Here is a 57671-nt window from a genome sequence, read left to right on the forward strand (position 1 = left end):
CGCATCCTGCGTAGGTCTTTCGGGCCTCAGGCTTTCAGCCAAAAGGCCGGACGTCGATGCAGTTTGCGCCCGGAGACGCGCTTCGGTTTCGAAAACGCCGGTTCGCCTAGATTTCGATCGGCTCCTTGGAAGTTGCGTCCTGAAGAAAACGGGGATGAAACGCACGGACGGCGCGGGACGCCCAGGGCGCACACGCTGCGGGTGAGAGAGCGTCCGCAAACAAAAAAGCCGCCGTCCCGGACGATGGGACCAGCGGCTCGACAGCGCCTGCTTCAAAGCGCCTTTCAACTTCCGCCACGCCCCAGGATTGCAGACGTGGCGTGTAGCGGGACCCCGTGCCGGTCGCGGGGAAAACCGCGAAACACCGGACGCTACGCAAAGAGAAATGGAGGGAAGGGCAAGCGCTCATTGCGAACCAATATAACGTGCCTCAAAGCGCTTGTACAGCTTCCACAATCTGCTCAACGTGGCCTGGAACCTTTACGCCACGGAACTCCTGGCGAAGCACGCCGTCAGCGTCCAGCAGGAAGGTTGAACGCTCGATTCCGCGTACTTCCTTCCCATACATTTTCTTCATTTTGATGACACCGAAGAGCGTGCAAATAGCTTCATCGGAATCGGATACCAGCGTGTACGGCAGCTCAAGCTTCGCCTTGAAGTTGTCGTGCGATTTCACGCTGTCACGCGAGATGCCGATCACTTCAGCGCCCGCCTTCTTGAATTGCGCATAAAGGTCACGGAATTGCAGGCTTTCCGTGGTACAGCCGGGCGTGTTGTCTTTTGGATAAAAAAACAGCACGACTTTCTTGCCTCGCAGGGACGACAGCGAAAAGTCGCCGCCGGTTGCGGGCGCGGTGAAATCGGGAACGGGTTGATCGACTGCGATCGGCACGAAGTTTCTCCTTTGTCGGCCGGAGTTGGCGCTTCAGCGCTTACTCCGGCCCCATGCAAGTTTTCTGCGGTCGGCCGGAGTTGGCGTGTTGATCAGAATTGGCGCTTAAGTGCTTGCCCTGGTCCTATGCGCTTACTCCGGTCCCATGGTTGCTGTTATTGGTAGGCACCTGCCCGTGCGCCAGCTTCTGGTGAACGAGTACGTTAGAACGGTAGTGCGGATCCAGGAAGGGCTTGAGGCGTCCGGGCCAGGCTTGGTCTGGCTTGGTCATCCGCTTGCCTGGTTCAACAGAGCCGATCTGCCCGCCCATCCGCCCGAATTTGAGAAATAAGCCGCTCGGCCAAGCCCAGATCAAGCGTCAGACGCACGCACGCTTCAAACCGCCCAATGTGTCAATCCGGCTGGAGTATCAGCTCGCCCGCGCGGCCTGGAATCTCGCCCCACGCGACAGGGTACGTGGGCAGCGTCGCGCGGTCCAGCGTTGCATGATAGTCGCCCATCGTGCAGAAGCTGTGACCTTGTGCGCTCCACCCGGCCAGCAATTGCTCGAATACCGTGGCCAGCTTTTGTCCTTCCAGTTCGGCGTGCAGCGTGAAGACCTGGTCGTGGGCCTGCTTCGACGTGAGACCCAGCAAATGCGCAGCAACGTTGCTCACGTCAACGCCATCTACGCCGAGGACTTCATCCAGCGTAGGCAGCGTGGTGGGCATCTGGACGTGATTCAGCATTCGTCCGTCGAGCACCGGAATGTAGGGCGTGTGGCCACGCCCATCGGACGCGTACTTCATGCCCCACGCATCGATTTGTTCGAACGCGTAGCCGTTCATCTGCCAGCCCGCCGCGCCGTGCGTGACGGGCGGCGCGCCAAAGATCTCAACGAAACGCGCATGGCTGCGCTGCATCTGTTTGGCTGTCCACTCACGATTGCCGGCACGGACATTGTCCTGCCAGTACACGTGATCCCACGTGTGGATGCCGCACTCGAAGCCCGCTTCATGAATCGCGCGCATTTCGGCAACCGCGCGGCGGCCGATATCCGGCCCCGGCAGCAGCACGCCGTACATGAGCGTCTTGATGCCGTAATGCTCGACCACCGACGTCCGCGACACCTTCTTGAGAAACCCCGGGCGAAACACGCGGCGCAATGCCCAGCCGGTGTGATCGGGTCCGAGGCTGAACAGGAACGTGGCGCGGGCGTGATATTTGTCGAGCAGGCGCGCGAGATTCGGCACACCTTCGCGCGTGCCACGCAAGGTGTCGACGTCGATTTTCAGAACAATGCGAGCCACGCGCCGTCCTTAAGACTGATCTTCGACAAGGCGCCGCGCCGTGCCTACATCGCCGCGATAGGCTTCAAAAATCTTGCGCAACGCGTCGTCCATGGTCGCGACCGGTTTCCAGTCGAGTTCCTGGATGGTGTTGTCAATCTTCGGCACACGGTTCTGCACGTCCTGATAACCCGCGCCGTAGTAATCGCCCGACGACGTTTCCACGAGCTGAACCGTCTTCGCGCTTTCCGCGTATTCGGCAATCTCGTTCGCGAGCTTCAGCATCTTGTTCGCGAGTTCACGGACCGAGAAGTTGTTGCTCGGATTGCCGATGTTATAGATCTTGCCCGTCGCTACGCCGTTCTTGTTTTCGATGATCTTCATCAACGCGCCAATGCCGTCGTCAATATCCGTGAACGCACGCTTTTGCGCGCCGCCATCGACCAGGCTGATGTTTTCGCCGCGTACGATGTGACCCAGGAATTGCGTGACCACGCGCGAGCTGCCTTCCTTCGGCGTGTAGATCGAGTCGAGGCCCGGGCCGATCCAGTTGAACGGTCGGAACAGCGTGAAGTTCAAGCCTTCCATGCCGTAACCCCAGATCACGCGGTCCATCAACTGCTTCGAGCACGCGTAGATCCAGCGCGGCTTGTTGATCGGGCCGTAGCTCAGTTGCGATTCTTCGGGATCGAATTGCTCGTCGGTGCACATGCCGTACACCTCGGACGTGGACGGAAACACGAGGTGCTTACCGTATTTCACGGCTGAACGCACGATGGGCAGGTTCGCTTCGAAGTCGAGTTCGAAGACGCGCAGCGGCTGCTTGACGTAGGTGGCCGGCGTGGCAATAGCGACGAGCGGCAGGATCACATCGCACTTCTTGATGTGATATTCGACCCACTCCTTGTTGATCGTGATGTCGCCTTCGAAGAAATGCATGCGCTCGTGATTGGCGAGGTCGCCGAGACGGTCGCGTTGCATGTCCATACCGAAGACTTCCCAGTCGGTCGTCTCGAGAATGCGCTTGGAGAGGTGGTGGCCAATGAAGCCGTTGACACCCAGGATCAGGACTTTTTTCATGAATGAGGAAGTGATTGAGTGAGTCGGCCGAATTCGGCGGGACTGACGACGCGTTCGCCGCCGGCGGGAGTCTGGCTTTCGTCCACGAATGGTTGCCGTAGTTCACGGATGGCGACGACGCGGCGGTCGCCGCATACGCCAAACAGGGCATTATCCTTCACGTGCAGCCCAGGGGGCAAATTCGAGACCTCACGCAGGCTCTCGGTATTGACACCCGGCAGGCCGTTTTCGGGCACGAGGCGAGCCCGCGCGACAATAAACCGCGCCTGGCCGATGTCCGTAAAAGCCCCCGGATACGGCGGCGCGACGGCGCGGATCAGGTTGTAGACCTGCTGCGCCGTTTGCGACCAGTCGATGCGTCCATCCTCCGGCTTCCGGCCGCCGAAGTAGCTGCCTTTCGTGAGGTCGTTTGGCAAATGCGACGCTTCGCCCGCGATCAAAGCCGGCAAGACACGCCACAAGGTTTGTTCTGCGGCGACGGTGGTTTTGTCGAAGACTTGCGCGGCGGTGTCGTCGGGGAGAATGGGCACGGGTGTCTGGGCGAGGATCGCTCCGGCGTCGGGTTTTGCGGCCATCTCGTGCAGCGTCGCGCCCGTTTCGGTTTCTCCGTTCAACACGGCCCAATTGGTCGGCACGCGTCCTCGATACTTCGGCAACAACGAACCGTGCATGTTGTACGCGCCGCGCGCGGCGAGCGCGAGCAGGCCGACCGGCAGCATATGCCGGTAATAGAACGAGAAAATGAAGTCCGGCGCGAGTTCGCTGATTGCGTCACGCAGTTCGGGCGACTTGGGATCGGCCGGCGTGATGACCGTGATGCCATGATCCGCTGCGACGGACTTCACGCTGCCGAACCAGATGTTCTCGTCCGGATTGTCTTCGTGCGTGACAACCAGCGCGACCTCCACGCCGCGCGCGAGCAGGACCTGCAGGCAGCGCAAGCCGACGTTGTGATACGCGAACACGACCGCACGGGGCTTTGCGCGCGGAGCGTTTGTAGTGCTTGCAGGGCTTGTAGCAGTCACCGCCGGGTTCATAGCGGCCTCATAGGGGATCGACTTCGCGACTGATTGCTGCTACCGCTTCCTGACGTGGCATGGTTCGCGCAAGCTTGCCGTCCCGCTCTTCCAGGATGGTCTGCACCAGGTAACGCGGCCGTGCGCGCACTTGCTGATAGATGCGGCCAATATATTCGCCGAGCAGCCCAAGCGCGAAGATGATTACGCCGAGCATGAAGAACGTGATAGCGAACAGCGTGAACACACCTTGTACTTCCGCGCCGAACATGAAGCGTCGAACCAACAGCAGCACGAACAGGGCCGCCGACGCAACAGACAGGATCACGCCGATGAACGACAACCACTGCAGCGGCACGACCGAGAATCCGGTCACCAGGTCGAAATTGAGGCGGATCAGGCTGTACAGCGAGTACTTCGATTCACCCGCGAAGCGCTCTTCGTGTGCGACATCGATTTCAATCGGGTTCTGCGCAAACGTATAGGCCAACGCCGGAATGAAGGTATTGATTTCACCGCAGCGGTTGATGGTGTCAATGATGTGCCGGCTGTAACCGCGCAACATGCAACCCTGGTCGGTCATCCTGATGCGCGTGATGCGCTCGCGCAGCCGGTTCATCAGGCGCGATGCTTTCTTGCGCCAAAAGCTGTCCTGGCGTTGCTGGCGAATCGTACCGACGTAGTCGTAACCCTCTCGCATCTTCTCGAGCAGCTTGGCAATTTCCTCGGGGGGATTCTGCAAGTCGGCGTCGAGCGTGATGACGCTTTCTCCGCGCGATTGTTCGAAGCCCGCAAGAATGGCCATGTGCTGGCCATAGTTGCCGTTCAGCAGGATCACGCGGGTCGTATCCGGTCGCGCGCGAAACTGCTGGGCAAGCAATGCCGCCGACTTGTCGCGGCTGCCGTCGTTGATGAAGATCACTTCATACGTTGCGCCGAGCGCGTCAAGCGCGGGATACAGGCGGGAGAAGAGGGCTGCGAGGCCTTCTTCTTCGTTGTACACCGGGACCACGACCGTTAATTCGGGGCCGGTCGGCAGAAAATCCGTTTGACTCATGTTGACGATGGTTCCGCTAGATGTCCGGGGTGATAAATGTGGTTCTTGTTTTGCTGTGCCATCCATGTGGCGTGCCTGCCTGCGGTGCCTTTCAGATGCATTAGATCGCGTGCGCTGTGCAGATTTCGTTGACTGCATGCACGACGCGAGTCACGTCGTCCTGGGTCATCTGCGTGAACAGCGGCAGCGTGACCGTTGATGCGCCATATGTTTCGGCGTGCGGGAACATGCCTTCGTGAAATCCGCGTCCGCGATACAGCGTGAACAGGTGCAGCGCAGGGTAATGGACTCCCGTGCCAATGCCGCGTTCCTTCATCAGGCCCATGAACGCCGAGCGCGTAAGCGACAGGCGCTCGAGCGGCAGCGCGATCTGGAACATGTGCCAGTTGCTGTCGGTGAAATTCGGTACCGGCAATTGCACGCCCAGTCGCACGGCTGCACCGTTCGCGAAACTCTCAAAGTATGCGCGCGCCAGCTCGCGGCGTTGTTCCGTGAAGCGCTCTACGTGCTTGAGCTGGCCCAGGCCGACGCGGGCGGCGACGTCGGTGAGATTGTATTTGCCGCCGAGGAGATCGCAGTCCATGCCGTCAAAGCCGGTGCGCGTGATGCCTTGCAGCCGGTATTTTTGTGCGAGCACGGCTTCTTCCTCGTTATTCAGGACGAGCGCGCCGCCTTCGACCGACGTGACGTTCTTGTTCGCGTGAAAGCTAAACGAAATAATGTCCCCGAATGCGCCGATCTTCTGGCCGCGCCAGGACGATCCAAACGCCTGGGCCGCGTCTTCGATCACGCGCAGGCCATGCTCGCGCGCAATGCCGTACAGCCGGTCCATATCGACAGGCAGGCCCGACAGGTACACCGGCAAGATTGCCTTGGTACGCGGAGTAATGGCCTTTTCGAGCAGATCCAGGTCGATATTGCGCGTGACCGGGTCAATATCTGCGAACACGGGTGTAGCGCCTGTTTCAATGATCACATTGCTGGTCGAGACCCAGGTCATGGGTGTGGTGATGACTTCGTCGCCTTCGCCCACGCCCGCGATACGCAAGCCAATTTCCATGGTCGCCGTGCCGGAATTGAACGTGCGTACCGGGCGGCCACCGCAATAGGCGGACAGTTCGGCTTCGAACTGCTGGTTTTGCGGACCGGTCGTGATCCAGCCTGAACGCAGAACGTCGACGACGCCCTGAATCGTCTCTTCGTCGATCTCAGCGCGCACGAAAGGCAGAAAGGGAAGCGTATTAGAAGGCACGTTCTGGGTCATGGAATCTCTGCGAAGGAAAGGAACGGTGAGATTTTTGAAACACAGTCTTTGAAACACAGCGCCAGCTGGGTTCAGGCGCACTCAGGTGTGCCCGAGAGCCCGCCTGAGGCCTCTAGCCGCGCGTCAGCACCACGACGCCGATCAAAATAATGCCGATGCCTAGCAGTCGCTGCAATGACAGGACTTCGCCAAATAAATACCACGCCGCGAACGCGTTCACCACGTAGCCTAGCGAGAGCATGGGGTAGGCGATCGAGACGTCGACCCGCGACAATCCCACGATCCACACCACCACGCTGAACACGTAGCAGGTCAGTCCGCCGATGATCGGCCACTGCGTCGCGATCTTGAAACCGATAGGTACGATGTTTGCCGGGGTGAACTCGAAATGGCCCACGGCGTTCACGCCCGCTTTGAGCAGCAACTGCGCACCGGCGTTCAACATGACGCCGGTGATGATGCAAATGAAGGATATCGGGTTCATCGTGGGCCGTAATAGGGTTTTTTTAGCGGAGCGCGGCGAGGCGGTAAGGCTTCGTATCGTCTCCGGCTTTTATATCCGCTGGCGGCCGGTGCTCCGGTCAACGCGCGGCGCCATTGTTTCAAGGCTGCGGTTTTTCGACAATGACCCTTCGGTCGTCGCGAGCAATAACCTGCATGGGCACGTGTTTCGCCAGCAACTCGTCATACCGGCCAGGTGGAATCAGCGCAAGGCCGTAGCGTTCGGCGTCCCAGCGCTGGATCCACTCGTCGATGGTCGGCACCCATTTCTGGGGTTCCGTCGTGACTCCGAACTTCAGTTCGTCGGGTTCCTGGACCATGATCATGGTGTGGCCGAGATAGAACGGCATGGTGTGATCGAGCTTCGCGACAGAGTAGAAGGGCGTGTCGGCCGGCAATTTGGCCATGGCAGCTTTCACCGCGGGCACCAACTGTACGCCCGAGCTTTCGCGGCCGAACACATCGTGGCCGGTGCCCGCGATCGTGCCCATTAGCAGCCAGGCCGTTCCCAGCAGCACCACGCCACCGATCGAACTGCGCCGGTTCAGCCAGATGGCCGCCAGCGTGACCACGAAGGCCACGGCCAGCGCGGCGTACACCCAGACCTGAAATTCCCTGTACAGCGCATTGGGCGTATGGCCACCGCCCATCCGGCCCAAAAAGATCGCGCCAAAAGCCGCCACGACAAGAAACACGGCGTATCCGGTCAGGTGCTTATGCCATTGGGCGCGCGTGAGCAGGGGCAGGTAGATAGCGATCAGCAGCGCAATGGAAGGCGCGATCGGCAGCGTGTACGACAACAGTTTCGAATGTGACGCGCTGAAGAACAAGAAGATAAACGCCGACCAGACCAGGAGCAGCATGACCGGCGCGAAGCCGTTTGGCTGGCGCGGTACCTTCAGCGCATGCCGCACACTCTGGAACGTCACCGAGAGCCAGGGCAGGAATCCGACAATCAGCACCGGTACGAAGTAATAAAACGCACCCGGACGGTTCTGTTCGGGGGTGAGATACCGCTGGAACTGCTGCACGATGAAAAAGAAATTCAGGAACTCGGGGTTCTTGATCTGGACCAGAACGAACCACGGCGCGGCAATTATCAGGAACAGGATCAGCCCGCTGCCAATATAGAGCCGACGCCACAGCGCCCAGTCACGCGCGATCAACGTGTAGAGCACCAGCACCGCGCCCGGAAGGATCAGGCCGATCAGCCCCTTTGACAACAGCGCGAGCGCCATGCCGGCCCAGCAAAGCCACATCCAGAGGCGAACTTGGAGCGCCGGCAGGTTCGGACGCTGTGCTAGCAGCAAGCTGCAGAGCGTGAGTTGCATCCAGAACGACAGGCCCATATCGAGCGTGTCGAAATGGCCCATCAGGTTCCAGTACGGTGAAGTCGCGAGCACGACGGCCGCGCAAAACCCCGTTACGCTGTTGAACACCCGCGAGCCGGTGTAGCCGATCAGCAGCACGCCGGCAAAACCAGTCAGCGCGGTATAAAGGCGCGCCTGCCACTCGCCGATACCGAACCACGCGAACGTCAGCGCGTTCGCCCAGGTTTGCAGCGGAGGTTTTTCGAAATACTTGTACCCGTTGTAACGCGGTGTGATCCAGTCGCCGGTCACGAACATTTCGCGCGCCATTTCGGCGTAACGGCCTTCGTCGCTTGGGACGAGATGGCGCAGGCCCAGCGGCGCGAACCAGATCACGGCGAGTGCAGCGATCAGCAATAAAAGCGAGAGGCGGGTGAGCGGTAGCCGGTAAGGCGTATCGTTCATGAGAGTCGACCTGTCCGATGCCGCTTTAGCGGCGCTAGCAAAATCCATGGGGGGCTCGAGTTTGGCGCATTAAGGCTTAAGACCGGCTTACGGGACAAGTTTCGCCGCGTACCCGGTGACCGCCCAGCCCATGCAGGTTCCGCTGCTTTGACGAAGCGCACAAGCCAGCCAAACGGCCAGTCCTTGTGCCTTTGGCTGTGCGGCAAGCGGTCACGGGTCAGTGCGTCATCCGGCAGTGCGCAGAAAACAGGCGCCACCGATGCCGATACCCGTACCGACATCGACGCCGGGCGGCAGTTTATCGCACTGGCGCCCCGAATCCGCGTCCGCGCGTTGTGGCGGCGTTCGCGCCGGCATCCGCCAACTTGCGCCGGCGCGCCGGGATCACGCTTCGATCAGCAGCGCAGCCGCGACCCGGCGGCCTTCCGACATGAGAATGTTGTAAGTACGGCATGCGGCGCCGAAATCCATTGTCTCCACGCCAATGCGTTGCTGGGAAAGCTTGGCGACAAGTCGCGGATGGGGAAAACGCAGGCGCGCACCGCTGCCGAACACAACGACTTCAGGTGTCATCGCGATGAGCTCGTCAAAATCTTCGGGCGTCAGCGCCTCGAACGACGACACAGGCCACGCGATCACTGGCGCTTCCGGCATCACGATGATGCTGCCTTCATGGCGTTGCAGATTGATCGCGACGTAGTCGGCGCCGTAACTCGTGATGGTATTGAGCGCGCCGCTGGCTTCCTGGTGTAATTTCAAATCGATATTCCGACAGGCAAGTTGATGGCGAAGGGTGACTGCGCGAGCGGCCTGTGACAACCGGTTGGCCTGGCGCGCAATGCAGCTTTCATCGGCTCGCGTGCACTGGATGAAGCCAATGTGCACGCGTTTTGCCGGTGGCGCATTGCGAAAGTCACGGATAATCCGCTAAATTATAACTTTTCAGCCGCCAGCGGGTTGCGAGCCCGGGTGGCGCGATGCATCGCGTGCCGCCACAAGCTGCTTGCCGACACGCAATCGGGCGTTTTGCCTTGGCCTGATGGCCATAAGCTCACACGATTCCGCCCAAACCTGCCTCTATCCGACGCATTTTCGCTAGACTGCCTGTTCCGCGTCGCTACTCAGGGTTTCTGCGCGGTGTCCAGTCCGTTTGAGGTCTCGCTTTGACGTGTTTTCGGGCTCCGGGTTCGAAGCGCCGGGCGAAGACACCGGCGTGACCCGCGCTGCATTGAGTCCGCGGACCGGACTTGTCAATTTTATTTGCCGGTTTTCCTGATCCAGAGCCTGATTTCCAGTAACCCAGTGAGCTTTCCCGCCGTGAAACCGATTCTAAAATCCAATAAATTGCAGAACGTCTGTTATGACATCCGCGGTCCCGTGCTTGAGCACGCGAAGCGGCTGGAGGACGAGGGCCACCGGATCATCAAGCTCAACATTGGCAACCTGGCCTCGTTCGGCTTCGACGCGCCGGACGAGATCATTCAGGACATGATCCGCAACCTGCCGACCTCGTCGGGTTATTCGGACTCGAAAGGCGTGTTCGCCGCGCGCAAGGCGATCATGCATTACAGCCAGCAAAAGGGCGTGGCGGGCGTTGAGCTGGACGACATCTACATTGGCAACGGCGCTTCCGAGTTGATCGTGATGGCCATGCAGGGCCTGCTCAACGACGGCGACGAAGTGCTGCTGCCCGCCCCGGACTATCCGTTGTGGACGGCTGCGGTGAGCTTGTCTTCCGGGACGCCGGTGCATTATCTCTGCGACGAATCCGCCGACTGGATGCCCGATCTCGACGACCTGCGCTCGAAGATCACGCCGAACACGAAGGCGCTCGTCATCATCAATCCGAACAACCCGACCGGCGCGCTGTATTCGGACGAACTATTGCTTGAAATGATCGAACTGGCGCGCAAGCATGGCCTGATCATTTTTGCCGACGAGGTCTACGACAAGATCGTCTACGACGGCCGCAAGCACACGGCGGTGGGGGCGTTGTCCGAAGACGTGCTGACGGTCACGTTCAATAGTTTGTCGAAGAGTTACCGTGCTTGTGGGTATCGCGCGGGCTGGATGTTCATCTCCGGCCTGACGGGTGAAAACCGCCGCATTGCCCATGACTATATGGAAGGGCTCGGCATCCTGGCCTCCATGCGCCTGTGCGCGAACGTGCCAGGGCAGTACGCCATCCAGACGGCGCTGGGCGGTTACCAAAGCATCAACGACCTGATCGTGCCGGGCGGCCGGCTCTTCAAGCAGCGGGAACTCGCCTACGACATGCTCACCGCCATTCCCGGCGTGAGCTGCGTGAAGCCGCAGGCCGCGCTGTACATGTTCCCGAAGCTCGACCACAAGATGTATCCGATCGTCGACGATCAGCAGTTCATTACGGATCTGTTGCTCGAAGAACGCACGCTGCTTGTGCAGGGAACCGGCTTCAACTGGCCGGCGCCCGATCATTTTCGCGTGGTGTTCCTGCCGAACGTGGATGATCTCGCTGACTCCATCAACCGTATCGCGCGCTTTCTCGATGGCTATCGAAAGCGTCACTCTGTCTAAAACCTCTCTTATAAGACTCACGCTGCAATGGAACCGATCAAAGTTGGCCTGCTGGGCTTCGGCACCGTCGGCAGCGGCACCTTCACGGTGCTGCGCCGCAATCAGGAAGAAATCAAACGGCGCGCCGGACGGGGCATCGAAATTACGCGCATCGCGGTGCGCACGCCGTCGAAGGTGCAGGGCGTGGCGGGCATTGACGTCACGACCGACTTCAACGCCGTCGTCGACGATCCTTCCATCGATATCGTTGCCGAGATGATCGGCGGCACGGGCGTCGCGCGTGAACTGGTGCTGCGCGCGATCGCCAACGGCAAGCATGTGGTGACGGCGAACAAGGCGCTCCTCGCCGTGCACGGCAGCGAGATTTTCGAAGCGGCGAGCAAGAAGGGCGTGATGGTCGCGTTCGAAGCGGCGGTGGCGGGCGGCATTCCGATCATCAAGGCGCTGCGCGAAGGGCTGACGGCGAACCGGATCGAGTACATCGCGGGCATCATCAACGGCACGACGAACTACATTCTTTCGGAGATGCGCGACCGTGGGCTCGACTTCGCGACCGCGCTGAAAGCGGCCCAGGACCTCGGTTATGCCGAAGCCGATCCGACCTTCGACATTGAAGGCGTGGACGCCGCGCACAAGATCACGATCATGAGCGCGATCGCGTTCGGCGTGCCCGTTCAATTCGACCGGGCTTACGTGGAAGGGATCAGCAAGCTCGACGCGATCGATATCCGCTACGCGGAAGATCTCGGCTACAGGATCAAGTTGCTGGGCATTGCGCGGCGCACGGAGAAGGGCATCGAGTTGCGCACGCATCCCACGCTGGTTCCGGAGAAGCGCTTGCTGGCGAATGTTGAAGGGGCGATGAACGCGGTGGTAGTCCATGGCGACGCCGTGGGCACCACGCTTTATTACGGCAAGGGCGCCGGCGCTGAGCCAACCGCATCGGCTGTGGTCGCCGACCTCGTGGACGTCACACGCCTGCATACGGCGGATCCCGAGCATCGTGTGCCGCATCTCGCGTTCCAGCAGGACAGCTTGGCCAATACGCCGATCCTGCCGATCGAAGAAGTCACGAGCAGCTACTACCTGCGCCTGCGCGTGGCCGATGTCACCGGCGTGCTCGCGAACATCACGCGGATTCTCGCCGACAAGGCCATTTCCATCGATGCATTGCTGCAGAAGGAATCCGAGCACGTCGACGGCGAGGATAAGGGCGAAACCGACATCATCCTGATCACGCACGAGACGGTCGAAAAGGAAATCAACGCTGCGATCACGCAGATCCAGGCGCTCTCCACCGTGGTTTCGAAAGTGACGAAGCTGCGCATGGAAGGATTGAAATAGGGCTTTAAAATGAACTACATCTCCACCCGCGGCGCCGGTTTCGGCGAAAGCCATTCTTTCTCCGACATCCTGCTCGGCGGTCTCGCCAAGGACGGCGGCCTGTATTTGCCCGCTGAATATCCGCGCGTCACGGCGCAAGAACTGACTGCGTGGCGCACGCTGTCGTATGCGGATCTGGCCTACGAAATCCTGCGCAAATTCAGCGACGACATTTTCGACGAAGATCTGCGCTCGCTCACGCGCCGTACTTACACGGCCGGCACGTACAGCAATGTTCGCGATCATGAAAGCGCGTCGCAGATTACGCCTCTGAAAACGCTGGGCGAAGAGGGCGGCACAACGATCTCGCTGCTGGAATTGTCGAACGGACCCACGCTCGCGTTCAAGGACATGGCCATGCAGTTGCTCGGCAACCTGTTCGAGTACACGCTGGCCAAAGAGGGGCAGACGCTGAACATTCTTGGCGCCACCTCGGGCGACACGGGCAGCGCGGCCGAATACGCCATGCGCGGCAAGCAGGGCGTGCGCGTTTTCATGCTGTCCCCGCATCAGAAGATGAGCGCGTTCCAGACGGCGCAGATGTTTTCGCTGCAGGATCCGAACATCTTCAACCTGGCGGTGATCGGCAACTTCGACAATTGTCAGGACATTGTTAAAGCGGTGTCGAACGATCACGCGTTCAAAGCGGCTAACAAGATCGGCACGGTCAATTCGATCAACTGGGCACGCGTGGTTGCGCAGGTCGTGTATTACTTCAAGGGCTACTTCGCCGCGACAAAGTCGAACGCCGAGCGGGTGTCGTTTACGGTGCCATCGGGCAATTTCGGCAATGTGTGCGCCGGGCATATCGCGCGCATGATGGGTTTGCCGATCGAGCAACTGGTCGTCGCCACGAATGAAAACGACGTGCTCGACGAGTTTTTCCGCACCGGGGTTTATCGCGTGCGCACAGCAGCCGAGACGTACCACACGACCAGTCCGAGCATGGATATCTCGAAGGCGTCGAATTTCGAGCGTTTTGTGTTCGATCTGCTTGGCCGCGATCCCGCGCGCGTGCTGCAGCTGTTCCGGGATGTGGAAGAAAAGGGTGGATTTGATCTTGCGGCCAGCGGCGACTTTGCGCGCGTGCAGGAATTTGGTTTTGTGTCGGGACGCAGCAGCCATGCGGACCGTGTGGACACCATTCGCGACGCGTTCAAGCGTTACGGCACCATGATCGATACCCACACGGCCGATGGCCTGAAGGTGGCGCGCGAACACCTGACACCGGGCGTGCCAATGATCGTGCTGGAAACCGCTCAGCCGATCAAATTCGGCGAAACTATCCGGGAAGCGCTTGAGCGTGAACCGGAACGGCCGGCGGCGTTTATTGGTATTGAAGAATTGCCACAGAAATTCGATATCGTGGCGGCCGAGGTGAGCCTCGTGAAGGCGTACATCGCGGAGCGCATCTAGGCGCAGGACAGGCGGCAGCGAGCGGGTTCGGGCAACCGGCAACGCCGCTCGCGGCATCGTTCGCGGCGTCATTGAAAGGCCGCTGGAAGTGCGGCCTTCGCATTCGCACGTGCAGCTTTCCGCTGCAATGCCGCAATTCGTCCCAAAAACTGCTAAAATTGCAGGTTTTTCGCCGTACACCATTCAAAAGGACGCGCTGTGCTGTCTACTGCCAACATCACCATGCAATTCGGGCCGAAGCCCCTCTTCGAGAACATTTCGGTCAAGTTCGGGGAAGGAAATCGCTACGGCCTGATCGGGGCGAACGGCTGCGGCAAATCCACGTTCATGAAGATTCTGGGCAGCGACCTGGAACCGAGCTCCGGCAACGTGATGCTCGAACCGAACGTGCGTCTTGGTAAGTTGCGCCAGGATCAGTTCGCGTATGAAGACATGCGCGTGATCGACGTCGTGATGATGGGCCACACGGAAATGTGGAACGCGATGTGCGAGCGCGACGCTATTTACGCGAATCCCGACGCCACCGACGACGACTACATGCACGCCGCCGAACTCGAAGCGAAGTTCGCCGAGTACGACGGTTATACGGCCGAAGCGCGCGCCGGCGAGTTGCTGCTGGGCATTGGCATTGCGATCGAAGACCATACAGGTCCCATGAGCAACGTTGCTCCGGGCTGGAAGCTGCGCGTATTGCTCGCGCAGGCGCTGTTTTCGAAGCCGGATGTGTTGCTGCTCGACGAACCGACCAACAACCTGGACATCACCTCCATCCGCTGGCTCGAGGACATACTGAACCAGTACAACTCGACCATGGTGATCATTTCACATGATCGACACTTCCTGAACCAGGTCTGCACGCACATGGCGGATATGGATTACGGCACGTTGAAGGTGTACCCGGGTAACTACGACGACTACATGCTGGCTTCGGCTCAGGCGCGCGAGCGTCAGGCGAACGCGAACCAGAAGGCGAAAGACAAAGTGGCCGACCTGCAGGACTTCGTGCGCCGGTTCTCGGCGAACAAGTCGAAGGCACGCCAGGCGACCAGCCGCGCGAAGCAGATCGAGAAGATCAAGATTGAGGAATTCAAGCCGTCGTCGCGGCAGAATCCGTTCATTCGTTTTGAATTCGAGAAAAAGCTGCACAACATTGCAGTGGTGGCGACCAACATCACCAAGAAGTACGACCGCACGATCTTTAATCACTTCAACCTGAGCGTTCAGCCGGGTGAACGGATTGCGATCATCGGCGAGAACGGCGCGGGCAAGACCACGTTGCTGCGTGCGCTGAAGGGCGCAATCGAACTGGACGGCGGCACGGTCAAGTGGGCGGAAAACGCGTTGGTCGGTTATATGCCGCAGGACACGTACGAAGAGTTTCCGAAGGACGAGACGCTGACCGACTGGGTAGACCAGTATCGTCAGGACGGCGACGACGACCAGATGGTTCGTGGCACGCTGGGCCGTTTGCTGTTCAACGCCGACGACATCAAGAAATCGGTCAAGGTGCTGTCGGGTGGTGAGAAAGGCCGCATGATCTGGGGCAAGCTGATGCTCGGGCGCCCGAACGTGCTGTTGATGGACGAGCCGACCAACCACATGGACATGGAATCGATCGAGTCCTTGCAGATCGCGTTGGAGAAGTATGAAGGCACGCTGATCTTCGTTTCACATGACCGCGAGTTCGTGAATGGACTGGCGAACCGGATTATCGAAGTGAAGAACGACGGCACGCTGCGCGACTTCGGCGGTACGTACGAGGAATTCCTGACGAGCCAGGGTATTCAGTAACACAGCAATTCAATAAGCCGAAACGCAAATGGCCCGCTTCGTAAAGAAGCGGGCCATTTGCGTTTTGAGACGATGTTTAGACCTGCGTGAGGCGACTGAAGAACGTTCGTCGCCGCGATCGGTTTTTTCCTAAAAATGACCGGCTCGGACCATCGGAAACTGAAACACAGCACAGTCGAACTTGCTTGATAAATCGCAACATGCATTTGTCTAACCTCCTGCAAGCTCAAAACTTTGACTCTGGAGATGTTCCTTCAATGACCCCACTTACTCCCCTGACCATTCGCGGCCGCACGTTGCTTCCTATTGTGCAGGGAGGCATGGGCGTGGGTGTGTCCGCGCACCGGCTGGCCGGCGCCGTAGCCCGGGAGGGTGCAATGGGAACAATCTCGAGCATCGACTTGCGGCACCACCATCCCGACCTGCTTGAGATATGCAAACAGAACCCGGATCAGGCGACCCTGGAGGCAGCCAATCAGACGGCATTGTCGCGCGAGATCATTGCAGCGAAGGCCCTTAGCGAAGGCCACGGCATGATTGCCGTGAATGTCATGCGCGCGGTTTCGTCCTACGCAGCGGCGGTGCAGACGGCGTGCGAGAGCGGTGCCGACGCTATCGTCATGGGGGCAGGCCTGCCGCTGGACCTGCCGGACCTGACGCAAGGCGTCGATATCGCGCTGATCCCGATCTTGTCGGATAGCCGTGGCATCGCGCTGGTACTGAAGAAGTGGCTCAAGAAGAATCGTTTGCCCGATGCCATTGTGATCGAACATCCGGGCCATGCGGGTGGCCATCTCGGCGTGGCGAGCGTTGCGGATATTCCGAGCGAGCGTTTTGACTTCGCTCGCGTGATTGAAGAAACCATGCTGACCTTCGATACCCTCGGTATCGGCCGTACCCAGATTCCGCTGATCGTGGCGGGTGGCATCGACGGGCATGCGGCGGTGCGTCGCTGGCTGGACGCAGGTGCGTCGGGCGTGCAACTCGGTACGGCGTTCGCGGTGACCGAAGAGGGTGATGCGCATCCTGAATTCAAGCGGGTTCTTGCCGAGGCAACGCCAGAAGACATCGTCGAATTCGTGAGTGTGACCGGCCTGCCGGCGCGCGCGGTGAAAACACCGTGGCTCGATCGTTATATGCGCAATGAGCAACGGATTCGCGACAAGATCGGCTCGCGCGTGCAAAAGTGCCCCACAGGCCTCAATTGCCTCGTGGCGTGTGGCTTGCGTGATGGCATCGAAAAGTTCGGGCATTTTTGTATCGATACCCGTCTCGCCGCAGCTCTGCGTGGAGATCGCGCGAACGGACTGTTCTTCCGGGGGCGCGAGGCCCTGCCGTTCGGATCGGCTATTCGCAGCGTGCGGGAATTGCTCGACTTGCTGGTCGCAGATATCCGGCCCACGGCCGCAGCTTGAACGGCGCAAGTTTTGCAAACCAGACTGAAGTTTGGATTACCAGCTGAGTCAGCAGCAAGTCAGCCGCTGTCTGGCGCATAAATCAGATGTTCTCCGGGGCTTTCCGCGGGGGCAGGCGGCGCTAATGCGCATCGACAGACATGCTCCACACCTGAGGTCGTCACAAGCCCGACTTGATCCGCCGATCAAACCTTGTCGCGCGTGAAGCGCATGGCTGTGCCTTCGCGGGTAATGCGTTCCCAGACCGCGAGCTTCTCGGCTTCGCTGAGAAACACCCAGTTGGAGACTTCTCCGGCCATGCGGCCACAGCCCTTGCAGACGTCGTCGAAGAGGGTCGAGCAGACGCCGATGCACGGGCTGTCGGGCAAATCATGAAGGTTCGATGCCATAAAACGCCTGTAGTCGGGCGCGACGTGCAATGAAAACTAAAACTGCAGCGCCCGCGCAAAAGATCCAAGTTTAACGCGCGATGCTGTATCCGATCCGCGCGATCCAGTGTTGTCGCTGGTTGTAATCGAGGATGTCCTCGCCGTAGCCGTTGAAATACCCCACCCACAGGTAGCCGCCCCACGCGCTGTTGATCAGTTTGGCGAGCGGGTAGGTGAATTGGGCGTCAACGCTGCCATATCCGTGTTTTGTGCCCTTGCGCAGTGTCGTGGCGAGTTGCCAGCTGTCGGGGCTGCCGTACTTCACGAGCAGATCGACGTAACCTCGATAGTCCTGGATGTCCTCGTTGCCGCTCTTCGTGATGTAGTAATAGATTTTCGGCGATATGGTCAGGTGGGTCGAGTTGATATCGCCGAAATCCCAGGTCGGGCGCACGAAAGCGATGTTGATGCCGCGCGAATCCGCGCCGGCCTTGCCGTTCGACTCATGTCCAATACCCGCGGTCACGCCCATGCGCGAAAACAGCGAGCTTTTCCAACCCGTGTTCTCCAGGTAGTAGAACAGTTGCGGCTCGTAACTCGTGTCGCGGAACGGCGCCGATTCAGCCGACAGGTCCCAGATTGACGTTTGCGTGTACGCGAAATACAGATTGTCGAGGAAGCTGCGTGAGCGCGGATCATCGGGCAACAGCAGGCGGTACTTGAAGCTGAACTGGAATTTCGCGAGATTATCGCCGTTCTGGCCATCGGCGAAATACATGGGTTCAAAGGTCGACAAACGGCCGCTCAACATGCGGTCGCTGGTCGTCGTGGGCACGGCCGATGTGTTCGCCGCAACCTCTGCGCTCGCCAGTTGCTGCGGTGTCCTGGCCTTCGTCTCGGCGGTCTCCGCCTCTACCACTTGCGTTTGCGACTTGCCGCGGTTGAGCGTGATCAGCATGGGCGACGAATCGAAGCCTACCGGATCGACCTTTATCACGCCGCGCGCCGACTCGGGCCACGGGGCGGCATAGCGAACTTTTCGATATTGGCCGGGGCGCAGCGTCAGCTTGTCGGGGACGTTGGGCTCGCGTTGCAGCGCCAGCGGCTGCGGCGGCAGGTCGCCGTTGGTCAGCGTGACGTTGAGCGCTTTTGGCACATCGATCATGAGCGGCTGCTTGTCGTCGTCGCTATAGAGCAATGTCAGTTCGAGCGGCTGTTCCGCGGCCGCTTCCCGCACCGGCTGGAGCACGGAAACCGTGGCATAGGCGGCGCTGGTCCAGCCGAGGCTGATAGCAAACGCGAGAATGGACGGGCGGCAAACCGTCGCGACATCGCGCAGCCTCCAAGGAAAGGGAAAGGGCGTGAGAGAGCGGATGAAAAACGGCGGAGAGCCTCGGGCCATCAAACGATTGTCCTTGTTACGTTGAGTAGCGTCGTGCGCGGGCGGCAGGGACGCGTGTCCGTTTTCGTCCCCATTACATCGTGCGCTACCACTTGTTTAGCGACCAACTGAACGATTAACATTCCGTTCGCCCGCGCGGACAACATACTGACAGCATTCGCCAAACGCACAATTGTAAGCGTGCGGAAGATCATCTCGAAAGCTGAGCCGAACGGGCAGCGACAGCAAAAATTGATCCCGACAAGCGTCGATTCACTCATTCGTTGATGAGCGAGCCGGCAGGACTGAGGTGTTCGCTTGCTCGTCAGAACGCGCATTACCCGTCGGCCGATACATGCGTCCGGAGGTCACAACGTGAGAGTTTGAAGCGCAGGGCACAAGCCACGACGAGCACGGCTCCCCGCGCAAGCGGAGATCATCGGCCAATCCAGGCGGCTCTTTGGATTCAACAATGCCTGCGCGGTCTTTATGGCTCAGACCGCAAAGCCCCAAACCTCGCAAGACCCAACTCCACGCCAACCTCGTTCAAACGGGGCCTTGTAGACTTCACGCGACAAAACTCGCCGATTGTTTTTTGCGAAGCTATCTTTTGATGATAGGTTTCGTTTTTTTGAGATCGTCTCGATTAAGCAGGGGAGAAAGGGTGAATCGAGACGGGGATACCAACGGTCGGCAAGTCGAAAGGACGGAGAAACTGAAATGACAGAAAAATTGGCGGACCGGTTGTCGAAGCGTTCGGGAGCATCGGGCGTGGTTGCACGGATGCCGGCGTGCGTGGTTTCGATCACCATGGCTATTGCGGGTGTGGCGGCATTGTCGGCACCGCTGGCGGCATCGGCGAAAGACACTCAGCTCAACGTGTATAACTGGTCGGACTACATCGCGAAGGACACGATTCCGAACTTCGAGAAGCAGACTGGCGTCAAGGTCAAGTACGACAACTACGACAGCGACGACACGCTGCAAGCCAAGTTGCTCACCGGCAATTCGGGCTATGACATCGTGGTGCCGACCAGCAACTATGCCGGCAAGCAGATCACGGCAGGGATCTTCACCCCGCTCGACAAATCCAAACTCCCCAACCTCAAATACCTCGACCCTTCCCTGATGAAGCTGGTTGCGGGCGCCGATCCGGGCAACCAGTACACGGTACCGTGGGCATACGGCACGACGGGCCTTGGCTACAACGTCACGAAGGTCCAGCAGATCCTCGGCAAGAACGTCCCGCTGGATAACTGGGACATCCTGTTCAAACCGGAAAACATCTCAAAGCTCAAGGCCTGCGGTGTATCGGTGCTCGACGCTCCTGACCAGATGTTCGCCGCCGCGCTGCACTACATCGGCAAGGATCCGATGAGCACGAACCCCGCCGACTATCGCGCTGCGCTGGCGATGCTCAAGAAGATCCGTCCGTACATCACCCAGTTCAACTCGTCGGGTTATATCAACGATCTGGTCGGCGGTGACATCTGCTTCGCCTACGGCTGGTCGGGCGACGTGGTGATTGCCAAGCATCGTGCGGAAGAGGCGAAGAAGCCGTACAAGATCGAGTACTACATCCCCAAGGGCGGCGCGCCGGTGTGGTTTGACGTGATGGCGATTCCGAAGGACGCGAAGAACAAGGAAGCCGCGCTCGAGTGGATCAACTACATCGAGACCCCGCAGGTTCACGCCGCGATCACGAACGAGGTGTATTACCCGAGTGCGAACCTGGAAGCACGGAAATACGTATCGAAGGATGTTGCAGACGATCCGGCCGTGTACCCGCCGCAAGACGTGATCAAGACGCTGTTCCTGCTCAAGCCGTTGCCGCCGGAAATCCAGCGTTTGCAAACGCGGCTCTGGACGGAACTGAAGTCCGGGCGCTGATCCTGATTCCGGTAAGGTTGCCGAGGTTGCATCAGGCAGTCGACAAACGTGAAGCCCCTGGTTCTCCGGGGGCTTTGTTCGTGGCCGGCGATTTTGTTGGCGGCATCGTCGAAAGAAAAAAGTTGAAAGAGCAGCACGAATGCGCGTAGCGCAGGAGCCGGGCAGCAGATCATGAGTGAGCAGCAGTCGAGCGCAGTGCCCGCCGGACCGGGCAATCAAGGTAGTCCGGGCGGTCCGGGCGGCCCCAATGGCCGTAGGCCGGAACCGGGTTTGCGGACCGCGGACTGGACGGCGGAGAATTTCGTGCGGATCGTCGATGTAGTCAAGAAATTCGACGAGACCGTTGCAGTGAAAGGCGTGAACCTGTCGGTGAAAAAGGGCGAGCTGTTCGCGCTGCTCGGCAGTTCCGGCTGCGGCAAGTCCACCTTGCTGCGCATGCTCGCGGGGCTGGAGTCGGTCACGTCGGGCCAGATCGTGATCGATGGCGAGGATCTGGCGAGCATGCCGCCTTATCGCAGACCGGTGAATATGATGTTCCAGTCCTATGCGCTGTTTCCGCATATGACGGTGGAATCGAACGTGGCGTTCGGGCTCAAGCAGGAGGGCGTGCGCGGCGCGGAGCTCAAGGAACGCGTGCACGCGACGCTCGACCTCGTGCAGATGGCGAAGTACGCGCAGCGCAAGCCTCACCAGTTGTCGGGCGGCCAGCAGCAACGGGTGGCGCTGGCCCGCAGCCTGGTCAAGCGTCCAAAGCTGCTGCTGCTGGACGAGCCCATGTCCGCGCTCGACAAACAGATTCGCCAGCGCACGCAGATCGAGCTGGTGAATATCCTCGATAAGGTCGGCGTGACCTGCATGATGGTCACGCACGATCAGGAGGAAGCGATGACCATGGCCAGCCGGATCGCGGTCATGAGCGAAGGGGAGATCGTGCAGATCGGCACGCCGCACGAGGTCTACGAATATCCGAACAGCCGGTTCACCGCCGAATTCATCGGCTCAACGAATCTGTTTGACGGCATTGTGGTGGAAGACGAACCGGATCACGTGTTCGTGGAAACGGCGGAGTTGTCGTCGCGGCTGTATGTGAATCACGGCATCACGGGCCCGCTTGGTATGCCGGTCACCATCTCGGTCCGGCCCGAGCGCATTGCGTTGACGCGCAAGCCCCCCGACGGTGCGTACAACTGGGGCCACGGCACCGTGGCGAACATTGCTTACATGGGCGGCTACACGCTGTATCACGTGAAGCTGGATAGCGGCAAAGTGGTCGTGGCGAACCTGTCGAGTCTTGCGATTGGGCAGATTGATTCGCCCACCTGGGACGACGAAGTCTTCGTGCGCTGGACAGCGTCCGCGGGCGTGGTGCTCACAGCATGAAAACGCTGCATTTACCGAGCTTACTTAACGTACTCAAGCAACGCTTCGGCCTGACGGGCAGGACGGCGGTCATCTTCGGGCCGTATCTGTGGCTCGTGTTGCTGTTCCTCGTGCCGTTCCTGCTGGTCGTGAAAATCAGTTTCTCCGATTCGCGTCTCGGGATTCCGCCTTATACGGAATTGTCGGGGATAAAAGACGGCGTGCTGAGTATCGCGCTCGATTTTTCGCATTACGCGTTTCTGCTGACCGACAGCCTGTACTTCGCAACCTATATGAACTCGCTGCTGGTGGCGGGAGTGTCCACGCTGCTGTGCCTGCTGATCGGTTATCCGATGGCGTATTACATCGCGCGTTCGAATCCGGCGACTCGCAATCTGCTGATGATGGCCGTCATGCTGCCGTTCTGGACGTCGTTCCTGATTCGCGTCTATGCGTGGATCGGGATCCTGAAGAACAACGGCTTGCTGAACAATTTCCTGATGTGGACCGGGCTTATTCATTCGCCTATTGAGCTGTATCACACGAATATCGCGGTTTATATCGGCATGGTGTATTCGTATTTGCCGTTTCTCGTGATGCCGCTTTACGCGCATCTTGTGAAGATGGATCTCACCTTGCTTGAAGCCGCTTACGATCTTGGCGCGAAACCGTGGAAGGTGTTTTTGCAGATCACTCTGCCGTTGTCGAAGAACGGGATTATTGCGGGCTGCCTGCTGGTGTTCATTCCGGCGGTGGGGGAATACGTGATTCCTGAATTGCTGGGCGGTGCAGATACCCTGATGATCGGCCGCGTGATGTGGAATGAGTTCTTCGATAACGCCGACTGGCCGATGGCTTCCGCCGTCACTTGCGCCATGGTGTTGCTGTTGCTCGTTCCCATGGCGCTGTTCCAGTATTACCAGGCGAAGCAACTGGAGGAGAAGCGATGATTGAACCCAGTCGCTCGCTCCGGTTCACGTTTCTTGGTTTCGGATTCCTGTTTCTCTATATTCCGATCGTGAGTCTGGTGGTGTATTCGTTCAACGAGTCGCAGCTCGTTACCGTATGGACGCAATTCTCGCTGAAGTGGTACGCGGCGTTATTGCACGACGATGAACTGATCAACGCTGCGTGGTTATCGATTCGAGTTGCGGTATTCACTGCGTGCGCGTCGGTGGTGATAGGGACGTGGGCGGGATACGTGCTGGCGCGAATGGGGCGGTTTCGCGGCTTCACGCTCTATGCCGGCATGATCAACGCGCCACTCGTGATACCCGAAGTGATCCAGGGGATTTCGCTGTTGCTGCTGTTTGTGGAAATGGCGAAAGTATTCGGCTGGCCAGCCGGGCGTGGCATTTTCACGATCTGGATCGGCCACGTCATGCTGTGTATCTCCTACGTCGCGATCATTGTGGAATCGCGGGTCAGGGAATTGAATCCGTCGCTTGAAGAGGCCGCGCTCGATTTGGGCGCGACGCCATTGCGGGTGTTTTTCTCGATTACGCTGCCGCTGATATCGCAAGCGCTGGTGGCGGGGTGGCTGCTGTCGTTCACGCTGTCGATTGATGACCTCGTGTTATCGGCGTTTTTGTCCGGGCCAGGATCGACTACGTTGCCGCTTGTCGTGTTTTCGCGCGTCCGGCTCGGCTTGAATCCCGAGATGAACGCGCTCGCCACGCTATTCATTGCGTTCGTGACGGTCGGTGTGATTGCCGCGAACTACTTCATGCAACGCGGCGAGCGCAGGCGGCTGACGAATGTGTTTTAGTGACTGTAGGCGTACGAGCCGGGCTCAGTCGTCTTGAGCCGCCATCGCGAGATGTTTGCCGAGCGTTGCCGGGTCGGTGTTCGTGCCGCACAGCAACACGCCAACGCGCTTGCCCTGCAAGGTCTCGCGTAACGGCCCGAGCAACGCGGCGGTTGCAGCGGCGCATGCCGGTTCGACCGCCAGCTTCAGCTCGTTGAACAGATGCAGCATGCCGTGGCGCAGCTCGGTGTCCGACACGGTCACCAGACGGTCAATATGCCGCCGGCACAATTCGTAGCTGTAGTCTTCGGTGTGAGGCGCCATCAACGAATCCGCAATGCTGTGCATCGCGCCCATCTTCACGGTGTGATTCGCCGCAAAACTCTGGCCCATGGCATCGGCGCCCTTGGGTTCAACGCCATACACGTGAATAGATGGATTCGCGAGCCGGAATGCCAGCGATACGCCCGCCGCCAATCCGCCGCCGCCAATCGGCAGGATCACCGCGTCCAGATCGGGCGCCTGCGAGGTCCATTCGTATCCGAGTGTCGCTGTCCCCGCGATCGTCCGGTAACCGTTGAACGGATGTACGAAGTAGCGGCCTTCCTCGGCTTCTATGCGCCGCACGATCTCGAACGCTTCTGCGCCGTTCTCCGCCATCACCACTTCCGCGCCGAAACGGTGGCATAACGCCAACCGCGCCGAACTAGCGGTCTTGAGCATCACAACCTTCGCGCCGATCTCAAGCCGCATTGCAGCATAAGCAACGGCCACCGCGTGGTTGCCCGCCGACACGCACGTCACGCCCGCGTCGCGTTCGCCTTCGGTGAGCGCGAGCAAATGCGAAAACGCGCCGCGCGTCTTAAATGTGCCGCCGACCTGCAGCAGCTCGAACTTGAAGTTGATCGGCGTGCCTTCCAGTGTGGGGAAATCGTGACGCTCGAAGGTCGGCGTGCGCGCGACCCACGGCGAGAGCGTCATGTGCTGGCTGGCGACATCGTCGAGTGTGGGAATCGGCGTGCCGTCGATGGTGTTATCGGAGTGATGGGCGGTGGACATGGATTCCCTTGTGATCTCAACGAGCCATTTCAACAGACATCAACGCATCTGCGCCTCGACCGACATGCTGTGAATAAACTTGCTCAAAAACGCCTCGCACGCCGCAAGCTGCTCCAGCGACACGTATTCGTTCGCCTTATGCGCCTGCTCGATATTCCCCGGCCCGCACACAATGCTCGGCACGCCCGCCAGTTGGAACAAGCCCGCTTCGGTCCCGTAAGCCACCTTGCGCTTCTCCTGATTCGCCGTCAGCGCGCGCACGAGTTGCGTGATCGCCGCCTGCTCGGACGCGTCGAGTCCTGGCGCTGCCGCAATCTTCGAGAACTCGATTGCCGCGTTCGCGTGTTCCTTCTGCATCTTCGGCAACAACTCTTCCCGCGCGTACTTCTCGATGCGCTGGTAAATGGGCTCAGGATCGAGCGTCGGCAAATTACGGAATTCGAACGCGAAATTGCATTCGGCGGGCACCGTGTTGATCGCGTTGCCGCCATTGATGGTGCTTGTCTGCGCAGTCGTGAAGGGCACGTCGTACTGCTCGTCGAACGGGCCTTGCGCGCGAAATTCGTCGGCGACGTCGCGGATGTAACAGATCAGCCGCGCTGCGTATTCGATCGCATTCAAGCCCTGCGGTGTCAGCGACGAATGCGCGGCGAACCCGCGCACGCAGCAGTTGTACGCGTTAATGCCCTTATGCGCGATGATCGGCCGCATGCTGGTCGGCTCGCCCACAATGCAGCCATCAGGACGCAATCCGCGTTTTTGCAGATCGGTGATCATCAGCGGCGCGCCGGCGCAGCCAATTTCTTCATCGAAGGAGAGGGCGAAGTGGATCGGTCGCGCGAGTTTCGTGGCTTGCATCTTCGGCAACAAGCTCAGCGATGCACCGATAAACCCCTTCATGTCGCACGTTCCGCGACCGTACAAAAGGCCATCGCGAACTTCCGGCTTGAACGGATCGCTGTCCCATTTCTGGCCATCGACCGGTACCACGTCCGTATGCCCGGAGAGCACAATGCCGCCGTTCGTCGCGCCGTCGTGCGCGGGCACGGTCGCAAATAAATTGGCCCATTTGCCGGATGGATCGGTGGTGAGCGTGCTTTCGATACCGGCGGCGCGCAATTCGTCGCGCACGGTTTCGATCAGGCCCATGTTCGGGTTACGGCTGACGGTGTCGAAGGAGACTAGCCTCTTGACCCACGGCAACGACGCTGGTTCGGAATCAGACGAGGGTGTTTGCGCGACGGAAGCCGTCGATTCAGCGATCTGTGACATGACGCTCTCCTTGGAATTTTTACTTTCGATAATACCGAAAAAACCGGCCACGCACCGCCGGACAAGGCAGTGCGTGGGTTTGAAGCGGGTTGAAGCTGTTAGCGTGAAGGTGCGGCCGCGACGGCGGGTTTCTGCTGTCGCACCGGTGCGCCAAGCGCGCGCAGCGTTTCCTTGACCGTCGAAATCCGCACGGCAAGGTCCGGACTGCGCACTTCTATGCGCAGCTTGTCCTGCCCCGCGAGCTTGATGTGCTTGTTCTTCTGCACCATCTCGATGATCTTCATGGCATCCACTGGCGGATTCGGAATGAACTGCAACGCGATCACATGCTCAGCCGCATCGATCTTGATAATGCCCAGCGGCTTGGCCGCGAGACGCAGCTTATGCGTCTCGACCAGCGCGCTCGCCTGGGGCGGCAGCTTGCCGAAACGGTCGATCAGCTCTTCCAGGATGCTGTCGATGGCATCGCTCGTTTCGCAGTTCGCCATGCGTTTGTACAGCGATAAACGTTCCTGAACGTCGCCGCAATAATCGGCGGGAAGAATGGCCGGTGCGTGCAAGTTGATTTCGGTCGTGGCGGCGAGCGGTGAGTTCAGATCGGGTTCGCGGCCTTCTTTCAGCGCTCGCACGGCGTCATTGAGCATGTCGGTGTAAAGCTGGAAACCGATCTCGTGGATTTCGCCCGATTGTTTGTCGCCGAGCACTTCGCCCGTGCCGCGAATCTCCAGATCGTGCATCGCGAGATAGAAGCCCGAACCGAGTTCTTCCATCTGCTGGATGGCTTCCAGCCGCCGCTGTGCCTGTTTCGTGAGCGCGGCCGGATCGTGAACCAGCAAATAGGCGTAAGCCTGATGATGCGAACGCCCGACGCGCCCACGCAACTGATGCAACTGCGCGAGGCCGAATTTATCGGAGCGATGAATCAGGATCGTGTTTGCGCTAGGCACGTCGATCCCCGTTTCGATAATCGTCGTGCACAGCAGCACGTTCGCGCGCTGGCCGACGAAATCGCGCATCACGCGTTCGAGTTCGCGCTCGTGCATTTGCCCGTGCGCGACCGCAATGCGTGCTTCGGGCACGAGCGCTTCGAGCATTGCTCGGCGGTTATCGATTGTCTCGACTTCGTTGTGCAGGAAATAAACCTGTCCGCCGCGCTTCAGTTCGCGCAGCATCGCCTCGCGGATCACACCGTCTTCTTCGCGTCGAACGAAGGTCTTGATCGCCAGGCGCTTTTGCGGCGCGGTGGCAATGATCGAGAAGTCGCGCAAGCCTTCCAGCGCCATGCCAAGCGTGCGTGGGATTGGCGTTGCGGTGAGCGTGAGCACATCGACTTCCGCGCGCAGCGCCTTCAACGCCTCCTTCTGGCGCACCCCGAACCGATGTTCCTCATCGATGATCACCAGCCCGAGCCGCTTAAACACGACATCGGTGGAGAGCAGCTTGTGCGTGCCGATAACAATGTCGATGGTGCCTTCATTGATGGCCGCAATCGACGCCGCGACTTCCTTTGTGCTCTTGAAGCGCGACAACTCGGCAATCTTCACCGGCCAGTCGGAGAACCGGTCGCTGAACGTGTTCGTATGCTGTTCGGCGAGCAGGGTGGTTGGTGAAAGAATAGCGACTTGCTTGCCCCCCATCACTGCGATAAACGCCGCCCTCAGTGCCACTTCCGTCTTGCCGAAACCCACGTCGCCGCAAACCAGCCGGTCCATCGGCTTGCCGCTCGTCATATCGCCTATCACAGCGGTGATCGCTGCGGCTTGATCGGGCGTTTCCTCGAAGCCGAAACTCTCCGCGAACTTCGCGTAATCGCGCGCTTCGAGCGGGAAGGAGTGACCTTCACGCAGCGCGCGGCGTGCATAAAGATTGAGCAGCTCGGCGGCGGTATCGCGGATTTGCTGCGCGGCCTTGCGCTTCGCTTTATCCCACTGGCCGGAACCGAGCGCGTGCAACGGCGCGCTTTCCGGGTCCGCGCCGCTGTAGCGCGAGATCACGTGCAACTGGGCAACCGGCACGTACAGCTTGCTTTCGTTCTGGTATTCGAGATGCAGGAACTCGGTTTCGCCTTCCCCCAGATCCATCGATACCAGACCCATATAGCGCCCAATACCATGCTGCGTATGCACGACCGGATCGCCGATTTTCAGCTCGGAGAGGTCACGCACCATCGAATCGACGTTGCTCGCCTGCTCCTGGCGACGCCGTCCGGCGCGCCGGGTGAGCTGACCGTACAGCTCGGTCTCGGTGATGATCGAGATGCCTTCGCCGGGCAGCGCAAAGCCGTTCGCGAGCGGCGCTACGCCGAGCGAGAATTTGGCATCGCCGGTGAGCCATTGCTGGAAGGTATCGTCGAGCGACGCGCGCAGGCCGTTATCGGCGAGCAGTTGCTGGATCGTTTCGCGCCGTCCGGCGGATTCCGTCGCGAACAACACGCGATTCGGCGTCTGCTCCAGATAGTGACGCAACGCGAGCAACGGCTCCTCGGCGTGGCGATCGATGGCCAGACCCGGCAACGGAACCGCCCAACCGCCTTCGGGCGTGGCTGGGAACTTGATCTGCGCGAACGGTTTGGCAAACGAGAAAAAATCGTCGTCGCTGAGAAACAGGCGCTGCGGTTCGAGCAGCGGCCGCTCGCGATCGTGCGACAGAAAGTTGTAGCGCTGCCGCGTGTCGTTCGTGAAGCGCTTGATGGCTGCGTCCATGTCGCCGACGAACGCCAGTTGCGCGTCTTGCGGCAAGTAATGGAACAGCGTGGCGGTTTCGTCGAAGAACAGCGGCAGGTAATACTCGATCCCCGCTGCCGGCACGCCATTGCCGATGTCCTTGTAAATCGATGAACGGCTTGGGTCGCCCTCGAACACCTCGCGCCAGCGGCTGCGGAAGGCGGTTCGCGCGGGTTCATCGAAGGGAAATTCGCGGCCGGGCAGCAGGCGCACGTCGCGCACCGGATACAGGCTGCGCTGCGTGTCGGGATCGAAGGCACGGATGGAATCGACCTGATCGTCGAATAAATCGATGCGGTACGGCAGCGGCGAGCCCATTGGATACAGGTCGAGGAGCGAGCCGCGCACGCAATATTCGCCGGGACGCACAACCTGGCTCACATGCTCGTAGCCGGCCAGCGTCAACTGGCTCTTAAGCTTCGCCTCGTCCAGCCGCTCGCCTTGCGTGAACGAAAACGTATACGCAGCCAGAAACGATGCCGGCGGCATTCGATACAACGCAGTGGTCGCGGGCACGAGCAGGATGTCGCAGCGGCCTTCGCCCAGGTCGTGCAACGTCGCCAATCGTGCTGAGACCAGGTCCTGATGGGGCGAAAACGTGTCGTAGGGCAGCGTTTCCCAGTCGGGCAGAAGCCTTACCCGAGCATCCGGCGCGAAAAACGGAATTTCGATCGCGAGACGTTGCGAATCTACGGCGCTCGCGCACATTACGACCAATAACGGGACTTTTTCGCGAAAAGCCAGGTGATAGCGTGCCAGGGCGAGGGCGTCGGAGGAACCGGTGGCGCCATCGAAGGCAAAGCGCTGACCGGCTTTGACGAGTGCGATAGGGGACGTTGACTGCAAACTGACGGCTTTTGAAGGCATAAAGTGTGCGGGGAACCGTTCGCGTGCGAAAGTGCACGCGGGACTGGCATGGTCGCGATGGACCTATTATAAAATCCGGGCTTCACTTTGACTTGGGCGTTTTCAACTCGTGACTTCCCGCCTGTTCGCCCTTATCCCGTGCGCCGGTTCCGGCAGCCGCTCCGGTGCACCCATGCCGAAGCAATACCAGACTGTCGGCCGCCATCCGATGCTGCGTTATTCGCTCGCCGCCTTCGACGCCTGTTCCGAGTTTGCCCAGACGCTGGTCGTGCTGGCGCCGGGCGATCATCATTTCGATGATCGCCGTTTCGCCGGCTTGCGCTTCGCCGTGCAACGTTGCGGCGGCACGACGCGGCAAGCGTCGGTGTTTAACGGGCTTGCCGCGCTGACCGGTTTCGGTGCACGCGATGACGACTGGGTGCTTGTGCACGACGCCGCGCGTCCCGGGCTTACGCCAGGGATGATCCGCAGGCTGGTGGCCGAGTTGAAGAACGATCCGGTGGGGGGCATCCTGGCGCTGCCGGTCGCGGACACGCTCAAGCGTATCGAGGCGGAAGGCGCGGCCCATGCGGAAGGGCGCATTGCCTCCACGGAGTCGCGTAACGGCTTGTGGCAGGCACAGACGCCGCAGATGTTCCGGGTGGGCATGTTGCGCGACGCGATCACGCGAGCGCAGCAGGACGGCCACGATCTCACCGACGAGGCCAGCGCAATCGAATGGCTGGGGCACGCGCCGCGGCTGATTCAGGGAAGCCTGCGCAATTTCAAGGTGACGTATCCGGAAGATTTCGCCCTTGCGTCCGCTATGCTCGGCGGTGTTTGACGCAGCGGTTTGATTCCGTGGTTTGATGCAGTTGCCCCTTTACTTTCTAGGACTATCGATGGATTTCAGAATCGGACAAGGCTACGACGTACACCAACTGGTCGAAGGCCGGCCGCTCATCATCGGTGGGGTCAATATTCCCTACGAGCTCGGGTTGCTTGGTCATTCGGATGCTGACGTGCTGCTGCATGCGATTACGGATGCGCTGTTCGGCGCTGCGGCGATGGGCGATATCGGCCGTCATTTTCCGGATACGGATGCGGACTTTGCAGGGGCGGATAGCCGGGTGCTGCTGCGCGAGGCTTTTTCAAGGATCTCGGAAGCCGGCTTCGCGATCATGAATGTCGATTCGACGGTCATCGCGCAGGCGCCGAAGCTTGCGCCGTTTATCGAAGCGATCCGGGCGAATATTGCTGAGGATCTTGAGCTGCCGCTGACTCGCGTGAACGTAAAAGCCAAGACTAATGAGAAGCTGGGGTATCTGGGGCGCAAGGAAGGCATCGAGGCGCAGGCTGCCGTGCTGCTGATGCGTACGGGTATTGACGCCTGAACGTCCGGCGCTTTAAAACGCAAAACGCCACGCTTGATTAAACGTGGCGTTTCGTTGCGTTTATCGCGAGCTTAAGCCTGAACCGGCTTAGTTGCCTTCAGCGGCAATCGCCAACTGAGCGGCGTTGATCACGGCGGCAATCCGGCCAACATCCCGCAATTGCGTCGTGCTCATTCCCTCGCCAACGAGATTCTCGTAGTGCGACTTTACGCAAAAGTGGCACTTCCCAACAATCGATGCGGCCAGCGCATACATCTCGAAGCGCCGCTTATCGACCCCGCCATGCGTTGCATATGCATTCATCCGCAACGCAGCGGGCTGCGTCTTCAGATCGGCGTTATCGGCCATTTCCAGGTACGGATACCAGACGTTATTCATGCCCATCAACGCGGCAGCGGTCAACGCGCCATTCGTTTCCTCGGCCGACAAAACGCCCGCCGCACGGATCAACGCCACAATCTTCGTAGCCTTCGCCGCATAGGCGGCAGCCAGCGCAACGCCCACCGCGTCATTGCCCTCCAACGATGAACGCGCAATCGTGCCGTCCACGTTCAGCCGAATGTCCTTTGCATAATCAGGAATCAGCTCTTTAATCGATGCGAGGAATTCCATAAATTTCTCCTATCTGATCAGCGATAAAAAAGCCCGCCGGCTCGAGCTCAACTCGGAAAGCTGACGGGCTAGGGCAGAAGCCATGCAGGCCTCGCCGATACGACTTACAGCGTTGAACCGCCGACAGCGCGATTGCACGGGCACAATTCGTCCGTTTGCAGACCGTCGAGAATACGCAGGATTTCTTCCGGATTACGGCCCACGTTCAGGTTGTTCACCGATACGTGCTGGATCACATTGTCCGGGTCGATAACAAACGTTGCGCGCAGCGCCACGCCCGCTTCCTTGTCACGGATGCCAAGCTGGTCGATCAACTCGCCCTTCACATCGCCGAACGAATAGTGGTTCAGCTTGCTCAGGTCCTTGTGCTCCCGGCGCCATGCCAGTTTCACGAATTCGTTGTCCACGCTACCGCCGAGCAACACTGCATCGCGATCGGCGAAATCGCTGTTCAGTTTGCCAAATTCGACGATTTCCGTCGGGCAAACGAACGTGAAATCCTTCGGGTAGAAGTAGAGGATCTTCCACTTGCCAGGGAACGACTGTTCGGTGATGTCTTCGAACGCCGACACGCCATTTTCTTCGTGATGATTGAAACCCGGCTTCGCAGCAGTAACGGTAAACGCTTCAACTTTATCGCCCACGGTCTTCATATGAATACTCCTGTGTTCGTTGGAAGAGGAAATCAAGACTAACTGATCGCTGTAACGCTCACATGACGCAGCATCAAACTCACACTGAGTAGCTGATGAATGCGTTGAACGATCCTCACTATAACTCTATTGACTATAATTTTCAATAGATTTTAACTAACAAGCTGGATAGCTTTTAACGAACGGACCGATAGCATTTTTTTGAAACGATCGGCCTGCCGGAAAGAGGCTTACCGGAAGCTGCGTTTTTCCATCGCCGGGAAGTCGATGGTCACCTCAAAACCCGCCTGCGGATGGCGGTTGCGCAAGCGCAGCGTGCCGCGCTGCCGGGTAACAAGCCGTTGCACGATCGCCATGCCGAGCCCGGTCCCGTTGGCCTGCGTGCGTGCGGTGTCCACGCGGTAAAACGGCCGGGTGATCAACGCAACCTGATCTTCGGGAATGCCGCGTCCTTCGTCCATCACCGACAACTCCACGCGCCCGTGATTGACCCGCGTTTGCAGCGTGATCCTGGCGATATCGTCCACCGCGCTGCGCCCGTATTTGCGCGCGTTCTCCAGCAAGTTGCCGATCACCCGCCGTACGTCAGTCGGATCGCCTTCAATGGTCGCGCCTTGGGCCAGATCTGTTTTCATCAGCACGCCGTCTTCCGCGTAGAAACGCGCGGCCATTTCACCACCGATCAACGAGAGATCGACGGCTTCGGCCATGCGCTGCATCGGCCGGGCGTAGTCGAGGAAACGCCCGATGATCATGTCCATCTGTTCGATGTCATCGACCATCGCAAGTTTCGTGGCTTCGTCGGAAGGGCTCATCTCGGTTTCGAGCCGCAAACGCGCAAGCGGCGTGCGCAAGTCATGCGAGATGCCCGCGAGCATCAGCGCACGGTCGGCGTCGAGCTGTTCGAGATCCTGCACCATCTGGTTGAAACTGCGATTGGTTTCGGCGGCCACGCCCATGCCGCGCTCGGGCAATGGTTCAGGCGACTGCCCCGATCCGACCCTGCGCGCCGCCAACGCCAGCCGCGCAAACGGCCGGTTGACGAGACTGGTGATGAAGGCCGCGCCGAACAACGATAGCGCGAGCGCAAAGATGCCCCAGCCGGCCCATTGCAGGCCGGTGACGTTGTCAAGCTGGTCGCGATCGAGCGCCACCCAGTAATCGTCGTCGTCGATCTTAAAGCTGATCCACACGCCCGGGATGTCATTGACGGATTGCGCGATCACTGTGTCGTTGCCGAGCCGGCCGCGCACGTCGCGCTCGATCAACCGGTTCAGCGACTCGTCGGGTTGAAGGCGGTATTTATCGGTGGTTTCGCGCGGGTACACACGCACCCCTTCATTGCTCTCCAGATCCTGCAGCAAAGCGCGGCGCAGATCGGGATCGGAATAAAGGAGGGCGGTACGCGTGAGCTTGACGACCGCGACGAGTTGAAGCGCCACGCGTTGTGCGCGCGGTTCGCGTTCAATCACCCGGAAGCTCTGGAACCATGCGGCGATGCTGACCGCAATCAGCAACGCGATCAAGGCGAAGGTCCGCCAGAACAGGCCGCCGAACGCGAGCGTCAGTAGCCGCCTGTCAATCCGCATGGTTCGTTGATGCTCTTGCTTGTGGCGCGCTCGGGGCGCGTTTGTCAGAACTCAATCAGGACTCAAATCAGGCTGCGCCGTCGGGGATGAAGACGTAACCGAGACCCCACACCGTCTGGATAAAGCGCGGGCTGCTCGGGTCCGGCTCGATCAGCTTGCGCAACCTTGAGATCTGCACGTCGAGACTGCGGTCGAAGACTTCGTATTCACGGCCGCGCGCCAGTTCCATCAGCTTTTCACGCGACAGCGGGGCACGCGGATGTCGCGCGAACACTTTAAGCACAGAGAATTCGCCGGTGGTCAGCGGGATTTCCTGGCCGTTCTTGGTGAGCGTGCGCGTGGCGAGATTCAAAGCAAATTCGCCGAATTCGAAGACTTCGGTGGTTTCGGACGGCGCGCCCGGCAGTTCCGACGGCGACTGGCGACGCAGCACCGCGTGAATCCGCGCGACGAGTTCGCGCGGGTTGAACGGTTTCGGCAAATAGTCGTCAGCGCCCATTTCCAGGCCCACGATGCGGTCGACGTCTTCGCCTTTCGCGGTGAGCATGATGATGGGCGTACGGTCGTTGCTGCCTCGCAGACGGCGGCAGATCGAGAGTCCGTCTTCCCCCGGCAACATCAGGTCGAGCACGAGCAGGTCGAAACGTTCGCGAACCCAGAGCTTGTTCATCGACGGCGCATTTTCAGCGACATAGACGTTGAAGCCCTGTTCGCCGAGATAACGTCGCAAAAGATCGCGCAAACGGGGGTCGTCGTCGACTACGAGTATTTTTGAGGGATTTTTGGTTTCCATGCCCGCATCTTAGCGCGATTAGAAAGAGCTGCTAGTTTGCTCCAATTCTAAGGTAACAGATAGTTACAAAATTTACGGCGAGTGTGGCACGACATAAAGGTTCTATGCGTACACTCCTTTACCTAAGCCCGTCATTCGGTGGATACTCCATTAGTAGAACGATTGCGCGTCAGTATCATGACGGCATTAACCGTCAATACTGGCATGACACGCAAGCACGCCAAAGAGCCAGAGACTGTCCGGTTGTCGAGCAACGAAGGGAACAACATGAAGGGAGCGCGGCGGCGCATACCTGTGCGCACCAAGCGCATCATCCGACTAACGCTGATCGCTAGCGCGTTTTACGCCGTGTTCTCCGCGCGCACCGCTCTTGCGCAACCATCGCAATCTTCCAATCGCAGTTCGTCAGCGTTCGATCGTCCTGATTCGTCGTTGTCTTCGTCACCGACTTCGTCCTCTGCGGCCCAGTATTCCAGTTCACCGGGCGACAGCTCTAACGTCAATCCACATCCGCCCAAAAAGCGCTTCGATGGCCGCTTCATGCGCACTCAGCATCGCATGCAAAAGCCGCTCAACGGTAATCGCGATCTGCAAGCCATGCCGGCCATGCCTCTGCCACCAAGCGATCCGCAACCGCCCGAGCGGCCCCCGCGGCATGGTGTGATGACAGCAGATGAACGGCGGCTGCTGCGCCAGCATATCGAGGAAGCGGTCAGGGATCTCTATAAGCGTTGAGGGGCAGCGCAATGGCGCTGCCTTTGCTCGACCGACCTCCCGGTCGAGCAAAGGCCTTCTCGCGTCAAGCGGATGCCGAAGTGACATCGGCGGTCAACGGGTGCGGGTAGCGCGCCGTTGATTGACATAGCATGGCCACCGGACTCGCTCCTCGATGCAACCTTCCAGGTTTCCTGACATCCACGTTGCTCGCGGTTCGCTGGATCGGTGCGAGCGAGGCGTGAATTTCGTTACGCTGTTCATCGCGTTGTGTTTGATGCTGACTGGCGCGCTGACGGCGCAGGCAGCGCAAAACAACACGCCGCGCCGGCTGCGCAATGTGCATCGGACGGAAGCGGCGGCGGTCGATGCCGATCCGCTCGATGCCACCGACGCCCGCTTCCTGCTCACTCGCACAGGCTTCGAGGCAACTGCGAGCGAGGTCACCCCGTATGTTGGAATGACCCGCGAGCAGGCTGTTGACGCGTTGCTTGCCGGTGCCCGCACTGAAGCCGCGACCCCGCCGCCCGCGTGGGTGACGGAGCCGATTCCATCGGTTGAAGTGCGCCGTGCGTGGACGCAGGAAGAGCGGCGTGACGACCAGCGCGAACAAAGCCGTCGCTACGACGAGTTGCGCGGCTGGTGGGTTCGCGAAATGGTGACCACGCGTTCTCCGCTCACCGAGCGCATGACGCTCTTCTGGCACGATCACTTTCCGTCCGGCGAAGACAAGGTTCACTATCCGGAGCTCATGTTCCGGCAGAACGCGCTGTTGCGTCGTGACGCGCTCGGCAATTTTGGCGACTTGCTGCATGCAGTTTCCAAAGATCCGGCGATGCTGCAATACCTCGATGGCGCCGGCAGTCGCAAAGGCCGTCCGAACGAAAACTTCGGACGCGAGGTCATGGAGCTGTTCACGCTAGGTGAGGGACATTACTCGCAGCGTGACGTGACCGAAGCCGCACGGGCCTACACCGGCTGGACGCTCGATCCGAATACGCTCGCCTATCAATTCAATCCAAAAATCCACGACGACGGCGACAAGACCGTCCTCGGCCAGATGGGCGCTTTCGATGGCGATCAGGTTCTCGACATCCTCCTGGAGCAGCCGGAAACGGCGACCTTCATCACGACCGAACTGTGGCGCGAGTTCATCTCCGAAGCGCCGGACCCCGCTCAGATCGCACCGATTGCCGAGCGTTTTCGCGCGTCGCATTACGACATCAAGACAGCGTTGCGGGGCCTGTTTTTATCGGAGGCGTTCTGGGATGAGCGCAACCGCGGCGTGCTGGTCAAGTCGCCCGCGGAATTCGTGGTTGGCGCTGTGCGCGAGTTCGATCTTGGTTATGCCGATCAGGACGCAACCGCGCTCGCAATCCAGATGCGCAATTTCGGTGAAAATCTCTTTTATCCGCCGAACGTGAAGGGATGGCCGGGCGGTGAGAACTGGATCAACAGCTCCACGCTGCTTGCGCGCAAGCAGTTCATCGAACAGTTGTTTCGCGCGACCGAAGCGCATGGCATGCGCCCGGCGGCGACCAATGCGAAGACGAGCGTCATGTCTGGCTCGATGTCAGGCCCAATGCCCAACATGATGACAAACGCCGCCATGAAACCTGCGGCGATACAACGGCCGCATCCGGGCTTGCGTTTCGATCTCGACGCATGGCTCGCGCGATACAACACGACGCCTGACGCGCGCCCGGACCTGTCGACGCAATTGCAATTGCAGCGCGCGGTGCTGGCGGTTTCTCCCGCCGACGCCATTGAACCTGATGTCACCAGCAGCGCCTATCTGCGGGCCTTGCTGATGGACCCTGCTTACCAGTTGAAATAGGCGGCCCCATGAACCGACGCGACTTCCTTTCGATGACCGGCGCAGCCGGCGCCTTCGCGCTTGCACCTTCGGCATTTGCTGCAAGCCCGCTTCCGGGCGAGATGCGTTCGAGCGGCTACGGCAACGTGCTGATCCTGGTCGAACTGAAGGGCGGCAACGACGGCCTGAACACCGTGATCCCATTCGCCGACCCGGCTTACGCCGCATTGCGCCCGGGCATTGGCATCAAGCGGGAGCAGGTCATCCAGCTTGACGAGCGCACGGGCCTTCATCCTGCCATGCAGCCATTGATGCCGCTCTGGAAAGACCGGCAACTCGCGATCGTGCAGGGTGTGAGTTATCCGCAACCGAACCTCTCGCATTTTCGATCCATCGAGATCTGGGATACCGGTTCGCGCTCCGATCAATATCTGCACGAAGGCTGGCTCACGCGCACATTTCGCGCTCAGCCCGTGCCGGCGGGATTTGCTGCCGATGCCGTGGTGATCGGCAGTGCGGAAATGGGACCGCTCGCGAACGGTGCACGCGCCGTCGCGCTCGTGAATCCAGCGCAGTTCGAGAAACAGGCGCGGCTTGCGACGCCGATATCGCTGAAGGAACGCAACCCCGCGCTCGCGCATATATTGGATGTGGAAAACGAAATCGTGAAGGCGGCCGACCGGCTGCGTCCGCGTGCTGGTCAGTTCGTGCTCAAGACGCAATTTCCGGGTGGTGCATTCGGCACATCGATCAAGACCGCCATGCAAGTGCTGGCCGCTACCGATACCCCTGCCGGCATGCCGCAAACGGGGCAGGGCGTCGCGGTGATCCGCCTGACGCTCAATGGCTTCGATACCCATCAGAACCAGCCGGGTCAGCAGGCGGCTTTGCTCAAGCAGTTATCGGAGGGAATGGTTGCGATGCGCTCGGCGCTGGTCGAACTCGGCCGATGGAATGAGACGCTCATCATGACCTATGCCGAGTTTGGCCGGCGGCCGCGCGAGAACCAGAGCAGCGGAACGGATCACGGCACGGTCGCGCCGCATTTCGTGATGGGCGGCCGTGTGAACGGTGGTCTTCATGGTGTTGCGCCGGAATTGGCGCGGCTGGACGGGAATGGCAATCTGCCGGTCGGTGTGGATTTCAGGCAGATGTATGCGACTGTGCTCGGGCCGTGGTGGGGCATGAATTCTGCCGCAGTCCTCGGGCAGAAGTTCGAGACGCTGCCCTTGCTGCGGGCTTGAGGCGCGGCGTATCAAGAAACGAAGCGACCTTATCTCACGCGCCAGCTGATCCACAGTTTGCGGATAGGCGTCAGCGCAATCCGCTGATGAAGCACCTGGAAATTCTCGCGTTCTATCTCGTCGAACAATGCCAGCGATAAAGCCGCTTGCGTACGCAGCACGCGCTGTGTCGCGCGCTCGTCCGAGGGGATTGCGGCCAGTGACTGCTTGAGCGCTTCGCGTGCGCGACCAATCTGGAAGCGCATGAGGTCAGTGAACGCATCGCTGTATTTGCGGTTGATGAGATCGGCCGCGGTGACATTGAAGCGCTGCATCTCGTCGATGGGGATATAAATGCGGCCGTGGCGCGCGTCGTCGCCGACTTCCGCTATGCGCTCCGACAGCATTAACGCTGTGCCAAGCGAGTTGGCCCAGCCCGGTGCGTCGTCAGGACGGCGCGCACTCGCGCGGGCGACGATCAAGGCGAACTCGCCGCCGACGTTGTCCAGATAGCGCCGCAGACCAGTCCAGTCGAGATAACGTGCCTGATCAAGATCCATGCTGAAGCCGTCGACCAGATTGTCGATTGACGCGCGTCCTCGTTCGTCGAGAACCGGAGTGTTCGCCTGATGCGCGGCGATCGCTTTCGTCACCGGATGCGCGGGTTCGCCGCCAAACAGGCTGGCCAGTTCCTTTTGCCACCAGGCGTGTTTGGTGCGGCCGATGGTAGGGTCGCTGGTTTCCTTGACGGTGTCTTCCAGTTCCCGGCGCAATGCGTAAAACGCTGTCAGGAGCGGCTGTCTGGCCGAGGGCGCGCGGCGCAGGGCGTAGTACGTGCTGGAGCCATCGGGCGCGGCTTTTTGCTTGCAATAGTCGTCGAAGTTCACGGCAATGGAAGGTGATGACGGCGTAAGCCGATCGGTCCAGGCCAGAAAAAAAGCCATTGAAACTCAATGGCTCGCGCGTGTTCTGGAGACTGGACAGGTAAGGGAGGATGCTGCATTGTCTTTTTCAGTGCATTAAGGATCTCGCTCACTGCACACGATATTCAGCCCGAATTATCCCCCGGATGGGAATGTGCTGCAAGGCGGGGCGGATCAGGCGCCGCCACGCGGTGCGTTGAACTTGCTCCGCGCGGCGTGATATTAGTTAGATATCCGAAGTGAAAGTGCTCGTTATTCCGCCTCGCAAACCACATCGAATTTGAGCAGCTTCGTGGGGCCGAAGGTATTGCTGATCGCGACATCGGCAGCATCGCGGCCTCGCGCCATCAACACGCGGCCCTTTCGCGGGACGTTGTTGCGCGCATCGAAGGTCTGCCAGCTTCCGCCGATAAAAACCTCGAACCACGCGGCGAAATCCATTGTGGTGTAGGGCGGCGGCATACCGGCGTCGCTGATATAACCCGTGCAATAGCGGGCCGGAATATTCATCGCGCGACACAACGTGACGGCCAGATGCGCGAAATCGCGGCACACGCCCTGGCGCTCGTTATACGCTTCCCACGCGGTCTTGGTCGGCCGCGCGTGCGCATAATTGAACACAATGTGGTTATGCACCCAGTCACAAATAGCCTGCACGCGCGGGCGTCCCAGCGGCGTATTGCCAAACATTTTCCACGCTACATCTGAGAGGAGGTCCGTTTCGCAATACCGGCTGCCAAGCAAAAACACAAGGCATTCGTTGGGCAGGTTTTCAACCGGATGTTGCTCGCCATCGGGCCCGGGCTTTTCGAATTCATCCGTCACCTCAAGCAACGCCGACGTCGACAGCGCTATCTGGCCCTCGGGCGCAACTATCCGGCTGCACAGGTTGCCGAAGCCATCGCGATACTGCGAGATCGGCACCGGCGGATCGACCACCAGTAGGTCAGCGAGCAAGACCTGGGGGGCGAACGAGAAGTGCGTGTTCAGCATGAGAAGCATGGGTGTCGGCTGCGGACACTCGTAGACCAGCTCGTAACCAACGCGGAGTTTCATGGGAGTGGCCTTTCTATGGAAGAGGACATCAGCGGTTCTCGGTCACGCTGACCTCGACATCGAGGCCGCGAAACGAGCCGGGCTCGCCGTTCCAGGTTCCCCATAGCGGGAGGGCCTGATGGTGGTCCCATGCAACCGCGACGCGGATGAGATGACGGTTGCCGATAATGCTGTTGGTCGGGTCGAAGTCGACCCAGCCAGCGCCGGGAAGATAAATTTGCAGCCACGCGTGCGTGGCGCCGCCGCCGCGCGTGGTGTCGGGCTTGGGCTCAAGCGGGGCGTCAGGCGGAGGGGCAACTGTGGAGGCAACGGGGGGTGCAACTTCAGGCACGAAGATGTAGCCGCTGACGAACCGCGCGGCCAATCCCAGCGAGCGCACCACGTCCATCATGAACACGGCGAAGTCCCGGCAACTGCCGCTGCGCAGGCGCAAGGTATCGGCGGGACGATTCACGCCTTTTTCCGTGCGGCGAACGTACTTGAAGTCGTCGTTGATCGTCTGGGTGATCTTGCGCAGCAGCGCCATTGTGCCCATGGGTTCGCCGGGCGTGACGAAACGTTTTGCCCAGGCATCGACATCGCCGTCCGGCTCCGGCCGGTTGCGCGCATTGACCAGGTCCGACGCTTCTTCGTTCGTGTACGCAAACGGAAACGTCGCGGCGTAGCGCTCCAGCGCGTAGTCCGGATGCGGCGTTTCGAAGTGCTCGAGCGTGACTTCGCTTTCGAACGTCAGCTCCGCTGCCTGGGTATCGAACGTGGCGACGGCCACCGAGTTGTCGAAGATATCGTGCAGCCAGCGCAAGCGCGCCGGTTCCGGCGTGATCTTCAACTGCATGGTGACGAGGCGCAGATCGTGGCTGGACTTCGGCCGGAACATCATTCGATGCTCGCCAAAATCCACCGGTTCCGAATATCGGTAGGTGCTTGTGTGGCGGACGGTAAAGCGTTGCGGCTCGTTCACTTGACAGCACCGTTTAAGCGAAAACCAACAGGCAGGAGGCCGCTGGTCAACCTGCTCCGCGACCCTGCCGCGACTATCGCGGCCTGATGGTTGAAAGCCATTGTGGATCCTTGATCGAGATGGCTGGACTCTCCAGACACCGGTTTTCAGGATACACGAGACGCCTCGAGCGAAAGAATTCGTTTGCGGCTTGACCAGCGGCCCTGTGCGGATATTTCCTCGCGATCGGGAGACGACGGCCGCACGAAGGTGTCAAACAGCCACGAGGGAGAGTGCGCGCTCGCCGGTGACGGTTGAGTGCAAGTCGATGCGTCCGATCCGCAGCCGTGCGATCAACGCGTGCGTCACCAGGGCCGCCCGCTGCTCGGCGATTGCTGTCGCGGAAACTGGCGCGACCGTAGCCAACCCCGGCGACGGGATTGACGCCGTGGCAAGCGTCAACGCGACCAGCGCGCTAACGTCCTGACGCGCGATGGCATCGAGTAATGGCTCGATTGCATCATCTTCATACGCCGTATGCGTTGCGTCGTTGTTTTTTCGATCGTCACGCACCCGGTCTTTCGCGCGATGCACCATTTGCCGGCAATGCGCGGCGCTCCGGTTAAGTATCTTCGCGATACTCGCGTAGTCCGCTTCGAACGCCTCGCGCAGCAGGAACGCCGCCCGTTCCTCGGCCGACAACCGGTCGAGCACGCGGCGCATTCCATACGACAAATCCGATGTCTGTTCCGCGAGTGTCTGGGCCGACGGCGCGTGATGGATGGAATCGAAACCGTCGAGATTATCGATACCGCTGGGTAACGGCGCTTCATGTTTCAGACGCCGCAAGCGGTCGATAGCCGTCCGTTTTGCCACCGTCGCGAGCCACGCTGCGGGCGTGTCCAGCGCATTGCGTCCCGCAGCGCCCGCCGTGCGCTGATGCAGATGCCATTTCACGAACGTGTCCTGGACGACGTCCTCGGCGTCCGCGCGCACGCCGAGGATCCGGTAAGCCAGCGAAAACAGCCGTGCGCGCGACGCCTCGAAGATGGCGAGTTGCGCCGTGTCGCGATCGATATCCGTATCACCAGTCATGCGGTTTTTCCTCATTGCGTGCTTTCGCTCTGTATCGGCCTGACGGTTGGCGCCATGCAAATGTGACAGCCGCAGGCAAAAATATATCGCCTGAGCGAGCGTCACGCACGGATGGTCTGGCGCGTCATATCGGCTGAAGGCATCCCACATTGAGCAAAAAAAGGAACCGCAGCGATATGAGTCCCCACAAGAGTCCCCACAACCTTGGCCTCGTGCCGACCGTCATTGAACACTCCGGGCGCGGCGAGCGCGCTTACGACGTCTATTCGCGACTGCTGCGCGAACGTATCATTTTCGTGGTGGGGCCGGTGACGGACCAGACCGCGAGCCTGGTCGTCGCGCAGCTGCTGTTTCTCGAAGCGGACAACCCTGAGAAGGACATCGCGCTTTACATCAATTCGCCGGGCGGTTCGGTCTACGACGGCATGGCGATCTTCGACACCATGCAATTCATCCGGCCAGATGTTTCGACGCTTTGCACCGGATTTGCCGCGAGCATGGGAACGTTTCTGCTGACCGCGGGCGCGAAGGGCAAGCGCTTTGCGCTACCCAACGCGCGCATCATGATTCATCAGCCTTCGGGCGGCTCGCAGGGCACAGCCGCCGATATTGCCATCCAGGCCGAAGAAGTGCTGTATTCGCGCCGGCGCCTGAACGGGATCATGGCGGAGCGCACGGGGAAGAGCGTGGAGCAGATTGCAGCTGACACCGACCGCGATAATTTCATGTCGGCGGATCAGGCGCGGGATTACGGGCTGATCGATGAAGTGCTGACCCAGCGCGCTGCCTGAACGAGCGCGCGGTGGCATGGGCCGAAAAACCGGCGGTGCAAATGACAAAGCCTCGCAGTTTTCACTGCGAGGCTTTGTTTTCATCTTGGTGCGTGAGGTCGGACTCGAACCGACACGACATTGCTGCCGTCAGGACCTAAACCTGGTGCGTCTACCAATTTCGCCACTCACGCGCGTTTGTGCGGCTAGTTTAAAGCGGGTTCGGGAGGGTGGGGAGACGTGCAATCCATGCCCACCCCTCGTACCACCTACCGTGCTTATGCAATCCGCTTTGTAACTTCGGGAAAGCGATTTTCCCGGCGACGCAGGTACGTGCATCGCGCCAAGCCCGGCATTCTAACCGAATCGATGCCCAATGTCTCCATGCGCAATTTGCGCGTGGGGGACTCATAGGGGATGCGCCTGTAGTTCGCCTGATGCGGACGAAACCAGACATCGAACATCCACCGCCGATATACCTGAATCCCACCTGAACCCCCGCCTGAAACCCCAGAACCACATTGCATAGCACGAACGTCATGCTTACAATCGCCACTCATTCTCATTTGCCCATCCGCGGCTGAACTTACCCTGATGAATCGCACTTCGCGCAATCGCCTCGTTGCATGGCTCGGCATGGCCGCCATGTGGCTGGCTATTGTCGCGCCGGTGATTAGCCAGACGCTGGCGTCGCGTCAGCAGCGCGTCGACCCGCAAGCAGCGATCTGTTCCGCCGATGCCCTCGCGCAGATTGTTTCATCCGCGCTGTCTTCCACGTCGCATGGGGCGGTTCAAGGTAACGAACAAGCCGGTCATCATATGGCCGGCGCCGATTCGTTCGACGCCTGTTCATATTGCGGTTTGCTCGCGCATAACGTGCCGCTGGCATCGGCGCCGCCTGCTGCGCTGGTGCGGGTCGAACGCGTTACGCGCGTCGCTGCCGCGCCGGTTGCGCAAGTCGTTCACGTCAAGTCCTTCAATGCCGCGTCTCCGCGCGCGCCGCCCATCGTTTCCTGAAGTTCCGCCCGTACTGACCGATCTGGTTGTTTGCCGTGACTACGCGCGCCGTTTAGGCGCCCGTGGCCGGCCGGTCTGCGTCCACTCATTCAGGATTTTCTTCGATGCTCAAGCTCCTCAAGCGAGCACGGCAGCCGTCAGGCTGCCGTGCCGCCGCGCGTTCGCGCGTGTTCACGTTTCATCGTTATACGTGCCTACCGCTTTCCCTCATGGCGCCGGCCTTCGTGCTTGCCGCCCCCGCCGCAGCCACATCGGAAAGTCCGGCCGGAAGTACATCCGATCGCCGCGACGCCGACGCCGATGCCGACGCCGTCCAGCTAGCACCGGTTGTCGTCACCAGCACCACGGGTTCATCGGCGCGCTCTCCGCTCGATCCGAATCTTCCCGCCACGACCGCGACAGTCACCGCCGATCAGGCGCAATACTGGAACGTGGTCACGCCCGAGGACGTGCTGAAGTACGTGCCGAACATGGCGGTGCGCAAGCGTTTTATCGGCGATGTGAATTCGCCTATCGCCGTGCGTGGCACGAGCAATTCGCAAACGGCGCGCGGGCTGGTGTACGCCGATGGCCTGTTGCTCAGCAATTTCCTCGGCAACACGTTCACGTTCGCGCCGCGCTGGTCGATCGTTTTCGCCGACGACATCGCGCGCACCGACGTGATCTACGGTCCCTATTCGGCGCTGTATCCCGGCAACTCGATTGGCGCGACGGTGGCCATCACCACGCGCATGCCGGAGAAGTTCGAAGCCGATGCCCACGTCCAGGCGTTCAGCCAGCACTTCAATCTGTTCGGCGTGAATCGCAGTTTCAACGGCACGAATTCGTCGGCGACCATTGGCGATAAGAACGGCAACCTGTCCTGGCTGATCGGCGTTGATCATCTGGAAAACACGGGCCAGCCGCTGCAATTCGCGACGCTGGCGGCGTCGGCGACACCAGCGAAGGCGACCGATCGCCCGGTGACTGGCGCGTATTTCTACAACGACCAGAACAACAACCGCACTGCCGTGCTGGGCGTGACATCGGAAGGCATTGAGCGGACGTTCCAGGACCAGTTCAAGCTGAAGCTCGCGTACGACCTCACGCCTACTTTGCAAGCCGGCGTTACGCTCGGCTACTGGCATCAGAAATACAACAGCGACACCCAGTCATTTCTCCGCGATGCCGCCGGCAACCCAGTCTATAGCGGCCTCGTGAATATTGGTGGCTACGAATACAACGTGCCGGCCGCTGCGTTTGCGCCGAGCCAGGGGGTAAGCGAGAACTTCCTGTACGGGCTGTCGCTGACAACGCGCAACGCATCCGGCTGGAACGCGGAAGCCGTCGCGTCGTATTTCGATATCACCCAGAGCATTGCGCGCACCGCGAATTCGGGTGCGCCGGGCAACGGCGCAGGCACGATCGCATTCGGCGGCGGCACCGGCTGGAAAACGCTCGACCTGCGTACGACCTGGACGCCGGCCACGCCCACGGCCGGTCTCGGTGCGCACTGGCTGTCGTTCGGCTACCACTACGACAACTATTTCCTCGACAACGAAACCTACAACACGCTCGCGTGGCGCGATGGCGGCGGGACCTCATTTGCCAACGCGTTTGGCGGCCGCACCGAAACGCAAGCCGTGTATGCGCAAGACGCGTGGCGGTTCCTGCCGCGCTGGACATTCACCTACGGCGCGCGCTACGAGAACTGGAACGCATACGACGGCACGCGAGCGGTTGGCGCGACCTCGCTGAATTACGCTGAAGTCAGCCAGAGTCACTGGTCGCCGAAAGCCTCGATGTCCTTCGATGTTACGCAAGACCTGTTGCTGCGGGCATCGATAGGAAGGGCGTACCGCTTCCCGACCGTCGGCGAATTGTTCCAAGGGCAGATCACGGGTTTATCGATCATAAATAGCAACCCGAACTTGAAGCCGGAAGACGATCTCTCGAAGGAACTGACGGCCGAGTGGCAGCACGGTAATGGCGTGTATCGATTCACGCTGTTTCAGGACGATGTGAAAAACACATTGTTCAGCCAGACCAACACGACCGTAGTTCCGAACATCACGAACTTTCAAAATATCGACAAGGTTCGTTCGCGGGGTATCGAGACAAGCTACGAAGGGCAGGACGTGCTCCTTCGCGGCCTGGACCTCACGGCGGGGCTGGCGTACACGCAATCGAAGATCATCGCGAACAGCGGCAACCCGGCGTCGGTGGGCAAGTACTTCTATCGCATTCCGTTGTGGCGCGCGAACGTGGCCGCCACGTGGCGCGCGACGAGCCAGAGCGCCGTCACGCTCGCGGCGCGCTATTCGGGCCGCGAATACAACACGCTAACCAACACCGATACCAACCCGAACACCTACGGCGGCACGAGCACGTACACGGTCGTCGACGCCAAATTCAACTTCCGTCCGACGAAGCGAACCGAGCTCGGGATCGGCGTGGATAACCTCTTCGATCACCGTTACTACGTGTTCCATCCGTACGCGGGGCGGACGGTTTATGTCGAAGGCCGGATCGGGATTTGACGGTCGTTTTCGGGGCTCTTGAGTCTCTTGGGTCCGTAGTCAACTTATAGAAGGACACCTCACATGCAATCCGCATCTCTCGCCGACGCACGCGTAGCTGCGCGGCATCGGTTGTTATGGCGCTGGCATTTCTATGCCGGCTTGTTCGTCATGCCGCTGCTGCTGGTGCTCGCGATCACCGGCACGCTGTACTGCTTCCAGCCGCAGATTGAACCGCGGCTGTATCGCGATCGGATGATCGTCGATGCCAGTGCCGAGCCTCGTCTGAGCCAGCAAGCCTTGCTCGCGAAAGCGAGCGCCGCCGAACCGCGCGATGCGGTGCCGACCACGGCGGTCATCAACACCCATCCACGCCGCAGCGCCGAATTCGTGTTCCGGCTGCAATCGGGATCGAGTGAAAGCGTTTATCTCAATCCCTACACGGGCGAGGTGCTGGGCAGGCTGAGCGTCGAGAACCGCTTGATGAAGCAGATTCGCAATTTGCATCGCGGCTTGATGCTAGGCAAGACCGGCGAAATTCTGATGGAACTGGCGGGCTGCTGGACGCTGGTGATGATCGGAACAGGCATTGCATTGTGGTGGCCGAAAACACGTCAGAAGGGTCAGGCGGGCGGACGGTTCGTGCCGCGGTTGTCGTCATCAAAAGGCCGCGCATGGTGGCGTGAATTGCACGCGGTCGGTGGTGCGTGGTTGGCGCTCGGTGCATTGTTTTTCGTGCTCAGTGGCTTGCCGTGGTCGAGCACATGGGGCAAGCAATTCAAGGCGTTGGCGACGTCCGCGCAACTCGGTTATCCGCGAGGGGCGTGGGGTAAGGCGCATGTGCATTCCGCGAAGCCCACGATGGACATGACCGATCCGTCGATGGCGGGCATGAAGATGGACGATCTGCCATTGCCGCAGACACCGTGGGCAGTGGGCGCAACACATGTTCCCCACAGCGCTGCCGATGCGACAGACGCTACTATCCCGCTCGACAAGGTCATTGCGCTGACGGCGCAAGCGGGCGTTAGCGATGGCTATGACATTGCATTGCCGACAACCGCCGAGGGTGTGTACACGGTGTCGTACTTTCCCGCTGATCCTCAAGCCGAACGCACATTGCACATCGATAGATACAGCGGCCAGATTCTCTCGGACATTGCGTATCGCGATTACGGGCGCGTAGCGCAGTGGATTTCGTACGGCACATCGCTACACATGGGCCGCTATTTCGGCTTGGCGAACCAGATTCTCGCGTCGCTCATCTCGCTCGGACTTGCGGCGATGTCGGTCAGCGGTTTCGTGATGTGGCGCAAACGCAAGCCGGGCAGGGCGATCGGCGCGCCGTCGAGACCGGTTCTCGATCCGCCGATGCGGGTTTGGGTCGGCGGTCTGACGGCCCTCGGCATCGTTTTCCCGATGATGGGTCTGACGATGCTGATCGTGTGGATATCGGACCGCTTGCTCTTCAGCTCCGGGAAAATTGCCGGGGCGCGGTGAGCGAGAAAGTGAGCAAATAAGCGAGCGAGCCGTCGGCCAATGTGTCGCCGGCTCGCCGAATAATGAATGATGAACTTACCTTGAGCCGAACTTCAATCGCGCAAGTTGCTCGGCTTCGTTTGCCAGCAGCGTTGCGGCATCACGGATAGCGGCCTCGAGCGTGATCGGCCCTGGTGCGGGCGAAAAACAGCCGCTGAAATATTCGGACAAACGTGGCAGGGCGGCTGGATCGATAGCGCCGGACAGCAGCGACGCTTCCACGCCATGCGCACGAGCGTGCTGACAAGCAATAAACGGTGCCTTGCCGTGCAGCGTCTGGACGTCCGAGCGTCCTTCACCCGTGATGAGCCAGTTCGCGCCATCCAGCGCCGCATCCAGCCCCACTTCACGCGCGACCACTTCGGCACCGGCTTCGAAACTTGCGCCGAGCATATGCAGCGCAAAACCCAGGCCGCCCGCCGCGCCGGCGCCGGGTTTATCCCGCCCGCTACGCTGCAGCGCCGGTTCCAGCAGATCGGCGAAGTGGCCGAGCGCCGCATCGATCGTGGCGATCTGGTCGGGCGTCACGCCTTTTTGCGGCCCGAAAATCGCCGTCGCGCCGTGCTCGCCCGTGAGGGGATTGTCCACGTCGGACATCCCCGTGAATTCGGCGTCGCGCACGCGCGGATCGAGCCCCGTCGCGTCGATGCGCGCGATTCGCGCAAGCTGCGAAGGAACCGGGTCGAGCGGTTTGCCGTCTGCACCGAAGAGTTTCAGGCCGAGGCCCACCAGAAGCCCCGCACCGCCGTCGTTCGTGCTGCTGCCGCCCAGCGCCACGTAGAACTTGCGCACGCCGAGATCAAGCAGCGTGCGGATCGCTTCGCCCATGCCGAGCGTGCTGCGCTCGGCGACCGGCACGGCCATGCCGTCGGGGTCCGTGATTCCCACGACTTCCGCTGTTTCCACAATGGCGCTGCCGTCCGTCAGCAACCCTGTCGCGGCGTCGCGCCGCTTGGACGCCGCGCCCCGCACGTCGATCAGGCGCCGCTCGCCGCCCGCCGCCAGCATGGCGTCGAGCGTGCCTTCGCCGCCGTCGGCCATTGGCACGATGCGGATGACCGCATCGCTGCGCGCCCGCAGGATACCGGTCGCAATTGCGTCCGCGACCTGTTCCGCACTGAGTGAACCCTTGAAGGAATCCGGCGCGATCACAACAACGGGGGAAGAGGTGGAAAAACCGGCGGGCTGGGTGTTAGGCATGATGTCTCGAGTTATGAGTTTGCTTGAAATCTAGCGACACGGCCCGAATTAATCAAACCTTATGCGTGTACGGCATGCTTTCAATGCGCGCTGGCAATGCAACGCGCGCAGCAATGTGCCGCACGCGCGTTCGGAAATACGCCGGCCGGGGCGGTGTGCCAAAGCGCCGTCACGGCAACCGAGGACCGCAAAACCCGCACCAAAACCGCGAAAATGGGCCGAATTCGCTGATGAATTTGCCAGTATTTGCGGAGCAGACCCTCATCCGCCACGACCCTTGCAAATAGTTTGGTAAAATGTTTGGCTCGGTTGACTCAAACCGGCGCGTACGGCTTCCTGTCACGGCTTGGCGGATCTATGGAATGAGCTTTGCAACGGGCTCAGTCAGGCTGCTTGCATTGTTCAGGAACCGCGAGGCGCCGTGCGCCTATCGTGGTGCGAGATCGAACCAGAACTGACCAGACACACGAACCCGAATACTCGATTTACTCTAGGACGATAGAAGCCATGGCTAACGTTGTTGAAAACCTCGGCAAGCTCGAACGCCGTGTGACGATTTCCCTGCCGAAAGATACGGTGCAAAAGGAAGTGGATTCGCGTATCCGTCAGCTGGCGAAAAACGTGCGCATGCCGGGTTTCCGCCCGGGCAAGGTGCCGCTCAAGATGGTGACGCAGCAGTACCAGGGCCAGGTTGAAGCCGAAGTGCTGAGCGACAAGGTAGGCAAGGAATTCTTCGACGTCACGCGCACCGAAAACCTGCGCGTGGCTGGCCAGCCGAGCTTTGCGCCCAAGGGCGGCGAAGAAGCGGCGGAAGCAGCCGACTACGCGTTCGACGCAACTTTCGAGGTGTATCCGGAAGTGAAGATCGGCGACGTGGCAACGGCTGAAATCGAACGCACGGTCACGACCATCTCGGAAGCGGAAATCGACCGTACGCTGGAAATCCTGCGCAAGCAGCGCGTGCACTACCACGCACGCGGCGAAGGTGGCGAGCACGGTGACGGCGGCGCGGATACGGCAGCCAAAGACGGTGACCGCGTGACAATGGACTTCGTCGGCAAGCTCGACGGTGTGCTGTTCGAAGGCGGCAGCGCTGAAGACTTCACGTTCGTGCTGGGCGAAGGGCGCATGTTGCCAGAATTCGAAACGGCGGCGCTCGGCCTGAAGGTCGGCGAGTCGAAGGAATTCGACCTGAAGTTCCCGGACGACTACCACGGCAAGGACGTGGCCGGCAAAACGGCTCAGTTCACCATCACGATGAAGAAGATCGAATGGGCGCACCTGCCGGAAATCGATACCGATTTCGCGAAGTCGCTGGGTGTGGAAGACGGCGACACAACCAAGATGCGCGGTGAGATTAAAGACAATCTGGAACGTGAAGCCAAGCGCCGCACGCAACAGATCGTGAAGAACCAGGTCATGGACGCCCTGCTGAAAATCTCCGAACTCGACGTGCCGAAGGCGCTGATCGAGCAGGATCAGCAACATTTGGTGGAAATGGCGCGTCAGGATCTGCAACAACGCGGTGTGCCGAACGCAGCCGACGCTCCCATCCCCGCAGAAATGTTCGCGGAACAAGCTGAACGCCGCGTCAAGCTGGGCCTGGTTCTGGCCGAACTGGTCAAGACCAACGACCTGCAGGCAAAGCCGGAACAGATCCGCGCGGAAGTCGACGAATTCGCGAAAAGCTACGAGGACCCGAAGGAAGTCGTCCGCTGGTATTATTCGAATCAGCAGCGCCTCGCCGAAATGGAAGCGTATGTTGTGGAAAGCAACGTCGTTGACTTCGTGCTCGGCAAGGCCCGAGTGAGCGACAAGGAAGTAAGCTTCGAAGAATTGGCCAGCGCGACGGCGCAAGCGTAAGCAGCGTCGACAAGGCGTGCAGGGCCGTCGAGGTGACGGGCCGGCACGCCTTTTTTGCATTTCGGTTGCATGGGCGGTGCTGGTGCCGGTTACCCGGTTGTGCCGTTTTTCGGATGTTCCTTTGTCGTTCAGTATCCCTATTCCGAACAAGGAAATTGCATGACCTTTCGCGCTCAATTACTGGACACACTTGCGTCGAACGCACCGCATGATTTCGAAACCAAGGCGCTCGGTCTGGTGCCCATGGTTGTGGAAACGAGCGGCCGCGGCGAACGTGCCTATGACATCTATTCGCGCCTGTTGAAAGAGCGCCTGGTGTTCCTGGTCGGCGAAGTGAATGACCAGTCGGCCAACCTGGTGGTCGCGCAGTTGCTGTTCCTCGAAAGCGAAAACCCCGACAAGGACATCAGCCTGTACATCAACAGCCCGGGTGGCTCGGTGTCGGCTGGCATGGCCATTTACGACACCATGCAGTTCGTGAAGCCGGATGTCGCCACGCTGTGCATGGGACTGGCCGCGAGCATGGGCGCTTTCCTGCTGGCAGCGGGCGCCAAGGGTAAGCGCGTTGCGCTGCCCAACTCGCGCGTGATGATTCACCAGCCGCTCGGCGGCGCGCGCGGGCAGGCGTCGGACATCGAAATTCAGGCACGTGAAATCCTGTACCTGAAGGAACGTCTGAATCAATTGCTCGCGCACCATACGGGTCAGCCAGCGGAACGTCTTGCACGTGACACCGACCGCGACAATTTCATGTCCGGCGACGACGCGCAGGCGTACGGTATCGTCGATCAGGTTCTTCACAAGCGTCCCTGAAAGACGCCCCCCGCCGGTCGTTGGGGACGGGTCGGGAACTGAGGGACCAGCTGTTCCGTTTTTGTCCATACGGACGTTGCGGTTTCGGGCCAGACCGCCAACGGCGGCGCGGCAAACCGAGCCGCGCGACAGGCTGGAGCCAACGCGGAAAACGGCGTCAAAGCACACGCCACACGCGCTTTCAATCTACGCACAGGCCATTTCTGCGTAGGTGAATTGAGCGGCGTATTATGTAATCGAGTGTCCGGAGGCTCGCACATCCATGGCGGACAAAAAAGGTTCAAACAGCGAAAAGCTGTTGTATTGCTCGTTCTGCGGCAAGAGCCAGCACGAGGTCAAGAAGTTGATTGCAGGTCCTTCTGTGTTCATCTGCGATGAATGCATCGACTTGTGCAATGAAATTATCCGCGACGAAGCTGCCGGCGCGGCGGAAGAGGCTGGCCTGACGAAGTCGGATCTGCCGAGCCCGCAAGAGATCAGTGAGATCCTGAACCAGTACGTGATCGGTCAGGAACGCGCGAAGCGGATTCTTGCAGTGGCGGTGTATAACCACTACAAGCGTCTCAAGCATCTCGAGAAGAAAGACGATATCGAGTTGTCGAAGAGCAACATACTGCTGATCGGGCCTACGGGTTCGGGCAAGACCTTGCTCGCGCAAACGCTCGCTCGCATGTTGAACGTCCCGTTCGTGATTGCAGACGCAACCACGCTGACGGAAGCCGGCTATGTTGGCGAAGACGTTGAAAATATTATTCAGAAGCTGCTGCAAAACTGTAACTACGAAGTCGACAAGGCCCAGCGCGGCATTGTCTATATCGACGAAATCGACAAGATCAGCCGCAAGTCGGATAACCCGTCCATCACGCGCGACGTGTCGGGGGAGGGTGTCCAGCAAGCGTTGCTGAAGCTGGTCGAAGGCACAATGGCTTCAGTGCCCCCGCAAGGTGGCCGCAAGCACCCGAACCAGGACTTCATCCAGGTCGACACCACCAACATTCTGTTCATCTGCGGCGGCGCGTTTGACGGCCTTGAAAAGGTCATCATCGATCGTACGGAAAAGACCGGCATTGGTTTTGGCGCAAGCGTGAAGAGTAAAGTGGATCGCGACGCGGGCGAAGTGCTGCGCGAAGTGGAACCGGAAGATTTGATCAAGTTTGGTTTGATTCCCGAACTGATCGGCCGTCTGCCCGTGGTGGCGACGCTCGGCAAGCTCGATGAAGACGCGCTGATCAAGATCCTGACCGAACCGAAGAATGCGCTGGTGAAGCAGTACCACAAGCTGTTCAACATGGAACGTGTTGACCTGGAGATTCGTCCGGGCGCGCTGAAGGCTATCGCGTTGAAGGCTATCCGCCGAAAGACGGGTGCGCGTGGTCTGCGGTCCATTCTGGAACAAGCGTTGCTGGACGTGATGTACGAGTTGCCGGCAATGAAGGGTGTAAGCAAGGTCATCGTGGATGACAATACAATTGATGGCGATGGCAAGCCGCTTTTGATCTACGAAGACACGCCGAAGGTAGCAGGTTCTAACTGAGTTTGGCTGTGTGTCGGCGAAAAGCCGTTCATGGCAACGTGAACGGCTTTTTGTTTATTTTTCGGATATCTTGTGGATGTTACTGACACGTTACTGAGGCGAATTTTTTTCGATTCACTGATCTTTTCCCACACGCTTAAGGCTTGCAATCCATTTTGACGGCCTTATTTACGACTGAACTGATTCCACTACTGGGGAAATGAAAATGTCAGGAACCCAACTCCTCCCGCAGGAACGCATTACTCTCCCGCTGCTCCCGCTGCGTGACGTAGTCGTTTTCCCGCACATGGTGATTCCGCTTTTTGTCGGACGACCCAAATCGATCAAGGCACTCGAAGCCGCGATGGAAGGTGGCAAGCACATCATGCTTGTTGCCCAGAAGACCGCTGCGAAAGACGAGCCGACCGAAAAAGACATGTACGAAGTGGGATGTATCGCGAACATCCTGCAAATGCTGAAGCTGCCGGACGGTACCGTGAAGGTGCTGGTCGAAGGCTTGCAGCGCGCCAAGACGCTCACGATCGAAGAACAGGAAACACAGTTTTCCTGCGACGTGATGCCGCTCGAACCCGACCACGCCGACAGCGCTGAAACTGAAGCGCTGCGCCGCGCGATTGTGTCGCAGTTCGATCAGTACGTGAAACTCAACAAGAAGATCCCTCCCGAGATCCTGACGTCGCTGTCGGGTATTGACGAAGCGGGTCGCCTGGCCGACACCATTGCCGCGCATTTGCCGCTGAAGCTCGACCAGAAGCAACACATTCTCGAGATGTTCCCGGTTGTGGAACGCCTTGAGCATCTGCTTGCCCAGCTCGAAGCTGAGATCGACATTCTTCAAGTCGAAAAGCGCATTCGTGGACGCGTGAAGCGTCAGATGGAAAAGAGCCAGCGCGAGTATTACCTGAACGAACAGGTCAAGGCGATCCAGAAGGAACTGGGCGAAGGCGAGGAAGGTGCGGATCTCGAAGAACTCGAGAAGCGCATCACCAACGCACGCATGCCGAAGGAAGCCAAGAAGAAGGCCGATGCCGAGCTGAAGAAGCTCAAGCTGATGTCGCCTATGTCGGCTGAAGCCACGGTCGTGCGCAACTACATCGACACGCTGATCGGCTTGCCGTGGCGCAAGAAGAGCAAGGTCAACAATGACCTCTCGAATGCGGAACGCGTGCTCGACGAAGATCACTTTGGCCTAGAGAAGGTCAAGGAACGGATCCTCGAGTATCTTGCGGTCCAACAAAGGGTTGAAAAGGTCAAGGCGCCTATTCTGTGCCTCGTCGGGCCTCCGGGCGTTGGCAAGACCTCGCTGGGCCAGTCGATCGCCCGCGCGACGAACCGCAAGTTCGTGCGTATGGCGCTTGGCGGCGTGCATGACGAGTCCGAGATTCGTGGTCACCGTCGCACGTACATTGGGTCGATGCCCGGCAAGATTCTGCAAAGCCTCGCGAAAGTCGGCGTGCGCAATCCGCTTTTCCTGCTCGACGAAGTCGACAAGATGGGCATGGATTTCCGCGGCGATCCCGCTTCGGCTCTGCTTGAGGTGCTCGATCCTGAACAGAACCATACGTTCGCCGATCACTACATCGAAGTGGACTTCGACTTGTCGGACGTGATGTTCGTGGCGACGTCGAACTCGCTGAACATTCCGCCTCCGTTGCTCGACCGGATGGAAGTGATTCGCCTCTCGGGTTACACCGAAGACGAGAAGATCAACATCGCGCAGAAGTATTTGTTGCCGAAGCAGACCCGCAACAACGGCCTGAAGGCTGGCGAGATGGATCTCACGGAAGAAGCGATCCGCGACATCATTCGTTACTACACGCGTGAAGCCGGCGTCCGGTCGCTTGAGCGCGAAATGTCGAAGATCTGCCGTAAGGTGGTCAAGATGCTTCTGCTGAAGAAGGCGGAAGGCGCTGTCCGGATCGACAGCAGCAACATCGACACGTTCCTCGGCGTGCGCAAGACCGACTTTGGTCTTGCCGCGAAGGACAACCAGGTTGGTCAGGTGACAGGTCTGGCGTGGACGGAAGTGGGCGGCGACTTGCTGACCATCGAAGCTGCTGTAATGCCGGGCAAGGGCAACATCATCCGCACGGGTTCGCTCGGCGACGTGATGAAGGAGTCGGTCGAGGCAGCGCGTTCAGTGGTGCGTTCGCGTTCGCGTCGCCTGGGTGTGTCGGATGAGGCGTTCGAGAAAAAGGACATCCACATCCACGTGCCTGAAGGCGCGACGCCGAAGGACGGTCCGTCCGCCGGTATCGCAATGACGACGGCGCTCGTGTCCGTGCTGACCGGTATCCCGGTTCGCGCAGACGTGGCAATGACCGGCGAAATCACGTTGCGTGGTGAAGTGTTGCCTATCGGCGGATTGAAGGAGAAGTTGCTGGCGGCGCATCGCGGCGGTATCAAGCTCGTGCTGATCCCGGAAGAGAACACGAAGGATCTGGCCGAAATTCCGGACAACGTGAAGAACTCGATCGAAATCGTTCCGGTTCGCTGGATCGACAAGGTGCTTGAGCTTGCGCTCGAACGTGTTCCAGCAGCACTGCCGGAAGAAGAAGCCAAGCCGCCGGCGACGCCCGCTGTTGCAGAGCAGAAGGACACGCCAGCAGCTGGTGATTTCGTGAAGCATTAAACGCCTGTTGAGGCGCGGCCTGAACCGGCGCGCCTGAGTCGAGCGAACCAAAAAACCCGCGGGGTCATTGTGAAATGACCCCGCGGGTTTTTTATTGGCGCCTCCAACGTGCGGTTTAGTGCGTCAGCGTTCAAGTAAAGGCCCTCTAATCAGGCTCAATCCCGGTTGACACCTGTCTTTCGGCTACTTCTAATGACCGCCGCACTTGGGGCTTCCGGGCCTGTGCTCAAGCAGCCTGTCGTGAACCTACACTTTGCAGAATCGCCCATCCACAAACCATTATTCGGGGGATCACAATGAACAAAACGGACCTGATCGACCATATTGCGCAACAAGCTGATATCTCCAAAGCGGCGGCCGGCCGCGCGCTCGAAGCTGTGATTGGCGGGGTCAAGACGACCCTGAAGAAGGGCGGCTCGGTGACGCTGGTCGGCTTCGGGACCTTTGCCGTGGGCAAGCGGACGGCGCGCATTGGCCGTAATCCCCGTACTGGCGATGAGATCAAGATCAAAGCAGCGAAGGTTCCGAAATTTCGCCCTGGCAAAGCGCTAAAAGATGCGCTAAACTAGCGGACTCGCTGGATGCGGGCCGGTTTGAAGCGGTTTCGAGTCTGGCGGAGCAGATCACACACTTCTTTCGCATGATGGGTGTGAAGATCGCTTGAAAGGTTTTGAAAAAGTCGAAGCGGGGTGCTTAGCTCAGTTGGTAGAGCGGCGCCCTTACAAGGCGTAGGTCGGCGGTTCGAGCCCGTCAGCACCCACCACCGTTTCGCAAGCAAGATCGAAGTAGTTCAGGAATGACCAGAAAAACCCGCATGGCTATTGGCTCTGCGGGTTTTTTATTGCCTGCGAATTGTCCTGAGAGGCCCAGGACAATTCGCAGGTGGATCCAAATTTTGAGCGCTGTTCTTTGATGCGGCTCCGGCTTTCATCGAAGAA

General features: G+C 59.8%; 46 protein-coding genes and 2 tRNA genes. 24 read left to right on the plus strand and 24 right to left on the minus strand.

Annotation, left to right across the window (positions count from 1 at the left end; translation table 11 throughout):
• Positions 1-430: 430 nt before the first annotated feature.
• The 9 genes from SBC1_RS07370 to SBC1_RS07410 all read right to left on the minus strand — a co-directional run bounded on the left by SBC1_RS07370 (position 431) and on the right by SBC1_RS07410 (position 9612).
• Positions 431-892, minus strand: a complete 462-nt coding sequence (locus tag SBC1_RS07370) for a peroxiredoxin (RefSeq protein ID WP_165089708.1) — start codon at positions 890-892, stop codon at positions 431-433.
• A 392-nt stretch (positions 893-1284) separates the two neighbouring features.
• Complete coding sequence (locus tag SBC1_RS07375; RefSeq protein ID WP_165089712.1) at positions 1285-2181, minus strand: polysaccharide deacetylase family protein; 897 nt, start codon at positions 2179-2181, stop codon at positions 1285-1287.
• 9 nt (positions 2182-2190) lie between these two features.
• Positions 2191-3240 (minus strand): bifunctional UDP-4-keto-pentose/UDP-xylose synthase, encoded by a 1050-nt coding sequence (locus tag SBC1_RS07380; protein WP_165089717.1) that lies wholly within the window; start codon positions 3238-3240, stop codon positions 2191-2193.
• A complete protein-coding gene (locus SBC1_RS07385; protein ID WP_241202045.1) occupies positions 3237-4265 on the minus strand; it encodes a formyltransferase in 1029 nt (342 codons plus the stop codon). The genes SBC1_RS07380 and SBC1_RS07385 overlap by 4 nt, the downstream gene beginning before the upstream one ends.
• A 19-nt stretch (positions 4266-4284) precedes the next feature.
• A complete protein-coding gene (locus tag SBC1_RS07390; RefSeq protein WP_165089725.1) occupies positions 4285-5313 on the minus strand; it encodes a glycosyltransferase in 1029 nt (342 codons plus the stop codon).
• A gap of 100 nt (positions 5314-5413) precedes the next feature.
• The gene (locus SBC1_RS07395; protein WP_165987497.1) at positions 5414-6577 is read right to left on the minus strand and encodes a DegT/DnrJ/EryC1/StrS aminotransferase family protein; all 1164 of its coding nucleotides are present in this window, start codon (positions 6575-6577) and stop codon (positions 5414-5416) included.
• A 112-nt stretch (positions 6578-6689) separates the two neighbouring features.
• On the minus strand, positions 6690-7061 hold the full coding sequence (locus SBC1_RS07400; RefSeq protein WP_165089731.1) for an SMR family transporter: 372 nt from the start codon (positions 7059-7061) through the stop codon (positions 6690-6692).
• A 118-nt stretch (positions 7062-7179) separates the two neighbouring features.
• Positions 7180-8853 carry a glycosyltransferase family 39 protein gene (locus tag SBC1_RS07405; protein ID WP_165089735.1) on the minus strand — a complete coding sequence of 558 codons (1674 nt, stop codon included), beginning with the start codon at positions 8851-8853 and terminating at the stop codon, positions 7180-7182.
• A 384-nt stretch (positions 8854-9237) separates the two neighbouring features.
• Positions 9238-9612: an Mth938-like domain-containing protein gene (locus tag SBC1_RS07410; RefSeq protein WP_165089738.1), complete on the minus strand. Its 375-nt coding sequence runs from the start codon at positions 9610-9612 to the stop codon at positions 9238-9240.
• Between the two features lie 558 nt (positions 9613-10170).
• On the opposite strand from SBC1_RS07410, the gene SBC1_RS07415 reads away from it, so the two are divergent.
• The 5 genes from SBC1_RS07415 (at position 10171) to SBC1_RS07435 (ending at position 17414) form a co-directional block, all read left to right on the plus strand.
• Positions 10171-11409 (plus strand): pyridoxal phosphate-dependent aminotransferase, encoded by a 1239-nt coding sequence (locus SBC1_RS07415; protein WP_165089741.1) that lies wholly within the window; start codon positions 10171-10173, stop codon positions 11407-11409.
• A gap of 27 nt (positions 11410-11436) precedes the next feature.
• A complete protein-coding gene (locus SBC1_RS07420; protein WP_165089744.1) occupies positions 11437-12753 on the plus strand; it encodes a homoserine dehydrogenase in 1317 nt (438 codons plus the stop codon).
• A gap of 9 nt (positions 12754-12762) precedes the next feature.
• Positions 12763-14208 carry a threonine synthase gene (gene thrC, locus SBC1_RS07425; protein WP_165089749.1) on the plus strand — a complete coding sequence of 482 codons (1446 nt, stop codon included), beginning with the start codon at positions 12763-12765 and terminating at the stop codon, positions 14206-14208.
• Between the two features lie 198 nt (positions 14209-14406).
• On the plus strand, positions 14407-15999 hold the full coding sequence (locus SBC1_RS07430; protein ID WP_165089753.1) for an ABC-F family ATPase: 1593 nt from the start codon (positions 14407-14409) through the stop codon (positions 15997-15999).
• Positions 16000-16256: 257 nt separating this feature from the next.
• Positions 16257-17414, plus strand: coding sequence for a nitronate monooxygenase family protein (locus SBC1_RS07435; protein ID WP_165089755.1), 1158 nt, complete (start codon positions 16257-16259; stop codon positions 17412-17414).
• Between the two features lie 185 nt (positions 17415-17599).
• On the opposite strand, the gene SBC1_RS07440 is transcribed toward SBC1_RS07435, so the two are convergent.
• Complete coding sequence (locus SBC1_RS07440) at positions 17600-17803, minus strand: DUF1289 domain-containing protein (RefSeq protein WP_165089758.1); 204 nt, start codon at positions 17801-17803, stop codon at positions 17600-17602.
• Positions 17804-17873: 70 nt separating this feature from the next.
• Positions 17874-19184 carry a phospholipase A gene (locus SBC1_RS07445; protein ID WP_165987500.1) on the minus strand — a complete coding sequence of 437 codons (1311 nt, stop codon included), beginning with the start codon at positions 19182-19184 and terminating at the stop codon, positions 17874-17876.
• Between the two features lie 789 nt (positions 19185-19973).
• Between SBC1_RS07445 and SBC1_RS07450 the strand changes: the two genes are divergently transcribed.
• The 4 genes from SBC1_RS07450 (at position 19974) to SBC1_RS07465 (ending at position 24180) form a co-directional block, all read left to right on the plus strand.
• Entirely contained in the window at positions 19974-21053 is a 1080-nt protein-coding gene (locus SBC1_RS07450) for a polyamine ABC transporter substrate-binding protein (protein ID WP_165093113.1), read from the plus strand.
• A gap of 171 nt (positions 21054-21224) precedes the next feature.
• Positions 21225-22433, plus strand: a complete 1209-nt coding sequence (locus SBC1_RS07455) for an ABC transporter ATP-binding protein (protein ID WP_165089768.1) — start codon at positions 21225-21227, stop codon at positions 22431-22433.
• Entirely contained in the window at positions 22430-23362 is a 933-nt protein-coding gene (locus SBC1_RS07460; protein ID WP_165987502.1) for an ABC transporter permease subunit, read from the plus strand. Before SBC1_RS07455 ends, SBC1_RS07460 begins: the two co-directional genes overlap by 4 nt.
• Positions 23362-24180, plus strand: coding sequence for an ABC transporter permease subunit (locus tag SBC1_RS07465; protein ID WP_165093114.1), 819 nt, complete (start codon positions 23362-23364; stop codon positions 24178-24180). The genes SBC1_RS07460 and SBC1_RS07465 overlap by 1 nt, the downstream gene beginning before the upstream one ends.
• A 24-nt stretch (positions 24181-24204) precedes the next feature.
• Here the strand turns inward: SBC1_RS07465 and SBC1_RS07470 are convergent, their stop codons facing one another.
• The 3 genes from SBC1_RS07470 to mfd form a co-directional block, all read right to left on the minus strand.
• Positions 24205-25218: a threonine/serine dehydratase gene (locus tag SBC1_RS07470; protein ID WP_165089774.1), complete on the minus strand. Its 1014-nt coding sequence runs from the start codon at positions 25216-25218 to the stop codon at positions 24205-24207.
• Positions 25219-25257: 39 nt separating this feature from the next.
• Positions 25258-26490, minus strand: a complete 1233-nt coding sequence (gene argE / locus SBC1_RS07475) for an acetylornithine deacetylase (protein ID WP_165987504.1) — start codon at positions 26488-26490, stop codon at positions 25258-25260.
• Between the two features lie 98 nt (positions 26491-26588).
• Positions 26589-30080, minus strand: coding sequence for a transcription-repair coupling factor (gene mfd, locus SBC1_RS07480; protein WP_165089784.1), 3492 nt, complete (start codon positions 30078-30080; stop codon positions 26589-26591).
• 109 nt (positions 30081-30189) lie between these two features.
• On the opposite strand from mfd, the gene ispD reads away from it, so the two are divergent.
• Together ispD and ispF are read left to right on the plus strand one after the other, a co-directional pair.
• Complete coding sequence (gene ispD, locus SBC1_RS07485; protein ID WP_165987506.1) at positions 30190-30903, plus strand: 2-C-methyl-D-erythritol 4-phosphate cytidylyltransferase; 714 nt, start codon at positions 30190-30192, stop codon at positions 30901-30903.
• 58 nt (positions 30904-30961) lie between these two features.
• Positions 30962-31453: a 2-C-methyl-D-erythritol 2,4-cyclodiphosphate synthase gene (gene ispF, locus SBC1_RS07490; protein ID WP_165089792.1), complete on the plus strand. Its 492-nt coding sequence runs from the start codon at positions 30962-30964 to the stop codon at positions 31451-31453.
• A gap of 87 nt (positions 31454-31540) precedes the next feature.
• Here the strand turns inward: ispF and SBC1_RS07495 are convergent, their stop codons facing one another.
• From SBC1_RS07495 to ompR, 4 genes are all read right to left on the minus strand, one after another.
• The gene (locus tag SBC1_RS07495) at positions 31541-32065 is read right to left on the minus strand and encodes a carboxymuconolactone decarboxylase family protein (protein WP_165987508.1); all 525 of its coding nucleotides are present in this window, start codon (positions 32063-32065) and stop codon (positions 31541-31543) included.
• Between the two features lie 104 nt (positions 32066-32169).
• Complete coding sequence (locus tag SBC1_RS07500) at positions 32170-32718, minus strand: peroxiredoxin (RefSeq protein ID WP_031359747.1); 549 nt, start codon at positions 32716-32718, stop codon at positions 32170-32172.
• Between the two features lie 230 nt (positions 32719-32948).
• Positions 32949-34307, minus strand: coding sequence for an ATP-binding protein (locus SBC1_RS07505; RefSeq protein WP_165089799.1), 1359 nt, complete (start codon positions 34305-34307; stop codon positions 32949-32951).
• A gap of 67 nt (positions 34308-34374) precedes the next feature.
• Positions 34375-35100 carry a two-component system response regulator OmpR gene (ompR, locus tag SBC1_RS07510; RefSeq protein WP_031359745.1) on the minus strand — a complete coding sequence of 242 codons (726 nt, stop codon included), beginning with the start codon at positions 35098-35100 and terminating at the stop codon, positions 34375-34377.
• 177 nt (positions 35101-35277) lie between these two features.
• Here ompR and SBC1_RS07515 point away from each other — a divergent pair, with 177 nt between their 5' ends.
• The 3 genes from SBC1_RS07515 to SBC1_RS07525 all read left to right on the plus strand — a co-directional run bounded on the left by SBC1_RS07515 (position 35278) and on the right by SBC1_RS07525 (position 38874).
• Positions 35278-35835, plus strand: coding sequence for a hypothetical protein (locus SBC1_RS07515; protein WP_370469593.1), 558 nt, complete (start codon positions 35278-35280; stop codon positions 35833-35835).
• Between the two features lie 256 nt (positions 35836-36091).
• The gene (locus SBC1_RS07520) at positions 36092-37651 is read left to right on the plus strand and encodes a DUF1800 domain-containing protein (protein WP_165093116.1); all 1560 of its coding nucleotides are present in this window, start codon (positions 36092-36094) and stop codon (positions 37649-37651) included.
• An 8-nt stretch (positions 37652-37659) separates the two neighbouring features.
• On the plus strand, positions 37660-38874 hold the full coding sequence (locus SBC1_RS07525; RefSeq protein WP_165089805.1) for a DUF1501 domain-containing protein: 1215 nt from the start codon (positions 37660-37662) through the stop codon (positions 38872-38874).
• Positions 38875-38903: 29 nt separating this feature from the next.
• On the opposite strand, the gene SBC1_RS07530 is transcribed toward SBC1_RS07525, so the two are convergent.
• The 4 genes from SBC1_RS07530 to SBC1_RS07545 form a co-directional block, all read right to left on the minus strand.
• A complete protein-coding gene (locus SBC1_RS07530; RefSeq protein ID WP_206366031.1) occupies positions 38904-39797 on the minus strand; it encodes a squalene/phytoene synthase family protein in 894 nt (297 codons plus the stop codon).
• Between the two features lie 231 nt (positions 39798-40028).
• A complete protein-coding gene (locus SBC1_RS07535) occupies positions 40029-40832 on the minus strand; it encodes a transglutaminase family protein (protein WP_165089812.1) in 804 nt (267 codons plus the stop codon).
• A gap of 28 nt (positions 40833-40860) precedes the next feature.
• Positions 40861-41793, minus strand: a complete 933-nt coding sequence (locus SBC1_RS07540) for a transglutaminase family protein (protein ID WP_165089816.1) — start codon at positions 41791-41793, stop codon at positions 40861-40863.
• A 252-nt stretch (positions 41794-42045) separates the two neighbouring features.
• Positions 42046-42867 (minus strand): sigma-70 family RNA polymerase sigma factor, encoded by an 822-nt coding sequence (locus SBC1_RS07545; RefSeq protein WP_165089822.1) that lies wholly within the window; start codon positions 42865-42867, stop codon positions 42046-42048.
• A gap of 176 nt (positions 42868-43043) precedes the next feature.
• On the opposite strand from SBC1_RS07545, the gene clpP (SBC1_RS07550) reads away from it, so the two are divergent.
• Positions 43044-43658 (plus strand): ATP-dependent Clp endopeptidase proteolytic subunit ClpP, encoded by a 615-nt coding sequence (clpP, locus tag SBC1_RS07550; RefSeq protein ID WP_165089826.1) that lies wholly within the window; start codon positions 43044-43046, stop codon positions 43656-43658.
• Between the two features lie 86 nt (positions 43659-43744).
• On the opposite strand, the gene SBC1_RS07555 is transcribed toward clpP (SBC1_RS07550), so the two are convergent.
• A tRNA-Leu gene (locus SBC1_RS07555) sits at positions 43745-43831 on the minus strand.
• A gap of 400 nt (positions 43832-44231) precedes the next feature.
• On the opposite strand from SBC1_RS07555, the gene SBC1_RS07560 reads away from it, so the two are divergent.
• The 3 genes from SBC1_RS07560 (at position 44232) to SBC1_RS07570 (ending at position 48652) form a co-directional block, all read left to right on the plus strand.
• Entirely contained in the window at positions 44232-44654 is a 423-nt protein-coding gene (locus SBC1_RS07560; RefSeq protein WP_165089831.1) for a DUF2946 domain-containing protein, read from the plus strand.
• Positions 44655-44758: 104 nt separating this feature from the next.
• Entirely contained in the window at positions 44759-47173 is a 2415-nt protein-coding gene (locus SBC1_RS07565) for a TonB-dependent receptor (protein ID WP_165089836.1), read from the plus strand.
• Between the two features lie 63 nt (positions 47174-47236).
• A complete protein-coding gene (locus SBC1_RS07570) occupies positions 47237-48652 on the plus strand; it encodes a PepSY domain-containing protein (RefSeq protein ID WP_165089840.1) in 1416 nt (471 codons plus the stop codon).
• 75 nt (positions 48653-48727) lie between these two features.
• On the opposite strand, the gene SBC1_RS07575 is transcribed toward SBC1_RS07570, so the two are convergent.
• Complete coding sequence (locus SBC1_RS07575) at positions 48728-49891, minus strand: glycerate kinase (RefSeq protein WP_165089845.1); 1164 nt, start codon at positions 49889-49891, stop codon at positions 48728-48730.
• 507 nt (positions 49892-50398) lie between these two features.
• Here SBC1_RS07575 and tig point away from each other — a divergent pair.
• From tig to SBC1_RS07605, 6 genes are all read left to right on the plus strand, one after another.
• Positions 50399-51754: a trigger factor gene (gene tig, locus SBC1_RS07580; RefSeq protein WP_165089850.1), complete on the plus strand. Its 1356-nt coding sequence runs from the start codon at positions 50399-50401 to the stop codon at positions 51752-51754.
• Positions 51755-51913: 159 nt separating this feature from the next.
• On the plus strand, positions 51914-52567 hold the full coding sequence (gene clpP, locus SBC1_RS07585; protein WP_031359733.1) for an ATP-dependent Clp endopeptidase proteolytic subunit ClpP: 654 nt from the start codon (positions 51914-51916) through the stop codon (positions 52565-52567).
• Positions 52568-52829: 262 nt separating this feature from the next.
• Positions 52830-54101 carry an ATP-dependent Clp protease ATP-binding subunit ClpX gene (clpX, locus tag SBC1_RS07590; protein ID WP_031359732.1) on the plus strand — a complete coding sequence of 424 codons (1272 nt, stop codon included), beginning with the start codon at positions 52830-52832 and terminating at the stop codon, positions 54099-54101.
• A 205-nt stretch (positions 54102-54306) separates the two neighbouring features.
• The gene (gene lon / locus SBC1_RS07595; RefSeq protein WP_165089853.1) at positions 54307-56733 is read left to right on the plus strand and encodes an endopeptidase La; all 2427 of its coding nucleotides are present in this window, start codon (positions 54307-54309) and stop codon (positions 56731-56733) included.
• 296 nt (positions 56734-57029) lie between these two features.
• Complete coding sequence (locus SBC1_RS07600; RefSeq protein ID WP_062092992.1) at positions 57030-57302, plus strand: HU family DNA-binding protein; 273 nt, start codon at positions 57030-57032, stop codon at positions 57300-57302.
• Between the two features lie 118 nt (positions 57303-57420).
• Positions 57421-57496, plus strand: a tRNA-Val gene (locus tag SBC1_RS07605).
• The last annotated feature ends 175 nt before the right edge of the window (positions 57497-57671 follow it).

This window comes from Caballeronia sp. SBC1 (assembly GCF_011493005.1).
Lineage (GTDB): Bacteria > Pseudomonadota > Gammaproteobacteria > Burkholderiales > Burkholderiaceae > Caballeronia.

Bases quoted from the DNA above. Each gene is read 5' to 3' on its own strand.
- lon (WP_165089853.1), top strand. From the start codon at position 54,307: ATGTCAGGAACCCAACTCCTCCCGCAGGAACGCATTACTCTCCCGCTG.
- SBC1_RS07565 (WP_165089836.1), top strand. From the start codon at position 44,759: ATGCTCAAGCTCCTCAAGCGAGCACGGCAGCCGTCAGGCTGCCGTGCC.
- SBC1_RS07445 (WP_165987500.1), bottom strand. From the start codon at position 19,184: ATGGCCCGAGGCTCTCCGCCGTTTTTCATCCGCTCTCTCACGCCCTTT.
- clpX (WP_031359732.1), top strand. From the start codon at position 52,830: ATGGCGGACAAAAAAGGTTCAAACAGCGAAAAGCTGTTGTATTGCTCG.
- SBC1_RS07455 (WP_165089768.1), top strand. From the start codon at position 21,225: ATGAGTGAGCAGCAGTCGAGCGCAGTGCCCGCCGGACCGGGCAATCAA.
- argE (WP_165987504.1), bottom strand. From the start codon at position 26,490: ATGTCACAGATCGCTGAATCGACGGCTTCCGTCGCGCAAACACCCTCG.
- SBC1_RS07560 (WP_165089831.1), top strand. From the start codon at position 44,232: ATGAATCGCACTTCGCGCAATCGCCTCGTTGCATGGCTCGGCATGGCC.
- SBC1_RS07500 (WP_031359747.1), bottom strand. From the start codon at position 32,718: ATGAAGACCGTGGGCGATAAAGTTGAAGCGTTTACCGTTACTGCTGCG.
- SBC1_RS07495 (WP_165987508.1), bottom strand. From the start codon at position 32,065: ATGGAATTCCTCGCATCGATTAAAGAGCTGATTCCTGATTATGCAAAG.
- SBC1_RS07470 (WP_165089774.1), bottom strand. From the start codon at position 25,218: ATGTCCACCGCCCATCACTCCGATAACACCATCGACGGCACGCCGATT.
- SBC1_RS07515 (WP_370469593.1), top strand. From the start codon at position 35,278: ATGACGGCATTAACCGTCAATACTGGCATGACACGCAAGCACGCCAAA.
- thrC (WP_165089749.1), top strand. From the start codon at position 12,763: ATGAACTACATCTCCACCCGCGGCGCCGGTTTCGGCGAAAGCCATTCT.
- SBC1_RS07535 (WP_165089812.1), bottom strand. From the start codon at position 40,832: ATGAAACTCCGCGTTGGTTACGAGCTGGTCTACGAGTGTCCGCAGCCG.
- SBC1_RS07460 (WP_165987502.1), top strand. From the start codon at position 22,430: ATGAAAACGCTGCATTTACCGAGCTTACTTAACGTACTCAAGCAACGC.
- clpP (WP_165089826.1), top strand. From the start codon at position 43,044: ATGAGTCCCCACAAGAGTCCCCACAACCTTGGCCTCGTGCCGACCGTC.
- SBC1_RS07530 (WP_206366031.1), bottom strand. From the start codon at position 39,797: ATGGCTTTTTTTCTGGCCTGGACCGATCGGCTTACGCCGTCATCACCT.
- SBC1_RS07575 (WP_165089845.1), bottom strand. From the start codon at position 49,891: ATGCCTAACACCCAGCCCGCCGGTTTTTCCACCTCTTCCCCCGTTGTT.
- ispF (WP_165089792.1), top strand. From the start codon at position 30,962: ATGGATTTCAGAATCGGACAAGGCTACGACGTACACCAACTGGTCGAA.
- SBC1_RS07400 (WP_165089731.1), bottom strand. From the start codon at position 7,061: ATGAACCCGATATCCTTCATTTGCATCATCACCGGCGTCATGTTGAAC.
- SBC1_RS07440 (WP_165089758.1), bottom strand. From the start codon at position 17,803: ATGGCATCGAACCTTCATGATTTGCCCGACAGCCCGTGCATCGGCGTC.
- SBC1_RS07600 (WP_062092992.1), top strand. From the start codon at position 57,030: ATGAACAAAACGGACCTGATCGACCATATTGCGCAACAAGCTGATATC.
- SBC1_RS07420 (WP_165089744.1), top strand. From the start codon at position 11,437: ATGGAACCGATCAAAGTTGGCCTGCTGGGCTTCGGCACCGTCGGCAGC.
- SBC1_RS07505 (WP_165089799.1), bottom strand. From the start codon at position 34,307: ATGCGGATTGACAGGCGGCTACTGACGCTCGCGTTCGGCGGCCTGTTC.
- mfd (WP_165089784.1), bottom strand. From the start codon at position 30,080: ATGCCTTCAAAAGCCGTCAGTTTGCAGTCAACGTCCCCTATCGCACTC.
- SBC1_RS07525 (WP_165089805.1), top strand. From the start codon at position 37,660: ATGAACCGACGCGACTTCCTTTCGATGACCGGCGCAGCCGGCGCCTTC.
- SBC1_RS07390 (WP_165089725.1), bottom strand. From the start codon at position 5,313: ATGAGTCAAACGGATTTTCTGCCGACCGGCCCCGAATTAACGGTCGTG.
- SBC1_RS07450 (WP_165093113.1), top strand. From the start codon at position 19,974: ATGGCTATTGCGGGTGTGGCGGCATTGTCGGCACCGCTGGCGGCATCG.
- SBC1_RS07380 (WP_165089717.1), bottom strand. From the start codon at position 3,240: ATGAAAAAAGTCCTGATCCTGGGTGTCAACGGCTTCATTGGCCACCAC.
- SBC1_RS07570 (WP_165089840.1), top strand. From the start codon at position 47,237: ATGCAATCCGCATCTCTCGCCGACGCACGCGTAGCTGCGCGGCATCGG.
- SBC1_RS07405 (WP_165089735.1), bottom strand. From the start codon at position 8,853: ATGAACGATACGCCTTACCGGCTACCGCTCACCCGCCTCTCGCTTTTA.
- tig (WP_165089850.1), top strand. From the start codon at position 50,399: ATGGCTAACGTTGTTGAAAACCTCGGCAAGCTCGAACGCCGTGTGACG.
- SBC1_RS07545 (WP_165089822.1), bottom strand. From the start codon at position 42,867: ATGACTGGTGATACGGATATCGATCGCGACACGGCGCAACTCGCCATC.
- SBC1_RS07435 (WP_165089755.1), top strand. From the start codon at position 16,257: ATGACCCCACTTACTCCCCTGACCATTCGCGGCCGCACGTTGCTTCCT.
- clpP (WP_031359733.1), top strand. From the start codon at position 51,914: ATGACCTTTCGCGCTCAATTACTGGACACACTTGCGTCGAACGCACCG.
- ompR (WP_031359745.1), bottom strand. From the start codon at position 35,100: ATGGAAACCAAAAATCCCTCAAAAATACTCGTAGTCGACGACGACCCC.
- SBC1_RS07395 (WP_165987497.1), bottom strand. From the start codon at position 6,577: ATGACCCAGAACGTGCCTTCTAATACGCTTCCCTTTCTGCCTTTCGTG.
- SBC1_RS07520 (WP_165093116.1), top strand. From the start codon at position 36,092: ATGCTGACTGGCGCGCTGACGGCGCAGGCAGCGCAAAACAACACGCCG.